Origin of the sequence: Paenibacillus sp. FSL R7-0333 (assembly GCF_038000365.1) — a bacterium.
GTDB lineage: Bacteria > Bacillota > Bacilli > Paenibacillales > Paenibacillaceae > Paenibacillus_AQ > Paenibacillus_AQ silagei.
Map to the genome: position 1 here is coordinate 4,150,903 of NZ_JBBOBZ010000001.1, position 57,671 is coordinate 4,208,573.

A 57,671-nucleotide genomic window follows, 5' to 3' on the forward strand; every position below is an offset into this window, starting at 1 on the left:
ACTACAACATCTTCCTTTCTGTTCTCCTTATCGAAATTAAGCTTGGAGAACACCAGGACATCAACCTTATCGGGACCTGTGAGGGTACTCAGGAATTGCTTGACATCTTTCTTGACATCGTCTTCGAATTTCTTCTTGAGTGCGAAGTTCTCTTCAACCTGGCTGGAGATTCCCGCCTGGCCGCCCTTGGCCGTCGGTTTCAGTTCCACCTCGTTGTTGGTGATTGTAATGTTATCGATGGGAAGATTCGGGACAGCGGTCTTCACGAGATTGAAGTAGCCGTCAATATTCTCCTGGGAAGGTCTGAATCCCGGATTGAAGCTCATCACCACGGAAGCCTGCGCTTTCTCCTGATCCTCCTGTGAGGCGAATACCGTCTCCTTCGGCAGGGTAATGAGAACCTTGGCGTCTTTAATCCCCTGCATCCTTCTCATCAGCTGTTCAACTTCACCATTAAGCGCATTGTTGTATTTAACATTGAATTCACTGTCTGTAGTACCGATCATGGACGAGGATTCATTGAATACCTTGTACCCGATCGAGCCTTGCTGAACGATTCCCTGAGAACCAACAGCTATCTTGATACGTGCAGCGTCCGTACTGGGAACGGAGATACTTTTACCATCCGGGCTTAAACGGTAAGACACCCCTGATGTATCCAAATAACTCATAACTCCCGCTGAATCGGTACTGTCCAGGTCCTGAAAAGCAACCTCGTATTCCACCTTCGATAACTGCATGGTCGTAACTACGATTATTATAATGATAATAAACAGAGTGGAGAAAAACATTATCTTCTGTTTACCGCTGAATCTGTTCCAATACTGGGTTATCTTCTCCCGGTACTGGGCCAATCTTTCATTCACAGTGTCACCCCATCCGAAACGTAGCTAGGATTATTTAGATTTGAGTTCTCATAATTTCCTGATAGGCTTCAATCACTTTGTTCCGGACTTGTGTAGTCAGCTGCAAACTCAGCAATGCCTGTTGGGACGAAATCATAGCCTCATCAATGTTGACCTCTCCCAGTACAAATTTGTTACTCATGTCCTTCGCCTGCTGTTCCTGATCTGCTACCTGGTTAAGCGCATTCTCCAGGTATGAACCGAAGCTCTGTCCCGGCTCTTGCACGGCTGAGGATTCTGCAGCTACGGACTTCATAGCCAGCGGCTGAACCGCCTGGTTCCCGATCAATAAATTCTGTATCAATTCTTCTCCTCCTAGACAGTCAATTCATTCTACCGGCCGATTTCAAGCGCCTTGGTCACCATGGATTTGGATGCGTTCAGCATCGTTACATTCGCTTCGTAAGAACGCGAGGCAGACAGCATGTCCACCATTTCCTTGGTCACATCCACATTCGGCATATATACGTAACCGTCAGCGTCCGCATCAGGATGGCTCGGATTATACACCGGCTTGAGCGGAGAAGAATCCTCGATAATCGATTTCACCTTGACGCCATCATTGCCGCCGCTCATTTTGGAGCCTAGTATATTTGCGAAGCTGTCAGCCTGGGTAGTTTCCAGAACTGTGAGCTTACGGCGGTAAGGTACGGCTTTGCCGTCCACCACGGAGGCTCTTGTGGTCTCGGCGTTGGCGATATTGGAGGAGATCACATCCATCCGCAGACGCTGGGCGGTTAAAGCTGATGCGCTAATACCAAAGCTGCTGCCAAAGTTCATTATTGATTACCCTCCCTGTACAACTGTACGCATCATTGTGATCTGACTGTTCAGCTGTTCAACATAAGAGTTGTATCTCAGCTGGTTCTCGGCGCTCAGCGCCTGTTCTCGATCCATATCCACATTATTGCCGTTGTTATTCATAGATGTAGTCTCATCGGTACTGACCACAGCGGCCGGCATGCCGGTCACTGTCCCGAAGCGGAAATGACGGGAGTCTGATACTTTCGCACCCAGTGTGGCTTTAAGTCCACTCTCTTGATCTCTCAGGAAGCTCTCAAAGCTAACATCTGAACGTTTAAAATTTGGTGTATCATTATTTGCTACATTATTAGCCAGAACACTTTGTCGTTTGGTGGCGGCATCTAGGCCTCCTTGTAATCTTTGAAAACTGACACTGTTCAGCAAACCCATAGTAATCCCCCTTCCAAACCTATCATAATGAAAAGAATTCCACAACTTTGTTCAAATCCCTGCTTATTTTCGACAAATAAAGTCATTTTTTTCACAACATATTCGTCTTAAAGTCGAACCATGTCGATGAATGATTCTTATGTCAATCTCACATACATTGATTCTCTTAGAATTTGTATATTATTACAATAAGAAATAAGCCCTATCTTTTCAGAAAAGAGAGGGCTTAAAGCATGTTTTTACAATTATTTTCCTTTTATATTACATTTTCTTCTTTATTATAGATTTTTTTAACTTTTTATGCATGAATTTAGAATCAAATTTGTATAACCATAATTCGAATTACCTATATTGATGATTTTATAGCTCTGCCTTCTCACAGAATATATTGGCTTAAGTCGCGGTCCTGCGCGATTCCTGCCAGTTTTTCGCGAACATACTCCGGAGTGATGACCATAGTGTCGAGCGTCAGCTCAGGTGCCTCGAACGATAGATCCTCCAGCAGCTTTTCCAGGATCGTATGAAGACGCCGTGCCCCGATGTTCTCCATATTCTGATTCACGGAGGCCGCAATCTTGGCAATTTCCTGAATAGCTTCCTTCTGGAACTGGATTTCAATGTTCTCCGTCTGCAGCAAATGCACATATTGTTTCGTAAGTGCGTTCTCAGGCTCCGTAAGAATAGATACAAAGTCCTCAAGTGTTAGACTGCTCAGCTCTACACGGATCGGGAAGCGCCCCTGAAGCTCAGGGATCAGATCTGAAGGCTTGGCAATATGAAAAGCGCCTGCGGCGATGAACAGCACGTAGTCTGTCTTCACAGGCCCGTATTTGGTCATAACTGTCGATCCCTCGACGATAGGCAGAATGTCACGCTGCACGCCTTCGCGGGATACATCGGGACCGGAGCCCTTGCCCTGGCTGGCCACCTTATCGATCTCATCGATGAAAATAATCCCGGATTGCTCTGCGCGGGCTACCGACTCCTGAATCATGTCGTCTGTGTCAATCAGCTTGGCTGCTTCATCCTGAATCAGCACCTTGCGGGCTTCACGGATCGGCAGCTTGCGCTTCTTCGTACGCTTCGGCAGCAGGTTCCCGAACATCTCCTGCATGTTCATGCCCATCTGGTCATTGCCCTGCCCAGCGAACATATCCATCATCGAAGGCGTCGTGTCCTCGACATCAATCTCAATGACGTCATCCTCTAACTGGCCGGCAAGCAGCTTGAACTTGATCCCTCTGCGGCGTTCGCTCAGGCTTCCGTCCTCCGGCTCTTCCTTGGATTCCTCCGCCCCGCCGGTGTTTCCGCCAAAAATCATCTCAAACGGATTGCGCTGCGATTTCCCCTTCGAGGAGGAAGGGACCAGAATTGCCACAATCCGGTCATTCGCCAGCTCTTCTGCGCGGTCCTTCACCTTTTCGGTGCGCTCCAGCTTCACCATACGGATAGAGGTCTCTACCAGATCCCGGACCATCGACTCCACATCACGCCCCACGTACCCGACTTCCGTAAATTTGGTCGCTTCGACTTTGATAAACGGGGCGTTAACAAGCTTAGCCAGACGCCGGGCGATCTCTGTTTTACCTACACCGGTAGGGCCGATCATCAGGATATTCTTCGGCACAACCTCATCCCGCAGCTCCTCGGACAACAGACTGCGCCGATACCGGTTGCGGAGGGCAACGGCCACTGATTTCTTGGCCTGCTTTTGACCTACGATATATTTGTCAAGCTCTGTTACGATCTGGCGTGGCGTAAGCGATTGATTCACCATTGTGACTTCCTCCCTTTATATATGGCACCTTGCCTATAACTCTTCGACAATAATATTGGAATTGGTATATACACAGATCTCGGAGGCAATTTGCAGCGCTTCTCTGGCAATGTCACCGGCACCCAGATGGGAGGCATGACGCTTGAGCGCCCGCCCGGAAGCCAGCGCAAAGTTACCGCCGGAGCCGATCGCCAGTACATCATCATCAGGCTCGATAATTTCACCATTGCCGGAGATCAGCAGCATGCCTTCCTTATCCATTACGATCATGAGCGCTTCCAGCTTGCGCAGAATGCGGTCCTGGCGCCAATCCTTGGCCAGCTCCACCGCTGCCCGCTGCAGATTGCCGTGGTGCTCCTCAAGCTTCCCCTCGAACTTCTCGAACAGCGTAATCGCATCAGCTACAGAGCCTGCAAACCCGGCAATGACCTGACCTCTGTACAGGCGGCGGACCTTCTTGGCCGTCGTCTTCATAATGACACTCTCTCCGAATGTAACCTGGCCGTCACCGGCAATCGCCGCATGGCCGTTATGTCTTACCGCACAAATCGTAGTTGCATGAAAGCTGGGTAACATGATGAGCACCCTCCTCAGATTAGGTAATACAGGTCTGAACCTATTGTGCCGGTTGTGCAGGACTATCCGCTTCTGCCGGATCAGCATCCACCGGCTCCGGCTCAGCATACTTCAATTCATGGGCTGCAGCATAAGCAGCAAGGCTGTCAAGCGCCCGGTAAGCCAGACGTTCGTTCTTTTCTTTTTTGCTGCGGAACCGTGTCTCAAGCTTCGGCAGCAGGCCAAAGTTGGCATTCATCGGCTGGAAGTGTTCAGGATCTGCCGAAGTAATATAGGCGGGCATGCTGCCCAGCACCGTGTCCTCGGGGAAGATCAGGCTCTCTTCGCCAAGCGCTGCTCTCGCTGCATTCATACCGGCGATCATACCGGAAGCCGCAGATTCTACATACCCTTCCACCCCGGTCATCTGGCCGGCAAAATACAGTCTCTCCCGGCCCTTCATCTGGTAAGTGGGCTGCAGCAGCTTAGGGGAATTTATAAAGGTATTGCGATGCATGACCCCATAACGCACATATTCCGCCTGCTCCAGGCCAGGAATGAGTGAGAATACCCGTTTTTGCTCGCCCCACTTCAGATGGGTCTGGAAGCCGACCAGATTATACAGCGTACCGGCAGCATTATCCTGGCGCAGTTGCACAACCGCGTAAGGGAGCTTGCCTGTATGAGGATTGAGCAGTCCTACAGGCTTCATAGGGCCGAACAATGCCGTCTGCTTGCCGCGTCTCATCATAATTTCAATCGGCATACAGCCTTCAAAGTAAATCTCTTTCTCAAAATCTTTGAGTGCAGCCGTCTCGGCCGAGATCAGCGCATCATAAAAAATATCGAATTCCTCTTCCGTCATCGGACAGTTCAGATAGGCGGCTTCGCCTTTATCATAGCGGGAGGCCAGATAGACCTTGCTCATATCGATGCTGTCTTTCTCTACAATCGGAGCCGCTGCATCATAGAAATAAAAATACTCTTCGCCAAGCAGTCCCTTGATCTCCGAGGACAGGGAGGGTGAAGTCAGCGGCCCGGTGGCAATAACAACAATCCCTTCCTCCGGTATATGCGTAAGTTCTTCGTTTATGACTTCCACCAAAGGGTGGTTATGCAGCATGGAGGTGATTTCACCGGAGAATCCGTCCCGGTCCACAGCAAGAGCGCCTCCCGCCGGAACGGCATGCCTGTCGGCTGCACCCAGTACCAGAGAACCCAGACGCCGCATTTCTTCCTTAAGTACACCCACTGCATTTCCGAGGCCATTCGCCCGCAGTGAGTTGCTGCAGACCAGCTCGGCGAACTGATCTGTATGATGCGCCGGTGTCTTTACGACCGGACGCATCTCATACAATCTGACCGGAACTCCGCGCGAAGCGATCTGCCAGGCGGCTTCACTTCCGGCCAGACCTGCTCCGATAACGGTTACTTGTGCTTTTTCTGTCAATTTCCGTTCCTCCTGTGACCCTATTATTCTGCTAACTCATCGCTCTCGATTACAGCCTCTGTATGATCGCATGAGGTGCACTGCAGCTTGGTTCCCTGCTTGTTGCGCTTCTCGATCATCCAGGAGCCGCAAGCCGGACACGGCTTCACTGACGGCTTATCCCAGGAGACAAAGTCACAGCCCGGATATTGGTCGCAGCCGTAGAAGACACGCCCCTTCTTGCTGCGCCGCTCCACTACCTTGCCTTCATGGCATTTCGGACAGCTTACACCGATATCCTTAATGATCGGCTTGGTGTTGCGGCATTCCGGAAATCCGGAGCAGGCCAGGAATTTGCCGAACCGGCCCAGCTTATAGACCATCGGCTTGCCGCATTTCTCACACAGCTCATCGGAGACCTCATCTTCAATCTCGATTTCCTTCATTTCTTCTTCCGCATATAGGAGTCTTTTCTCAAAGGATTCATAGAACTCGGCCAGTACCTTCACCCAATCCTCCGCGCCTTCCTCCACATGGTCAAGGTCCCCTTCCATATGGGCGGTGAATTCCACATTGAGAATTTCCGGGAAGAACTCTTCCATTTGCTCTATGATTAGCTCTCCAAGCTCTGTCGGCATGAACTTCTTCTCTTCAATCGCCACATACCCGCGCTTCTGGATCGTCTCCAGGGTCGGCGCATACGTACTTGGACGGCCTATGCCCAGTTCCTCAAGCGTCTTGACGAGACGGGCTTCTGTATATCTTGGCGGCGGCTGGGTGAAATGCTGCTTCGGCTCAATCTCTCGCTTCACCAACTCATCGCCTGCCTTCAGCGGCGGCAGGAACTTCTCTTCGTCTGTTGTGCCGTCATCATTGCCTTCCACATACACCTTCATGAAGCCCGGGAACGAGACCTTGGACCCTACCGCTCTGAATATCGCTGTACCGGCTGTAATATCTACCGATAACGTATCCAGCAGCGCGGAAGACATCTGACTGGACACAAAACGCTCCCATACGAGCTTATACAGCCGGAATTGATCACGGCTCATGAATTCCTTGACCGTATCCGGCTCACGCAGCGCAGAGGTCGGACGGATCGCTTCATGCGCATCCTGGGCGCCCGCAGCCTTCTTGGAATATTGACGCGGTGTCTCGGGAATGAACTTCTCACCGTATTTGGATTGGATCAGCTCCTTGGCTTCATCCTGTGCGGTAGTGGATATACGCGTGGAATCTGTACGCATATAAGTGATTAACCCGACAGTGCCTTCCTTGCCCAGCTCCACTCCCTCATAGAGCTGCTGTGCAACAGACATCGTCTTGGAGGCGCGGAAGCCCAGCTTACGGGCAGCCTCCTGCTGCAGGGAGCTTGTTGTGAACGGAGCGGATGGATGCCGCTGTCTCTCCTTCTCTTTCACTTCTTTGACCTGGAAGGCCGCGTTCTTAATCGCTTCCAGCACTTCCTGCACATCACTCTCTTGACCCAATTCCTTCTTCTCGCCGTTCAGCCGGTGGAACTTGGCTTCGAATTCAGAATCCCGAATCGCTAGCCGGGCAGTAATGCTCCAGTATTCTGTAGGAATGAATTCAGAAATTTCATTCTCCCGGTCCATAACAATCTTGACCGCTACCGATTGTACCCGTCCGGCGGAGAGGCCTTTTTTGACTTTCTTCCATAATAGTGGGCTAATCTTGTAACCGACAAGCCGGTCCAGAATCCGCCGCGCCTGCTGGGCGTTCACCAGATCCATATTAATTTTGCGCGGTGTCTTGAAGGCATCCTTTACCGCCTGCTTGGTAATTTCATTGAAGACCACGCGGCATTCCTGTGTGTTATCCAAATTCAGCGCATTTGCCAAATGCCAGGCAATAGCTTCCCCTTCGCGGTCCGGGTCAGCTGCGAGATAGACTTTTTTCACTTTTTTGCTGGCATCCTTAAGTTCCTTCAAGATAGAGCCCTTGCCGCGGATCGTTATATATTTGGGATTAAACTGATTCTCCACATCCACACCGATCTGGCTTTTTGGCAAATCTATGATATGCCCCATTGATGCCTTAACAATATATTTGCTGCCCAGATATTTACCAATCGTTTTCGCTTTTGATGGTGATTCTACAATAACCAACGCATCTGCCATAGGTTTTCCTCCCAAAAGTTCGTAAGCAGATCACCTCCTGAACCAGTCCTAGGACCCGGCTGCACCAGGAAGTCTATGCTTACCACAGTTACTTCTATATTAAATTACCTTATAAATTGCACCCGGTAATTGTGTTACCGCTTTTTTTATGATTAAAGATAACAGAACTGAATGCAAATGTCCAAAATCCCACCTCGTTGACGTGAGCAGCTCATCGAGTGTAAACGGGCCTTGATGCAGTATATGGTAAAGGTGCAGCTCCTCACTTGTCAATTTCTTTTCCATCAGATCGGCTGGACTCTCCCGCTCTACTGCGCCTGCTGAAGCTGATGCAGCCCCCTTGGAAGGCAGGCTGGAGACGTATTCTTCCACAATATCTGAGGCACAGGTGACCAGCTTCGCACCTTGCTTAATCAGCTCCAGTGCCCCTCTGCTCTTGGGAGAGGTCAGCGGCCCCGGCACGGCAAACACATCCCGGCCTGCTTCAAGCGCAGCATCGGCGGTGATCAGGGACCCGCTGCGGCTGTCTGCCTCCACCACCAGTGTTCCCAGCGACAAGCCAGCGATAATCCGGTTGCGCTGCGGGAATAATCCGGGATGACTCGGAGTTCCGATAGGATATTCGCTAAGAACCAGCCCTTCCCGCGAAATCTGCCGCTCCAGCTCACGGTTATCCGGAGGATAGACCTTGTCCAAGCCGGTTGCCACCACCGCAATGGTCCCTCCTGCTCCGCCTAACGCCGCTTCATGACAGACACTGTCAATCCCCCTCGCCAGGCCGCTTACAACCGTGAGACCGGCTGCACTTAGCTGTCCCGCCAGCATCTCCCCCACCCTGCGCCCATAAGCGGTAGGCACCCGGGTCCCCACCATAGCAACAGAGGGACGGGAAGCCAACTCCAGACGGCCACGATAGTACAATACCCAAGGCGGCTGAGGGGTTTCCCTCAGCTGTACTGGGTAGTGATCATCCAGAATAGTGACCATCGCTACACCGCTTTCTTCCATTAAAGAGCGGCGCTTCAGCACCCATGCTTCATTGAAGTCTGCCGCCAGCCGGGCGGATATTACACCGCTGATTCCAGCCCGTTCCCACTCCTCAGCAGAACAGGAGAAGACAGCATTCGTCAAAAGACCTGCCCGGCGGATCTTGTCGATACTTTTCCAGCCAATCCCTTCCATCTCATGCAGACCGAACAACAGCTCCCGAATTTCCATATGTATTCTCTCCCGTGCGGAAGGGCCAGCCTTCCTTATTGTCTTAAACCGAATTGACTTAAACCAAAAAAAAGCAACCTTTCATCCGCGTCATCCGGGACAAAAGGTTGCTTACCTTCAACATTCATTATACCTGCTTCGGCAGGAAAAGCTGTGACAAAACAACCCCACAAAGTGGAGATTTAGCTTCGATGATAACTCAGGTACTTTGCGGGGACCCCAAAACATTTCGAACTAGCGTAAGAAACGCTCTAGTGGGTCGTGAAGGCATTCAGGATGCCGCGTTCCTCAAGCACGCTGACAAGAGTAGAGCCCATTTCAGCAGGTGTTGGAGCTACCTTAATGCCGCAGGACTCCAGCACAGCGATCTTCTCGCTCGCCGTCCCTTTACCGCCTGAAATGATTGCTCCCGCATGGCCCATCCGTTTGCCTGGAGGTGCCGTAACCCCGCCGATGAAGCCCACTACCGGCTTGGTCATGTTCTCTTTGATCCACAGTGCAGCTTCTTCCTCCGCCGTCCCGCCGATCTCACCGATCATAATGACAGCCTTGGTGCCCGGATCTTCATTGAAAAGCTTCAGGATGTCGATAAACTCCGAGCCCTTCACCGGGTCGCCCCCGATGCCTACCGCTGAGGATTGGCCGATTCCGCGCTCCGTCAGCTGATGTACGGCCTCATAGGTCAAGGTTCCGCTTCGGGAGACTACACCGACATACCCCGGCTTATGAATATAACCCGGCATAATGCCGATTTTGCATTCTCCAGGTGTGATGACACCCGGACAGTTGGGACCGATCAGCACCGTGGAGCGGCCCTCCATGTATCTGGACACTTTGACCATATCCAGCACCGGAATGCCTTCTGTGATACAAATGACCAGGTCCATCTCCGCATCCACCGCTTCCATAATCGAATCTGCGGCAAAAGCAGGCGGTACGTAAATGACACTTGCAGTTGCACCAGTGGCTGCTTTGGCGGCAACAACCGTGTCGAAGACAGGCAGACTTTTCTCCGTGCCGTTGTCCAGGGTAATCTGAACCGTAGTCCCCCCCTTGCCCGGAGTTACACCGCCAACCATCTGAGTACCGTAGTCCAGCGCACCTTTTGTATGAAATAAACCCGTAGCGCCGGTAATTCCCTGGGTAATGACTTTCGTATTTTTATCTACAAGAATGCTCATGCGATAGGTCACATCCTCACTTTTATTGTCGAATATTACACAAGAGCAACGATTTTGCGGGCACCGTCCGCCATGGAATCAGCAGCAACGATATTCAGTCCGGAGCCGGCGAGAATCTCCTTGCCCAGTGCCACATTCGTGCCCTCAAGACGTACGACCAGCGGCTTGGTTAAGCCAAGCTGTCTTGCCGCTTCGACTACACCGGTAGCGATGACATCACAACGCATAATGCCGCCAAAAATATTAACAAAGATACCGTTCACCTTGTCATCGGACAGGATGATTTTGAAAGCTTCCGTTACCTTCTCAGTCGTCGCACCGCCCCCTACATCCAGGAAGTTGGCCGGTTCGCCGCCATAATATTTAATGATATCCATAGTCGCCATTGCCAGGCCCGCCCCGTTCACCATACAGCCGATGTTGCCGTCAAGTGCGATGTAGCTAAGGTCGAATTTGGACGCTTCGATTTCTTTGGCATCCTCTTCGTCCAGATCACGCAGCTCCAGGATATCCTTGTGGCGGAACAAACTGTTGGAATCGAAGTTAAGCTTGGCATCAAGCGCCATCACATTACCGTCTGCAGTAACGACCAGCGGGTTGATCTCTGCAATTGAGCAATCTTTATCCACAAAAGCCAGATATAGCGCTTGCATGAACTTGACCGCTTTGTTCACCAATTCGGGAGGAATGGCAATGCTGTAAGCCAGTTTACGCGCCTGGAAGGTCTGAAGCCCAACCGCCGGATCAACGATTTCCTTGAAAATCTTCTCGGGATGTGTAGCTGCCACCTCTTCAATCTCCGTACCGCCCTCCTCGGATGCCATCATGACGACCCGTCCGGAAGCGCGGTCCACAACCAGACCGATATAATATTCTTTGACAATCTGACAGCCCTCTTCAATCAGCAGCCGCTTTACTACCTTGCCTTCGGGTCCCGTCTGATGGGTCACCAGTGTCTTGCCGAGGATCTCGGACGCATACGCGCGAACCTCATCACTGTTCTTCGCCACCTTGACGCCGCCGGCTTTGCCGCGTCCGCCAGCATGAATCTGCGCTTTGACTACAACCACAGGTGTACCCAGCGCTGCGGCAGCTTCTACGGCTTCGTCCACTGTATAAGCAACTTTTCCGTTCGGTACGGCTACGCCATACTTCTTAAGTACTTCTTTTCCCTGATACTCGTGGATATTCATTCCGGAAGCCTCCTAAAGTGTTGCGGTGACCTGTGCAGGCAGCCTGCGGTCATTCCGCATTCCGTTTTGATTGTCCAAAGCCGGGGCCAGACCGGTTGTTAACCGGCAATATCCCGGTACAAGCAGAGCGCCGGCACCTGAAGCATACGCTGCAACCGGTACAGTTCTCTGCAAGTAGCATATAGAACCTATCACAATAGTGATATCTATAATTACCTATATGCCAGAATGTGAAACCCAGAATATTGTAACATGTTTTATAAGCGCTTTCCTTAAAAACTTTCACTATTTATACATACATTTTCGCTCGGTTTCATGCCGGAATGCGAACGATTGCATTGACATTCATGCGTAAAACGGCTTAACCGCCCTTATTCAGGACGGTGAAACCTATACTCTTATATGGGAGCGAGACTACGATTTCGAATTGCTAACGTTAGCTTCATGCACCCGGTTCAGGAGATTTTTGAACTGTCCCAGCAAATCTATGAACTCTACCGGAGAGAGCATCGTGCCTTCTGCCATTTTGCCGGGAATGCCCATAGCATCCTGCCGTAGCGCCAAGCCTTGGGGTGTTAATGAAATCAGCACCTTCCGCTCATCCTGCAAAGAACGTTCACGCAAAATTAGTCCTGCAGCCTGCAGCCGCTTGAGCAGCGGAGTCAGCGTGCCTGAATCGAGGAACAAAGCTTCTCCCAGCTCCTTGACTGTACATTGCTGTCTCTCCCACAGGACCAGCATAACCAGATACTGCGAATACGTTAATCCGATCTTATCCAGATGAGGCTGGTATAGCTTCGTAAATTCACGCGAACAGGCATAAATCGTAAAGCAGAGCTGGTTCTCCAGCATAAGCTCAGGGGTTGTAGTGGATTCTTTTTGCATTTCTTCTTCACCTGCCTTTGTGACATTAGTTTATCACAATTCATCCATAATATCATGTTAATAGCGGAAAATAGATTGACTTTTATTTTAATTGTGTTAAATTAAGTTGTGTACAATACAATTTAAAAACGAACGGGAGCGATTTAATATGATGACCATCCAACAGAAAATGTACGAAACAACAGTAAAAGCCGTAGGCGGCAGACAGGGTTCTATCGAATCCGACAGCCCTAAGTTGAATCTTGCGATCAGCACACCACGCGAAATGGGCGGCGCCGGCGGTGAAGGCACGAATCCTGAGCAGCTGTTCGCAGCCGGATATTCCGCTTGCTTCGACAGCGCTCTGAATATGGTTGCACGTATGGGCAAGGTAAAGATCGAAGGCTCTGAAGTAACGGCTACTGTCAGCTTCGGCAAAGTGGAAGACGGCGGCTTCGGCATTGCCGTGAAGATGGATGTTCTGGTCAAGGGTGTTGACCGTGAGACCGCTGAACGGCTGGTACAAGAAGCTCATGGCGCATGCCCTTACTCCCGTGCTACCCGTGGTAACATCGAAGTAGAATTGAACGTGCTGTAAGAATAGCTTCACAAGTGGAAACGGCATTGCCGTCCTTTTAAAGGACGATACCGTTTCAGCATGCCCTCCCCTGCCCGGCGGCCCCGGACGGGGGTTTTGGCGTATCAGGCTTCCTCCTCCACCATGACCTGCCTGTCCAGATTGCGGTATTGGACCGCTTCGGCCAGATGCGCAGCGCCAATCTCCTCCGCCGCTTCCAGATCGGCTATCGTGCGGGCCAGCTTAATAATCCGGTCATGCGCCCGCATGCTGAGCCCGAGACTCTCGAGAATACTGTCCAGCAGCATCTCCTCTTCCGGCCGCAGTGCAGCATAACGGCGAAGCGCCGCCCCGGACAGCTCGCTGTTCCAGGAGATCGGCAGGATGCTATACCGCTCCGCCTGAATCGCCTGAGCCCGCAGAACCTGAGAGCACATCTGTGCCGTCGAGACCGGAGGTACACTCCTGTCGCCTTCTCTTGGATGCGGCACATCAACCTGCATATCCATCCGGTCCAGCAGCGGGCCCGAGATTTTGCGCCGGTACTGGGCGATTTTGGCCGGACTGCAGCTGCACCGCTGATGCGTGTTGCCACTACCAAGAAATCCGCACATGCAGGGATTCATGGAGCAAGCGAGCAGGAACTGGGCAGGGAAGGTGAAGGATGCCCGCGCCCGGCTGATGGTGACAACCCCATCCTCCAGCGGCTGGCGGAGCACTTCAAGCACAGTCCGGGAGAACTCGGGCAGCTCGTCCAGGAAGAGAATACCTCGGTGTGCGAGACTAACCTCCCCCGGCTTCGGAATTCCGCCCCCGCCGATCAATCCGGCTGCCGAGATGGTATGATGCGGTGAACGAAACGGGCGGTCACGCAGCAACCCGCTCCCTCCGTCCCTAAGCTTCCCGGCAGCACTGAATATCTTCATCACCTCAAGCGATTCTTGATCGTTAAGATCGGGAAGAATTCCGGGTAACCGCTTAATCAGCATAGTCTTCCCCGTACCTGGAGGGCCGATCAGAATAATATTGTGCATTCCCGCTGCCGCAATCGTAAGGGCACGCTTCACATGATTCTGGCCGATAACATCGCTGTAATCTTCATTCATCGGCTGCTTCACCGCAAGCTGGGAGGGAATATTCTCCGCTGGCTCAGAATGGTATCTCAAATGGTCCAGGGACAACGCCAGAACGGGCGGACGCTTCCTTGAGGACGCTTCAGCACTCACAGATACCGATACCGGAAACGGCAAATCAGCCTGCGGCAAGGGCAAGTCTGATCCGGCTGCTTCAGACTGTTCAATCGGATTCGGCGGGGGAAGCTGACCGGGCTGAGGCAGCTCCCGCAAATGCCCGGCAGTGTACACCTTCATTCCCGCAATCAACGCAGCTTCAGCCGCATTGCCGGGCGGTACCAGAACAGCATGAATCCCGGCTTGCCGCGCAGCCTGGGCCATGGATAATACCCCATTTACCGGCCGCAGACTTCCGTCGAGCGCAAGCTCACCAATCAGCAGCATCTGCCCGGCTTCCGGCATAACAAGCTGGCCGCTGGTCGTCAGTATCCCCAGGGCAATCGCCAGATCAAACGCCGAGCCCTCCTTACGCAGGTCCGCCGGGGCCAGATTAATCGTCACCCGCTGTTGGGGATAGCTGTAACCGCAATTCTTGACGGCGGACCGTACCCGCTCCACCGCTTCCCTGACTGCCGAATCCGGCAGGCCGATAATATGGGTCTGCGGCAAGCCGTTAGCCAGATCCACCTCTACTCCGATCATTACACCTTCAATACCATACAGGCATGCGCTATGCATTTTTCCGTACACAAATAAGCACCTCTTCTCCAGAAATACACCCGCAACGGGCGTTCGTTTCCAGGAAAAAAGGTGCTTCCTCTTTTTCCGTAAGCTCAATTACACTCAGTATACCTAAAACCCTACACAACATGCAAGGTTATTGCGTATATAGTGCTGCACAAAAATCAGCTTTTAATCGTCTTGCATAAATATGCAACTATGACCAAAGAATCATTTTATTCAGCCTTCTTCACTGGCTACCACCGAATTCCTTATCTGTTCAAAGGACAGCGGGGTGTAATTCCAGTGCTCCACACAAATATTAAAGTGATGATTGCCCTCATATTTCTGTCCATGAATATGACCGTGCACATTCACGTAAGGCATATGCTTGTTCATATACATCGGCTCATGCGAGAGCAGAAAAAACTCCTTGTATATCAGCGGATACTCACTGACCTCATCAAATCCGGCTTCCAGCCACCAGCCCCGTCCGCGTCCACGGTCATGATTGCCAAGAATCAGTATTTTGTACCCGTTCAAGGCAGACACAATGCTACGGGTATCCTCTTGATTCCTGAAAGAAAAGTCCCCCAGATGAAAAATCGTGTCCTCCTCTCTTACGACTGCATTCCAGTTCGCAACCATCACCTTGTCCATCTCTTCCGCACTGGCAAAAGGCCGCGATTCAAAATCAATGATAAGCTTGTGGCCAAAATGATGATCTGAGGTAAAAAATTCGTTGGACAAGATCGCTCCCCGCTTTCGCTAAGTGCTGGATTGCTTATTCATTCCACTTCCGTTTGGCTCCGCGCCGGTTCACATCCATTTGTATTAATTCCGCCACCGGCGGAGCTTCCTCGTGTTCGATCAGCCATTTGCGCATTTCCTTAATGGCCTCCACTTGCCCGTTACCCTTGTCGCGCCAGGTCAGCAGCTCAATCACATTGATGACCAGTGACAAGAGGCTGCTGTTGCTGTCTTGGGTTTTCTCAGCACGCATCTTGTGGAATAACGCTTCATTCTCCCAGTCAATCAATATCTCTTCCGCTATTGCAGGCCGCATAACGGTAAATGTCTTATTACAATTACTGCAGCATACAACGGATAAGGGCTCTGCGCCAAGTTCCGCTACTATATTATGCTCACAATTTTGGCAAGTAAAGCTTACCTGTATATTCATTGATTGATTCCTCATTCCGGCAGCCCTCCTCATGGTGGCATTAAAAGTTACACTAATGTTTACCCACTTCTTTTGAGAAATGACCCATGAAGTCCGGCATCTGTCAAGGATAATTGTTAAATTTTACCCGGTTTTTGCAAAACAGAGACAGCTAAAAGACTTCCCGGAGATGCCGCAGGGAGGCGATGCTTAAATCCGGCTGAAGCTGTACAGCAATCACATCAAAAGCAATTGCAGCCGGCTGCAGTCCCTGCATGTGCAGGTAGACCCGGGCTGTCTCTCTCACCTGACGGATTTTGCGTGCATCGACCGACTCCTCCGCAGTGCCCTGCACGGCTGAGCCGCTCCGGCTGCGCACCTCAATGAAGACCAGAGCGCCTTCATACTCCGCGATAATATCCAGCTCTCCGCTACGGCAGCGCCAGTTATAATCCCGGATGAGGTAGCCCCGCGAAGTCAGATACATTCGGGCCGCCTGCTCGGCAGCAGCGCCTTTCTCCTGACGGGTGTAGGTTCTGCCGTCTCCGTTATGGCTCACTTCTGTCTCCGTTCACCAGCTGTCCGGTCACTCTGGTATACATAGCTGAGAATCTCAGCCACCAGCTGATAGAGCTGAGGCGGAATCTGCTGGTCCAGATCCAGCTTCGACAGCACCTCTACCAGCGCCGCATCCTCCTGCACCGCTACTCCGTTTTCCTTTGCCTTTTGCAGGATGATGTCCGCTACCGAGCCTTGCCCCTTAGCGACAACCACCGGCGCATCGCTCTGGCCCGGAATATATTTGAGCGCCACTGCCTTCTTGAGATTCTGCGGAACCTTCTGCTCAGACTCACTCATATGCGGTAATCTACTCCTTTGTACTCCTGCGGAGCATAATCGGATGGCTTCACCGCAGCAGCGGCCACGCTCCGTTCCGGCAATGCTTCCGTACGCAGGCTGGACAATTGATAGCCTATGCCTTCGACCGCCGCCTTCATCTCCTCGCGGCGGCCCTCCAGCAGCTCCAGTACCCAAGGTTCATCGTTATGCAGCTTCAGGCTGACGATGCGGTCGACCACCTGCACATCGACCATCGTCTGGCCGAGCTGCTTCATGTCCAGATCGAACCACAAGCGGCAATTCGCCGCGTCGAGCTCCCCTTTGCTGCCGCGCCGCGACTGGATCTGGACAGAGGCCGTCTCCCGGCCATCCGGACCGTGCAGCGGCAGGAACATCGTCACCTGCGCGAACGGCGCGGTGCGGTCTGTATTCAGCAGCAGCTGCTGGCCTGTAAGCTGCTGCACCAGCTGGCCCGCGGCTTCCTTCACCGCGGGCGGGGCCTCGCTGCTGCCCAGTACCTGCAGCAGCACGCCCTTGAGCGTACCGGCGGCATCTTCTGCGCCGCCGGACGCTGCCTGCGCGGCGGCGGTGTGCGCCCCGCCGCCGCGCAGGATCTGCTGCTCGTGCTCCGCACCGAGCAGCTTCAAGATCCGCCCCACCCAGGGGTCTGTCCCCTGGGTGGCGGCGGGTTCCCCTGCGGCTGCGCAGCCGCAGGGGTTGCACTGCCGCCCGCCGCGCCGGAGGCGGGCGGCGCTTCGGCGAGCTGCGGCAGAGTGCCGCGCAGCTCGGAGAGCACGCCCTGCAGCTTCGCGAGCAGGGCCGGCCCCGCAGCGCTCTGCGCCTGCGCGGCAACGCCCGCGCCCTCACGCACTCCAGCTGCGTTCCCCGCACCTTCACGCGTTCCTGCTGCGTTCCCCGCGCCCTCACGCACTCCAGCTGCGTTCCCCGCACCTTCACGCGTTCCTGCTGCGTTCCCCGCGCCCTCACGCACTCCAGCTGCGTTCCCCGCTCCTTCACGCGTTCCTGCTGCGTTCCCTGCGCCCTCACGCACCCCAGCTGCGATTCCCGCACCTTCACGCGTTCCTGCCGCGTTCCCTGCGCTTTCTCGCACTCCAGCTGCGATTCCCGCACCTTCGCGCGCCCCTGCCGCGTTCCCTGCGCTTTCTCGCACTCCAGCTGCGTTCCCTGCACCCTCACGCGCTGCTGCCGCGTTCCCTGCGCTTTCTCGCACTCCAGCTGCGTTCCCCGCTACTTCACGCACCGCTGCCGCGTTCCCTGCGCTTTCTCGCACTCCAGCTGCGTTCCCCACACCCTCACGCACTCCAGCCGCAATTCCCGCACCATCACGCGCTCCTGCCGCGTTCCCCGCTCCTTCGCCACGCGTTCCCGCTACAGCACCCGATCCAGCCGTATTCCCAGAACCTTCTCGCGCTCCAACCGCATTCCCGCTTCCTGCCGGCTCCGCATCTCCCGTTGGTACTAACGCAGCTTGTCCATTGGCACTGCCAGCAGCCTGCGAAGTGCCCGCATTACCGGTTACTCCTGCCTGAGTATTCACCCCGGCAGCTCCTCCCGGAAGAGCACCGGCTGCTGGAGTATTACCAGCCAGACCGGCATTTGCTCCACCTGCCAGCAGCCCACCCGCAGGTCTGCTATTCCCCGCAGCTTGACCTGATCCGTCGCCGTCTTCCCCTTGCTGCACCCAGACGTTCAGCGCAGTCTCCAGCTTCGCCAGCAGATCATGCAGCTTCGGTCCGAATACAGCCTGCTGCAGCCCCTTCACCGTCTCAGCCGTTACAGGCAAACCGCGCTTCACTGATATTACAGCCGCCTCCAGCCACTCTGAGGCAGGGACACCGGGAGGTTTGGCATTCATGACTGCGTCCAGCTTCGCTGCAGTCTCCTTGGTGAAGGCCAGCCCTCCGGCCTGCATCGCTTGAACAATCTCCCGTCCCGCCTTGGAATTGGCAAGTCCAAGCGACTCCAGTGCCTCGCCCATACTCTGCGGCGAGACCATAGCCGCCTCCCCCAGAGAGACCGGCTTAAGCACCGGCAAGCCGCCTTCTCCTGGTGCACCCACCTGCAGGTTCAGCGTCTGACCGGCTGCCAGCGGTGTTTCCAGTTCAGCCCGTACCGGCGTTCCCTGAATCTGTACCACAGCTTCTTTTCCGGAATCGGATACGCTTAGCACAACGCCGCGAACAACCTGACCTTCCTTAAGCTCTACAGATTTGGCCTCCCCCGCCTTGCTGTCGCCAAGCAAACCGCGAACCAGTGATCCGATGTTCATGTTGTCCGCCTCCCTTCTTTCTATTTATATCGGTATTTCGCCTTCATTTGTGATTATCGGGATGATACGCCAAGTGGAAACTGCTATGCCATCCTTTTAGAGGACGGCACCGTTTCAGCGAGAAATAGAAGGATAATGTAGACGTGAAACCATACATTCTTATATTTTTAGAATAAAGACAACTGTTCCTGCTCGGCAAGAATATTGCCGATGAAGCTGCGCCGGTGCATCGGAGTTACACCCAGTGCCTTGATCTGTTCACGGTGCAGCTTGGTAGCATATCCTTTATGTACTTTGATCCCGTAATCCGGGTATAATTCCTCCCACAAGCCCTCACAGAGCCGGTCACGTGTCACCTTGGCTACAATGGAGGCGGCAGCAATCGACTGGCTGTTGGCATCCCCTTTAATGATGGCACGCTGCGGCAAGGGCAGGTCCACCTTCTCCGCATCAATCAGCATATAGTCCGGCTGCTGGCTTAATCCTTCTACCGCCAGGCGCATCGCCAGACGCGAAGCCTGCTTAATATTAATTTCATCGATCACCGCCGCCTCCACATGCCCTAAGCTTACCGCCAGCGCCTGCTCCATAATGGTCTCATACAGAGCATCCCGCTTTTTGGCCGTCAGCTTCTTGGAATCATCCACACCCTCAATAATCAGCCCCGCCGGCAAAATTACCGCTGCGGCCACCACATCTCCGAACAAACAGCCCCGCCCCACTTCATCCACACCTGCGATGTGACGGAAGGATTGTTCCCAGCCTTCTTTTTCATACCCAAGCATATCGATCTCACTCACTGTCTCTCCACCTGCCCATTAAAATTAAAGTAAGCTACATCTATGATCTTCCTACGAATATATGACAGAATTCGAATTCCATAAGAACTTCGAACTTGCACTCATTTCCATCCAATCCCAGTCTCAGAATCTTAAAATTCTGCACTGAATACAACAATCCCTTCATTAATACTGCGCAAATCCAAAAAAGTTGTATGAATAACAGCATTTCTCTTCCCTCAAGCTGACTAAACGAGGACATTCCTGCATTTCATACAACACATCTGCTACGCCGCCCCATTCCCCGCCTACACGCAAAAAAAGAGCCACCCCACTTTCACGGATGGCTCTTCCATTCCATACAGTATTCTACTATTCAGGTGTCTCCAGCGTGAAACGTCCAAGCTTCCCTGCACGAAGCTCATGCAGCAGCGCGCGTGAAGCCTTCTCCAGATCCACTCGGCCGCCGCTCATCAGACAACCGCGCTTACGACCGACTGCTTCCATAACGGCCACGATTTCGTCCGGGTTCTCTAAGTCCTCCGGCAGCTTACTGATATCGAAGCGTTCCTGGAACCGGCTTCCGTAATCCTTCACCAGATACTTCACCGCATAATAAGCGATATCCTCAATATTCAGGATTTCTTCCTTAATGGCCCCGGTTACTGCCAGCTTATAGCCTACCGTCTGGTCCTCGAATTTCGGCCAGAGAATCCCTGGCGTATCCAGTAGTTCCAGACTGCCGCCGGTCTTAATCCATTGCTGGCCCTTGGTAACCCCCGGACGGTCACCGGTAATCGCAATATTTTTTCCAGCCATCCGGTTAATGAGAGTCGATTTGCCTACGTTGGGAATGCCCACAATCAGTGCCCGCATCGCACGCGGATTCATACCCTTGGCAATTTGCCGGTCGATCTTATCCTTCAGCAGCAGCTTCACCTGCTCCGGAATTTCTTTAATCCCGGTGCCAGTTGAAGCATCTACCGGATAGGCAACATGACCCTGCGCCTTGAAGTAAGCCAGCCACTTGCGTGTAGCTTCCGGATCGGCCAGATCCGCTTTGTTCAGAATAATCAGCCTTGGCTTGTCCCGCAAAATATCGTCAATCATCGGATTGCGGCTCGAGATCGGCAGACGGGAATCAAGCAGTTCTATTGCAACATCAATTAGCTTCAGCTTATCCTCGATTTGCCGTCTAGCCCTCGTCATATGACCAGGAAACCATTGAATGGCCAATGCCGTCACCTCCTTTGACTTCTGTCAGCTTAAAATAATTAATGATTTATCAATGAGATATTCTTCACCGGCCAGAAAATAAGGTCTGCACGGCCGACAATATCCCCCAGCGGCACATAACCGATCATCCGGCTGTCCGTACTGTCAGAGCGGTTATCCCCCATTACGAACACATGGCCTTCCGGCACCTTGTTGTCCGTAAACTGCTCATTCGGGAAGTTCTTATTGTTGTACAAGATGTTGTTATTATGCGCATCATCAATCGCGCTCTGGATATACGTCTCGTTCACAGGCTCTCCGTTAACTGTAACGACATCCCCTTCAACTGTGACTGTATCGCCTGCCACACCAATGACACGTTTAATGAAATCCCGGCCCTCAGAGGGCACATGGAACACAATGACTTCCCCGCGCTCCGGCTTGCGGATATCGTAGAGAATTTCATTAACAATCACACGTTCTCCGGTATGGAAGTTAGGCTTCATGGAAGGGCCGTCTACGATAAACGGTTTGAACAAAAGCCAGCGTATTAGAATAACCAGAACCAATGCAATCGCTATCGCTTTAATCCATTCCAGGACTTCATTCTTTGGCTTCCGGGGGCTCTGGCCGTTAGAATCAATCACTTCGCCTTGCCCTTGCTGCAAATCCTGCTGCATAGTTCACCGTCCTCTCCATCAGTTGTTATCTCCACTATACAATACAAAAAAGCTCCTGCCAAAAACTCCCCCGCGATTACTCCTTCAGGAGGCCTTTTCGGAGAAGCTGTTCCTAAGGCACATATGTCTAAAAACCCCACAAAGTGATGCTTTAACTTCGTGCTTACTCAGGTACTTTGCGGGGATCCACAATTCTTTAATCACAAGAAATAAACGAAAGGGGCTTGAATTCAAGCCCCTTTCCTTTGTCACTATTCTAGCGACGAATTTCTTTAATTCTTGCAGCTTTACCGCGCAGGTCACGAAGATAATACAGCTTCGCACGACGCACTTTACCACGGCGAGCCACTTCGATTTTCTCGAGTTTAGGGGAGTTGACTGGGAATGTTCTTTCCACACCAACACCATAAGAGATTTTACGAACCGTAAAAGTCTCACCGATACCGCCGCCGCGACGTTTAATTACAACGCCTTCGAACAGCTGGATACGCTCACGAGTTCCTTCGATAACTTTTACATGCACCTTCAAAGTGTCACCCGGGCGAAAACTCGGGATATCTTTACGAAGTTGCTCTTGTGTAATTGCTTGTAGGATATTCATTAAGGACTTCCTCCTTCCGTACAGGTGTTCTTGCCTCTTCCGGAGAGCCGTTGCTCTCCCTCATTATCCGCAGAGGACCACCGTATTCCACACAACAGAAGTAATTTTATCATAAAAGACAGGCTCATGCAACATATATTTATTCTTTAAAGCGGCAGCATATCCCGTTTCTTCGCCTTCACCTTACAATCCTTGCAGAGTCCGACCACACTTCCGTCATCCTGGGCATAAAAAATCAGCTTACCGTTCTTCTTCTTACAGGAGGAGCACTGCTGCTCCGCAGCATTCTGCTTGGCCTTACGGTGCCCTTCCATAGAAATCACATTACTGGCCTTCCCTTGCTTCGGCGTTTCAGACTGTTCTTGGCTTATCCGGCTGCGGTACACGGTATAGACAACTGCACCCACCAACACAACGATCAGGAATGCTGCATACTGCATTTGGCTCATCCGCCCCTCTGACTTGTTCAGTCCAAATAGTAAACAGACCGTCTCCTGGGTCTGCTTCCGTGCCGGCCCTCCAGCTGTCACATTTCATTCTTCCGGTCCTTCATCTAACGACAGTGTACCATAATGCCTCTCTAAAATGTAGTAGCTAAGCTTCCTGGACTATAGTCCAGTAGAACAACCCGCCGCCAGGCTGTTATCCAGTGTTTTCCCATAATATATAATACTGAGTATACATAAGCAAATAATCATGCCTTTAGGAGGGCCTATATAATGAAGAAACATCACAGTACAGCAATTATTGCAGCCATGGCCGTGTTTTCTATTGCACTTACCGGCTGCCGGGAGCTTCCCGGCAAGGAAGCGGCAGATAACCAACTGGAGCAGACGATCTCCGGCAGCTTCAAGCAGGAGGCGGCAGAAGCCGTGAAGCAGAGTCTCAGCGATGCCAGTGCTGCTGTCGGTGACGCCATCCAGAACACAGCAGGTATGATTAAAGAGCAAATGAACACCAATGGAATCAGCCGGGAGTTCTCCACCTCCCTGCCTATTGCTTCGGCTTCCGTTCTTAAGCTGGATAATGCAGTGGGGGAAGTCGCAGTAGTGCCCGCTTCAGGTGACGAGATTACTGTCCAGGCCACCGTCATTGTCCATGAGCAGACTGGCCACAAGCTGGTATCCGGTGTGCTGGATCATACTGAAATTTCTATTGAACATAAAGGAGACGCTCTAATCGTCTCTGCTCATGGTGAAGGCAATTCGAAGAGGGATCTCTGGGAATGGGCGCAGCATGAGTATGGGGATTCCAACTTCAGCATTAATTATGTAATCGGGATTCCAGAGACCGTTGACCGGTTTGAGATTGATAATAATGTAGGCACCGTCCTGCTCCGCGGGCTTGAGGGAACTTTTGAGATTAACAGCAATGTCGGCAGCATCATCCTTCAAGACACCATATTCACAGGCAAGTCCAGTGTGGAGTCAAATACGGGAAGTATTGAGCTTGGGGTATCCGGCATGACAAAGGGCAGCAGTCTCAAGGCCAAGAGCGATATTGGAAGAATCTCCGCCGATCTGTCAGCATCAACCGCATGTACGGTCAAAGCCCGCAGTGAGCTCGGCCACATCTCCGGCGCCGACAACGGTACACCCAAGGATTATAACGGCGGCGGTCCGCTGGTATCGTTAACCACGCAGATCGGAGCCATATCTGTTAATTAGATCATCCTATAGTGACGCAAAAAGTGGGCCTTCCTGACTTCCAGGAGCCCACTTTTTGTGTTGATCAGACTATCGTCAGATTAACGCAATTGCCAGAAGCGTGAACAGGCTTAAGGTCAGGATCTGGCTGCCGTAGCCATAGTATCCGCCATAATAGTTACCTGCACCGCCCGGATAGAAGGCCGAAGTTTGCATTCTGCCATTGCCCTTTGTTTTCAGATACACATTATTCCGGTCCACATCCACAATAATTCCTTCATGGCGTTTGCCGTCAGTAGTCATAATGCGTACACGCTTATCCTTGCAATGGAGACAATTATAATAAGCTTCCATCTGCTGTTTCCTCCTTAATCGTGGTTCTGTATCTTATGAGGGGAGGGATAAGCCGGTAACGGCTATCGTCACGCAGCAATTGTCTATATGTAAAATAGTTGTGAAATGAAGAACTTGTGAACATTGTGTATCAATTTTGTGTAAAAAGGGGTAATATTAAAGTAACAAAATCAATTAAACGCTTACGGTTGTGAACAATCTTCTACAATCCAAAAGGAGGCAGGAATCATGAGTACAGCAGGCAGACGTTTTATTAATGAAGGAGTACTGCGGATCGCCTGGTTTATCATTTTCGCTTCGCTCACCTACACGGTGCGCAATTATACTTGGGCCATTGTATTACTTCTGGTTGTTGCCTTGTATTCACTGGTCACGGGAGTTATCATGCTTACCCGCCGGGATGGAGACAGGGGCAGGTTTTAGCTTAACCGCACACATGGGCCTTATCACCTAAATAAAAACACTTCCTACAGAGCGTGATGCGCTGACGGAAGTGTTTTTTTGCGTTACACGAAAACGGGAAAATCGGAGTAACAGGATTTGAACCTGCGACCTCACCCACCCCAAGGGTGCGCGCTACCAGGCTGCGCTATACCCCGACATTGCAAATCAATCCATTACTTCATACTTACGTTTGCCGCATCCCTACGATTAACATACGTTCATCTAATGCATAATATGCCGGTAAGCGGTTACTTACTGATATACTATAAATATACCTCACTAGTTCAGCAGTTTCAAATAGAGTTCACTATTTTTATTGAGTTCACTATTTTTTTCATATCCCATTAAAATTTAATGGATTTTCCGTAAAGGCTGTGCTATACTCTTGGCACAAGGAAAGGAGGTGCGTTCACATCAAGCATGACATGCTGAACGTATCCCTTACCCGGACCAACGGCTGAATGATTAAGTCTTGGTGGCGCGGGATACGGATCAAAGTTACAAACTAGCGCCTCGGGTAGAGAGACCGTCTTCGGACGGTCTTTTTTTGTTTGCCCGTACTCATCGCACCCGGCAAACAAATAACCGCCGAAGCCAGCGAACCTGGGGTTCGTCTGTCTTCAGCGGTTATTTGTGGAATTTGCTGTATTACTGAGCCTATTGAACCTGCTTCCAGGTCTAATTCATTTCTTCGATTATAAGATTACGATTTACGATTCTTATAAAAATCAATAATATCACTTACCGTGCGGAGCGGCTCCGCCTCCTTGTGGACAGTGTCCACGGCTGGCTTGAATGATTCATGCGTATTCGTAGTCACTTCAGTCATTCCTTTCGATAATTAAGCTAGCTGCGTCTATAGCTGCATGTCTACTTGCGGCACCTCTATTCATTACCCTAGAAAAAGGGTATTGACGCACATCTGCTCGTATTTATTTCGCTGGCAAAACTTCTTCTATGCCTATCCGTTCTCGTTCGTAATTCCCGTTCCCGGTTCTCAGAACACAGCAAAAAACGCCTCCCTTACGTAATATACGTTAGAAAGACGCCAGCTATGACTCTATTCAGGCCCAAATTTACAGTTCATTCTTCTTAAGGCTTGCCTGCTCCTGCAGCCGCTTCAGCGTCTGCTTGTCCTTCACTGTCAGCTCCGCTGTCTCCAGCAGATCCGGTCTGCGTTCGAGGGTACGCTGCAGCGCCTGCTCACGCCGCCACACCTCGATATTGGCATGATGTCCGCTGAGCAGCATGTCCGGCACTTTCCAGCCCCGGAACTCTGCCGGGCGGGTATAATGCGGGTACTCCAGCAGCCCGGTGCTGAAGGAGTCGGAGATGGCAGAGGTCTCATTGCCCAGTGCCCCCGGCTGCAGACGCACTACCGAATCTATTACTGTCAGAGCGGGCAGCTCACCGCCGGTCAGTACATAGTCGCCAATCGACAGCTCGTCCGTCACCAGATGCTCACGGATTCGCTCGTCATAGCCCTCATAATGACCGCAGATGAAGATCAGATGCTGCTCCTGTGCGAGCTCTTCGGCGATCTGCTGGTTATACGTCCGGCCCTGGGGGCACATCAGAATAATACGCGGCTTCACCGCCTCTGTGTTCTCAGTGTCTGTGTCCCCTTGCTCACCGCCAGCGTTACTCTGAGCCAGTACATGCTCCACCGCTGCGAAGATCGGGTCAGGCTTCAGCACCATGCCTCCCCCTCCCCCGTAAGGCGTATCATCCACGCTGTTATGCTTGTTGCCCGAGAAGTCGCGGAAGTTCACTGTATTCAGTGAAGCAATGCCCTTCTCACGGGCCTTACCGAGAATGCTGGTGCCGAACACGCCCTCACACATATCCGGGAACAGCGTCAGCACATCGATGCGGATCATGGAAGCAGCCCTTCCATGAGGTGCACGGTGATTTTTTTGGCTGCAATATTGACGTCCAGCACTACATCGTTAATAACCGGAATCAGAATATCCTGGCCCTTCTTCGGCTTCACTACCCAGACATCATTGGCCCCGGGCTGCAGAATCTCCGTAATCGTTCCCAGCGGCTGGCTGGCATCTTCATCCGTATAGACCTCGCAGCCTACGATCTGGTGGAAGTAATACTCGTTCTCCGGCAGCTCAACCAGATTATCACTAGGCACCTTGAGCATGCTGCCTTTGTATTTCTCAACCTCATTAATGTTCGTATACCCCTTAAGCTTGGCGATATACATCCCTTTATGCTCTCTCGCCGATTCGATCGTCACCTCGAATTTCGGGCTTCCGTCTGCGGGAATCAGCAGCAGCTTGTTACCGGCCGCGAACCGCACTTCCGGGAAATCGGTATGCGACAGGATTTTGATCTCCCCGCGAATGCCGTGCGTGTTCACCAGCCTGCCTACGGTTAACTCTTCTGTCATGTGTTCATCTCCTTCACGTTGATTGCGTACAGCCTATAAATTCTTATATTTTCAACAAAAAGGAGCCGGGATATACTATCCCTAGCCCCTCCTTGTGCGCATCCTTAAGATAAAATATCCACGGTAACGCGTTTATCACTTTTGACTGCTGCAGATGTGACTACGGTACGAAGCGCTTTGGCGATCCGCCCCTGCTTGCCGATGACCTTACCGACATCATCAGGATGCACGGAGAGCTCATAGACAATCAGGTGATCCTTCTCCACGGTCCGTACGGCCACATCCTCCGGATGATCCACTAAAGCCTTAGCAATAACACCAACTAATTCTTCCATAGAGGACCCTCGCAATCAGTCATTATTTCTGAAGCTTTGACTCATGGAACTTCTTCATCACGCCAGCTTTGGAAAGCAGGTTGCGGACGGTATCAGATGCTTGTGCACCTGTCTGAAGCCATTTAAGAGCCTTCTCTTCGTCAATCTTAACGACTGCCGGTACTTCGATCGGATTATAATAACCGATTTCCTCGATAAAACGGCCGTCACGAGGAGACCGGGAATCGGAAACCACTACACGGTAGAAAGGCGCTTTATGTGCTCCCATTCTTTTCAAACGAATACGTACTGCCACGAAATTCACCTCCTTAAAAGAATATCGTTTTCGATCCCTCCCAAACCCTCCCTTCCCGAAGGGAGGGCCCCAAGGGCTCTGCCCTCTGGACACCCGCTAAGTGCAACTAGCGTAGGCGTTCAGACTGGCGGGACTTGGAATGAGTTCGAGCGGAGACCGCTTTTCCTCCCTGCGGGATACGCTTGACTGGCGGCGTTCCCTGGTAACGAGGGGAAGAGATTTAAACATTAAGATCAAGATCAAAAGATTAAGGTCAAAAGATTACTCGATCTTCTGATGTTGTACTATATCAGATCTATGGGAAAGACTAAAATCCAGGTCAAAAGATTAAGGTCAACGGAACGGGAACTTCATTCCGCCTTTACCGGCAAGGCCCTTGAGCTGCTTCATGGCGTTCTTCTTGCCGCCCTTACCGCCTCCGCCGCCCATCATACCGGAGAACTGCTTCATCATCTTGCGCATTTCATCGAATTGCTTGATGAGCCGGTTCACCTCAGCGACGTTGGTACCGCTGCCTGCTGCAATACGCTTGCGGCGGTTATGGTTGATAATCTCAGGCTGGGCTTTCTCGGCCTTGGTCATGGAATGAACAATGGCTTCAACGCGGCCCATCTGCTTATCGTCAACCTTCAGGTCCTTCATGCCTTTGGCCTTATTCATGCCAGGCAGCATATCCAGAATCTGGTCGATCGGTCCAAGCTTCTTCACTTGATCCATCTGCTCCAGGAAATCATCGAACGTGAACTCTGCGTTACGCATCTTACGTTCCATTTCCTTGGCCTTCTCGGTATCGATGTTGGCCTGAGCCTTCTCGATCAGCGACAGCATGTCGCCCATGCCGAGGATCCGCGAAGCCATCCGCTCCGGATGGAACGGCTCCAGCGCATCGATCTTCTCGCCGAGAGCGGCGAATTTGATCGGACAGCCGGTAACCGCCTTGACGGATAATGCAGCACCACCACGGGTGTCGCCGTCAAGCTTCGTAAGCACTACGCCGGTAAGCTCCAGCTGCTTGTTGAAGCTGTCCGCCACATTCACAGCATCCTGACCGGTCATCGCATCGACTACCAGGAGCACTTCATCCGGAGTTACAACGTTATGGATCTGCTTCAGCTCTTCCATCAGCTCTTCATCAATATGCAGGCGGCCTGCCGTATCAATAATCACATAATCCAGGTTATTGTCCTTCGCATGCTGAACACCTTGTCTGGCAATCTCTACCGGACTCGTCTGATCACCCAGCGAGAAGACAGGAACCTTAATCTGTTCTCCGAGCACCTGCAATTGCTTGATCGCAGCCGGACGGTAGATGTCGGCGGCTACGAGCAGCGGGCGGTGGTTGCCCTTCTGCAGCAGCTTCGCCAGCTTACCGGAAGTGGTCGTCTTCCCTGCGCCCTGCAGACCCGTCATCATGATGACCGTCGGCGGCTTGTTCGACTTAGCCAGCTTCGCCTGGCTTCCGCCCATCAGCTCCGTCAGTTCCTTGTTAACAATATCGATGATGACCATGCCTGGCGTGAAGCTGTCCATCACTTCCGTACCAACAGACTTCTCTTTCACCTTGGACACGAAGTCCTTGACGACCTTGAAGTTAACATCGGCTTCCAGAAGGGCCAGCCGCACTTCACGCATCGCTTCGTTTACGTCATCTTCGGATACTTTCCCTTTGCCGCGCAGTTTGCTGAACACATTCTGCAATCTTCCGGTTAATCCTTCAAATGCCATAGGCGGCTCGCTCCCTTCTTCCTACTCTAACCTCTGCAGCCGGTCCATGATTTCCATGAATTGCTGCTTATATTGCTCCGGCAGCATTCCACTGTCAGGGAATCTGCGCAGTTCTTCTAAGTACTTATTGCGGTCTTCATGCTTGGACAGGAGTCCAAGCTTCTCTTCATAATTCTCAAGCACTTGCTCCGCCCGCTTGATATGCTCGTACACAGCCTGGCGGCTAATTTCAAATTCCGCTGCGATCTCCCCCAGGGAGAAATCATCATGGAAATAATATTTGAGAAACGTCTGTTGCTTGTCAGTAAGCAGCCGTTCATAGAAAGCAAATAACAGGTTGATCCGGTTGGTTTTCTCGAGCCTATTCTCCTGACTCATCAAGGGCACTCCCTTCGTCAAGGAAAAACACTTTACAGCTTCACAACGTCCCTTATGATACCGAAAACAAAGAAAGATGTCAAGTCTTTTTACTTGTCATCTTTTTCTTTGCCCAAAACCGGCATTCCCACCCTGAAATCCTGCACCAGTACGGCACTATGCCTCCCGCATTAATGAATAGGGAGAATGTATAACAATACAACGAAGAAGTGCAAAACGGTTCCGGCAAGCACGAATAAATGCCAGATCGCATGATGGTACGGGAAGCCGCGCCATACATAAAACACGGTGCCCAGAGTGTACAGCAGTCCGCCAATCATCAGCAGAGTCATCCCGCCGCTGGCGACGGCCTGGGACAGAGGGCTCCAGGCGATTACGATCATCCAGCCCATCGCAATGTAGAAGACGGTGGACATGAACAGGAATTTTTTGACGAAAAAAGCCTTAAAGAAAACACCGAATACCGCCACTCCCCAAGCGATACCGAATAACGTCCAGCCCAGCGGTCCGCGGATCGCCACCAGCATAAACGGGGTGTAAGTTCCGGCAATGAATAAGTAGATCGAAGCGTGGTCAAGGAATTCAAAGAAGTCCTTCGCCTTGCCGTCTCTGAGACTATGCACCATCGTTGAATTAAAATACAGGATCAGCATAGTAGCGCCGTAAATGGAGAAACTGACTACATGCCAGGCTGTGCCGTTCTGAACAGCATATACGATCAGCAGAACCAGCGCAGCAATACTTAATAGAGCGCCGATCCCGTGTGTAACCGCATTTGCTACTTCTTCCTTGCGGCTGTAAGTGTGAGTATTTGCCATACCACGATTCCTTCCGTTTGCGGTTTCCTTCTATTATAGCCATTTCTCCGAAGTCCTTCCAGCTTACGGACGCCTCAGGGCAGGCTGCAGCAACATTCAATCGCTTAAGAAGTCATCATTTGCTTTTGCAGCAATTCAAGTCTTATAGCTTGTAGAGCTCGGTATACTTCGCTTCCAGATAATCCGCCAGATAATCGGGATTCAGCGGTTCGCCTGTGACTTGCTCGATAATCTGCGAAGGGGTCAGGCTCTGGCCGTAGCGGTATACCTTGTCAGTAAGCCATTCTTTGATCGGCAGCAGGTTGCCAGTGGCAATCAGCTCTTCGAATTCTGGCAGTTCCTTACGCAGGGTGTTCAGCATTTGGGCCGCATACATGTTACCCAGAGAATAGGAAGCGAAATAGCCGAAGTCTCCTCCGGACCAATGAACGTCCTGCAGTACGCCAAGTGCATCCGTAGGCGGTGTAATCCCTAAGTATTCCTGATACTTCGCATTCCAGGTCTCAGGCAGATCCTTGACTTCAAGCCCTTCATTGAAAATCAGCTTCTCAATCTCATAGCGCACAATAATATGCAGGTTATACGTCAGCTCATCGGCTTCAATCCGGATGAAGGAATTGCCTACACTATTGATCGCCCGGTAAAAGTCTTCCATCTCCACGTTCGCAAGCTGCTCCGGGAAATGCTGCTGCAGATCGCCGTAGTAACGCTGCCAGAAGGCCCGGCTGCGGCCGATCATATTCTCCCACAGTCTGGACTGGGATTCATGAATTCCCATGGATGCGCCCTGTGCCAGGGGTGTACCGATCAGCTCTTCACCGAAATTCTGCTCGTACAGGGCATGTCCGCCCTCATGCAGCGAGCTGAAGATGGAGCTGGTCACATTGTCCAGCAGATAGTTCGTGGTTATGCGGACATCGCCGGGGTTCAGCCCTGTAGCGAACGGATGTACACTCTCATCCAGACGTCCTGCCTCGAAATCATAGCCCATCTGTTCGAGTAAGAAGAGGCCGAATTTCTCCTGCTGCTCCTTAGGGAAGATCTGGCTCAGGAATTCGGTGTCCGGCTTGTTCGGCGAAGCATTGATCGCTTCGGCCAGCGGCACAAGACGGCTGCGCAGACGGGTGAAGATCGCATCCACCTTCTCAACGGTCAAATCCGGCTCGTACATATCCAGCAAAGTGTCATAACGCGAGCCTTGCACACCCCAATAATCAATGAACTCTTGTTTGAAGGCCACAATCTTGGTCAGATAAGGCTCGAAGGAGGCGAAATCATTATCATCCTTAGCCTCTTCCCAGATCGTCTGCGCATGGGCGGTGAGCACCGAATATTCCTCGAAGGTCTTGGAGGGAATGCTTTTGCTGCGCTGGTACTCCTTGCGGGTATCCTTCACAATCTTATTCTGATTGCTGTCCAGCTGCTCCGCTACTTCCGGGCGGCTGAAATATGCTGTGAACGCTCCGACCTCCTCCGATACCTGGAGTCTGAATGCTTCTGCACTCAGCATACCCAGCGTGGCGGAACGGATCTCTACACCTTTGCGGGGCGCGCCTGTACGCAGATCCCAGCCCAGAAGTCCAATTGCTTCATAATAGCCTTTGATTTTAGATAATAGCTCACTGAATTTATCCCATTCTTCCTGGATCTGCTTTTCCATGTTTTGAGCACCTGCCTTGTTTTTTTATCTACTCCTATTGATGATACTTTTTTAAATAGTTATAATCAAATTCGGGCTGTATCTCTTCAAATTTGAAGTAGTTAACAGCTCACAGGCGCGGAGACAGACTCCGCTTAGATTTTGCAATATTTGATTGCAGGAAGCCCTTTATGTTCGCGGCAAGACGCAGTACAATGGATTACAGTTTAATCTTAAGGAGGCACATGGCTTATGAGTCAGGTTACAGACATTTTAGAGTTCAACAAGCATTTTGTAGAGGAAAAAGCATATGAGAGCTATCTGACCAGCCGCTTCCCGGATAAAAAAATGCTGATCATCACCTGTATGGACACACGGCTTGTTGAGCTTCTGCCCAAAGCAATGAATTTCAAGAACGGTGATGTCAAAATCATCAAAAATGCCGGAGCCATCATCTCCCAGCCGTTCGGGAGCGTCATGCGCAGCGTAATGGTTGCGCTATACGAACTGGACGCGGACGAAGTGATTGTCGTCGGCCATTATGAATGCGGCATGGCTTCCCTGAATGCTGACCATATGATTAACTCCATCAAGGAACGCGGCGTGTCCGAGGAAGTACTCAGTACCCTGGAGAATTCAGGGATTAAGCTGACCAAATGGCTGCGCGGGTTTGACAACGTAGAGGAAGGGGTAATTCAGACTGTGGAGCTGATTAAGCGCCATCCCTTACTCCCCCCAAACGTACCTATTCACGGCATGATCATCGATCCGGCTACCGGAGCGCTTGAGCTTGTCTCGAACGGATACGCGGACTAAGGCAACTCTCTGATACTGCTGTTTGCGCGGGTCCCGGACCCGCGCTTTTTTTGTGTAAATTCTTATTTATTAAAATTTGAAACCTTAGCCTCCGCTCTGCGTATTACCGGGCAACAGCCAGGTAAACTGGGTGTTACCAATACTTCTAGGAGGTTCTCGTACTCAATGAAACCAATGAAACGTGTAATGATGATCGTCATGGCCTTCACACTGTTCTTCGCTGTCACTGTTCCTGACTTCGCAGATGCCCGCCGCGGCGGGGGCTTTAAATCAGGAAGCCGGGGATTCACAACGACCCCGAAGAAATCGACCACCGATAATGTGAAAAAAAGCGATAGCACTAAAAGCAACACCAACGGAACTGCAGCGAATGCGAACCGCGGCTTCTTCAGCGGCGGCAGCCTGATGAAAGGCCTGATGATCGGCGGGATCGCCGGCTTCCTCTTCGGCGGAATGTTCGCCGGAATGGGCGCTTTTGGAAATATCATCGGATTCCTGATTAACATGCTGGCCATCTACTTCGTGATTACGCTGATTATGTCCTTCTTCAAGCGCAGACAGGAACGACGCCGGCTGGAAGAAAGGGACGGACGCTACTAATGGGTGTTACCGTTCTCAGCATGGACGAGATTATCAATGCGATCTGCCTGCATATGGCGGAACGCAAAGCCGTACGGGTGGAGGAAGTCCAGGTGGAACTCAGCTGGGACGAGGACACCGGCTACACCGCAGAGGTCTGGATACAGGGAAGAAGCCAGTACCTGGTGGAGTCCAACATGATTGAGTCCATTCTTCGCTACGTACACAGCGAATACGGCATTCGTGCTTATCGTGAGGATGTACGGCTGGAGCTAGACGAAGAAATTACAGCGGTTGTGAACTCGTAAGCGTTGCAAGACATGATTCGAATAAAGGGATGGCCCCGGGTAGCGGGGTCATCCCTTTTATTGTCCATCCATGATGATCACAAGATATAACAATTGAACTAAGACTTTTTTATGTTTTGGGATTAGCCGTGACTCCAGAGAAGTTTTGGACTTCCGGCCGCAGTTGTATGCAGATTTCTTGATTTATCCCATTTTTAACGGTTGAAATCCGCATACAAAGGCGGTCGCTTCCGCTCCTCCAGTTCCAAAATTCCCCTCCGCCACTTTTCCCTTAATTTAAGTTTTCAAGTTCAATCTATATAACTTCTCCTCCTGACGTCAGGAACCCGCCCAGTACATCCTCCCTGCTGACCCGCGCTGCGCCGCTTCCATGCAGCTCAGCCCAAGACACGCGCTGCTGCCGCAGAATCGCCGCTGTTCCTTCAGAAGTGTACTCCTCATACCTGACCGTCTGCTCCCCCCCAGGCTCGCCCCAATGAGCCCACCCCTGGGGGTGGATATGGTGGCCCATCCGGCAATCTAGAAAGGCAGTCTTGGCATGCTCCCGCCATGGGCGGCCCAGGAATACCGGCGCTGTTCCCGGCTCTGCACTCAGATAACATTGATTGAACACGTAGCCGTAAGCCTGCCCCTCAGGAGTGGAGGCAGCCGTGATGTAGCCTGCATGGCCTCCGCTACTCCGCAGACTGTGCAGCGTGCAATGCTCGAAATAAGCCGTTGCTCCGCCAAATATATAATCCACCGTTCCCTCAATGTAACAGTGCTGGTACAACTGGCGGTACTGCGCATGATGCTCCCGCAGCGGAACGCCGCCGAACAGCAGGCGCTCTCTGGGGGCTGGCGGCAGCGGACCGGTGAACAGCGTGTCCTGATGGCCTTTGAACGTACAATTTCGGAATACCGTCTCATCACAATGGGCATACACCGCCACAGCCTGCCCTACCTCGCTGCCTTGCCCCGCTGTATTGGAGACGGTCAGATTCTCCAAGACCAGCTTCCTGCCGCCAAGGAACAGGGTGGGGGTCGCAAAGGTCCCGATCTCTTCCCCCTGCTCATCCAGCTCCCGGGCATAGCGGTTCATCGTGATCTCTACTTGTCCGGTGCCAATGATATGCAGACAGGAGCGGTAGACCCGCACCTCCTCCTTATACACTCCCGGCATAATGTAGAGTGTTGCCTCTGTGTCCGGGTCCAGCCGTTCCAGGGCATCGACTGCCGCCTGAATGGTAGAGTAATCGCAAAAGCCCTCCTTGCCCACCAGCATCCCTTTTCCCATCCCCTCTCAGACTCTAGCCTTCGCTTAAAGCCTGTTTACTTACTTCTGTGTCAATTTGTATGCAGCTTCATATTCTTCCGTGATCTTGGTTCCGCCGGAATCCTTCCAGGTCTGTACAGCTTTCTTGAAGGCCGCCTCATCCGATTGGCCCATGATATATTTGAAGGTAGCATCTGTGATGATCTTTTGCAATTCCGTTCCCTGCTCATTATTGGTTGCCGAATCCAGCGGAACGGTGGGGTCAAGCACAGCGAACTTATCATTCTCGCGGATCAGCTCATTGGCCAGCTGCTTCTCAGGGTTCGCGTCCTTAAGCGTATAGGCAATCTCACTAGGTCTGCTGGAGCTGAAGGGCTGCACATCCGCCTGCCACAGCTCGGTGTTCAGAATCTTGAAGGCGCCGTTCTCATCATATTCATAGTGGGTGCCTTCGATTCCGCCGGTCATCAGCATGAACGCCTTCTCATCGATCAGGTCGTTGACGAACTTCAGCAGCCGCTTGAGCTCGGCTACGGTCTTCACCTCTGATTTAGGAAAAGCCATCAATCCGCCGATCCCGCTGCCCTCGGACCAGATATGATACTGTCCATCCCCATTCGAGATCTTGTTCACCGGCACCAGCTCCATGCCCGGCTGCAGATCCTGCGCCAGTGTTCTCAGACTGGAGATGTCCACCATCCCGGTATAGATCCCGGTCTTCCCCTGCGCGAATTGCTGCTGCTGGTCCGTTTTGGCCGTAACTGCGAAATCCTGCGCCAGGTATCCGTTCTCGTAGAGCTTTTTGGAGTAATTCATCGTGTCCATATATTCCGGTGTATCGAATTCAGGGATGAATTTGCCGCTATCGTCCACCTTCCAGCCATTGGCCGTGCCGAAATAGGAGCTTAGCGTTTTGAAGCTGCTGTATTTCAGCTCCGATCTGTCTCCAAAGCCTGTCGTGTCCTTCACACCGTTGCCGTCCGGGTCATCCTCTGTGAAGGCTCTGGCCACTTCATACACCTCATCCAGCGTCTTCGGAACCGGCAGACCCAGCTTATCCAGCCAGTCCTTGCGGAAAATCAGGCCGGAACGCGCCAGATTCTTCTGGAAAGGAACGCCGTACAGTACGCCTTCAATCGAAGCCGCTTCCTTCAGCTCAGGAGCAATCTTCGCCAGATTACTGAACTCTGAGAGATAAGGGCCCACATCCCAGAATAGCCCTGATTTCAGTGAGCTTCTAACCGATGAATTGGTCATCATGGTCAGGGTAACAATGTCTGCAAGCTCCCCGGAGGCCAGCGCCGTAGTGATCCGCTCTTCCTTGGAAGCATCGGGTACCCAGTTGAAGGTGATTTTGCTGTTGGTATATTCCTCAAGCAGCGATTTTATCGTATCGGTCGGCGGCGAAGCGGTGTGCAAAATATTCAGCCAGGTTAATTCAAGTGTCGAGTTCGGATCCTCTGCAGCGGCAGTCTTCTTCTCTTCCTTGTCTCCGCCGCAAGCCGAGAGTATAGTGGAAGCCATTGTAGCGATTGCAATTAGCGTGACCCATCTTTTGTTCATAACACTTCTCCTTTGGTAGATGAAATAGTTAGCCTTAGCCTTAATACACGCCGTCTTCGCCCATCTTCTTGGCCAGCTTGTTGGAGAGCATCACGAGAATTAACCCGACAACGCCCTTGAACAAGCCTATCGTGGTGCTGAAGCTTAATTGCCCGTTCTTGAGGCCCGCTGTATAGATATAGGTATCGAAAATCTCGGCGACACTGCGGTTCAGCGAATTCAGCAGCAGATACATATGTTCGAAGCCGAGATCCAGCGTGCTGCCGATTTTGAGAATCAGTAGCGTAATAATCACGGGACGGATCGCCGGCAGTGTAACATGCCAGGTCTTGCGCAGACGGCTGGCCCCGTCCATTTCAGAGGCTTCATAGAGCTGCGGGTCCACTACAGTAATAGCTGCCAGATAGATAATGGTCGACCACCCCAGCTCCTTCCAGATAATCTGCAGGATATAGATCGTCCGCAGCCACTCGGAGGAGGTCAGGAAGCTGATTTTGTTGCCGCCGAGACTGGCGATCAGCTCATTGATGACCCCGCCATCCACCGTCAGGAACACATACGTAATAGAGACAATAATGACCCAGGACATGAAGTGCGGGATGTAGATAATCGTCTGAATCCAGTTCTTGAGATAGCGTCCCTTCAGCTCGTTCAGCATCAAGGCTACAATAATCGGCAGCGGAAAGAAGATCACAATGTTCATGGCAAACAGAATCAGGGTGTTACGCAGCAGCTGCATGAACGTAGGCTCCGTAAATAATCGGATGAAATGCTTCAGGCCGACCCACTCACTCCCGGTAATCCCCTGGAACGGCTGATAATTCTGGAATGCAATGATCAGCCCGCCCATGGGTAGATATTTGAAGATGATGAAATACAGCAGCCCGGGCAGGATCATCAGATACAGCAGCTTGTATTTGTTCAGAGCCGTAAGAGCGCGTGAGCCTTTCCCCTTTTCAATAGTCAGATTTGGTGTTGCGGTGATGCTTGTTGCTTTCACATGTCAGCCTCCTTTGCTCGTTCCTGTTACGGTCTCAGCGTAAGAAATTTCTTACATTACGTATATAATCATTATGTGATAGCGTTTACAGAACCCGCGTGGCTGCGGGGTTAAGGACGATCAGATCTCCTCTGAGGATTACCTGCCTAGGCTAATGATTATCTCCGGAGACGGGGCTGCACAAGGCAAGTCTGCGAACACCTCATGCCCGGATTATATACGTAATTTCTGCTCCTTGTTACAGTGAAGAGGTACTGAAAACCGAGGAGGATCACAGAATGAACCCTAGCTCACGTAGAAAAGAATCGGTCGGCGGAAGGATCTTCACCTTCGTTAATACAGCCATACTCGTTCTGATTGCGCTTGTCTGCTTATTGCCCTTCATCAATATCATCGCCAGCTCCTTCGCTACCACCCAGGAGGTCATGGCCAAGCGGTTCATCTTATTCCCTACTACCTTCTCCCTGGATGCGTACCGCTACATTCTCTCAACGCCTACCATCTTCCGGGGACTCGGGGTATCCGTGGGTGTCACCGTTGCAGGAACCGTAGTCAGTATGCTGCTTACCGCGCTGATGGCCTACGGCTTGTCCAGGCGATACCTGCCTGCCCGCAATACCATTAATTTCATCGTCGTCTTCTCCATGCTGTTCAGCGGCGGAATGATCCCCACCTTCCTGGTCGTCAAAAGCGTCGGCCTGATCAACTCGTACGGGTCCCTGATCTTCCCGGTTGCCGTCAATGCCTTCAACATGATTATCATGCGCAACTTCTTCCAGGCGCTGCCTGACAGTCTGGAGGAGTCCGCCAAGATCGACGGAAGCAATGACTTCGGAATCTTCATGCGGATCATGCTGCCGCTGGCCCTGCCTTCCATCGCCACCATCTCCCTGTTCTATGCGGTTGCTTACTGGAATACGTACATGAACGCGATCCTCTATATGAATGATTCGGCCAAATGGCCGATCCAGGTGCTGCTGCGCCAGATCGTTATTGTGTCCAGCGGGATGCAGGCCGAGGGAACCTCGGTAGATATTGTGCCGCCAGCCCAGACGATCAAAATGGCGGTCATTGTCATCGCCACTGTGCCGATGCTGGCCGCTTATCCTTTTGTACAGAAGCATTTCACCAAGGGCGCCCTGCTCGGAGCAGTCAAAGGCTGACGGCCCGCCGTTCAGCGTCCATCCAAATGGTTAGAGCATATACAGAAACGGTACCGCCTTGAAGCAAGGACGGTACCGTTTCTGCATGACCCCCTGATCCAGGCTCTCTCCTGAACCAAGCCCCTATTCCTGCTAAAATATCTGCTGCTCCCCCTGCTTCAGCTTCCGGTAAGCGCCAGGCGTAACCTGCTCCTTCTTGCGGAAGGAGCGGATGAAATTCTGCGGATTATGGTACTGCAGCCGCTCGGCAATCTCCTTGATCGTCATATCCGTCTCCGTCAGCCACCGTTTGGCCATCTCCAGGCGGTAGTTCATGAGGTATTCGCTGAAGGCGGTGCCGTACTCTTTTTTGAAGATGCTGCTTAGGTAATTCGGATTGTAATGAAGCCGCTCGCCGATCCCCTCCAGCGTAAGCTCACGGTCATATTCCGCATGCACAATGTCGGTGATCTTATCCGAGAGACAGCGGAACTGCTTGCTGGTCTTGTCCTTCATGCTGTACATCATGGGGTAAATAACCTCCTGCACCAGCATCCGCTCCATCTCTTCGGGATTACGGATGTCCAGCAGGCGGTGATACAGCTTATTGTTATCCTGGGTCAACAGGACGCTAACCCCCAGATGCTGCTCCAGCTGGATCAGATTATTCACGAGCCGCACCAGCATGACCTCGAATTTCAGGGTGCTCTTGTTCTTGCCCATCAGCTCCGCCAGGAACGGATAGAGCGCAGCTGTAACCTGCTCCTTGTCCCCCAACCGGATGGCATTGAACAATTGCGTCTCCAGCTCTGCCGGATAATGCAGCGACACCGGACCGGAGACGACCATGGAGATGTCCTCATAGAAGATAATCGATTCCTTACCCAGGTTCAGCCGCTGATGCAGTGCCTGCTTGCTCATCTCCCCGGCTTCCTTACTCTCTAACAGATTGCTGTAAAAGTTGCTGATGCCGATGCTAATTGACACCTTCAGATAATCGCGTACCGCCTTCAGCAGAGCTGCCGCATATTCCGTCACTTCCTTATTCATACCGGCATCGCTGTACCCGGCGAAGGTCAGGATCGTAGCCTGGGTATCATCGTTCAGGATAATAGGCTGTAACCGCTGCTGTGCCGGGATAAGTTCCTCCACCATCTTATTGACGGCAAGCAGCAGGACATCCTTGTCCGAGGCCTCCCGGCCGCCCAGACTGTCCAGCTGAATCAGCATCGCCGCATAACGGTGCTTCTCTGACAGGTTATACCCGAACCGGAGCAGACTCTGCTCCAGCTCCTCGGCCGAGACGCGGCTGCGGAACAGATTAAGGATCAGCTGCGTCTCCAGCCGGGGCATTTCCGATTCGATCAGACTCTCAAGCGAAGCCTTCTCCGAGATAATCGTATCAATGGAATGCCGGATATATTCCAGCTCATTCCTGGAGTTCACCTGCGGAATAACGGGCAGACTGCGCTTAAGCTGCTCAATCGGCTTGGTGAAATATTGGGAGATCATATAAGCCACCACCCAGATCAGGAGAATCAACAGCAGCCCCATCGCGGAGATCCCGAACTTGGTCATCTCCAGCGAGCGGGTAATCTCCGCCTGATCCAGCACGGTCAGATAGATCCAGTTATTATACGAGGACTTGGCATAGATTAGCTTCTGACCGTCACGGCCGGAGAACTTCTGCTGGACCGTCCCCTTGTCCTCCATGGAATTGATTGTCCCGGCAAGCTGGCCGAACTGCTCCGGGGCTAACAGCACATTACCAGGATCAGATTCATACATCAGTTCACCATGCTTGTTCAAAATGTAGACGGCTGCGTCTTCCCCGCTGCTTATCGTGGCATTCAGGGTATGTAATGAAATGTCGGATAAAGCAATCGCCTGCTTCTTAGTGGAGAACACCGGCAGTGTATTCACGAACCGGATGCCTTTGTCCGTCTTCATCCAGAAGAGGCTTTGCTCCTGATTCTCAATATACTGCTCCCGGAGCTGCTGGACCTCCCCGGCACTTAGATTGCTGAGCTTCTCATTCAGGATCTGCCAGTTCTGCACCAGACTGATCAGCGAATATTCCGTCCCTTCAGCCGCCATGGAGGCGATATAATTCAGCTGCGAGTTCACATTCCGGTAGGCGATGAAGTCCTGCTCGGTAATTGGATGGGTCACAACCTCCTGAAAAGAGCTGGTGGTGCTATAGGTATTGAATGCGTATTCTATCGTTTGGATTTTGTGCTCCAGATTGTTCTTGATCTGCTCGATATAGCTCTGCTTGCTGCTGGAGAACCGCTCGACCACTGAATCGATGGTACTGATGTAGATATAGCTTCCGAAGCCGACCACCAGTCCCACGCCAAGAATTAATATAGGTATAAAGATGCCGTAGAACATTCTTCCTTTGCTCATTGTGTTTCCCCTTTGATTTGATAGACTCTACTAAATTATAGCGCTTTCATGAATGCGGTTCCATGATTATTTTCACGTGTGCAATTTGCAGACTGCCCGGTTAATACCAGGCGCGCAGCGAAAAACCGGACCAGCGATAGGCTGATCCGGTCTGTTCACATCCTGGGGCTATGAGCCTTGCTTAGAGCAAAGAAATCGTCAGCAGCTCGAACAAGACCAGCGGCATAATTACATTACTGTTCACCGTACCGGGATATGGGTAGCCCGGGCCCGGATATCCCGGACCTGGATAGGGCTTGTAATAAGGATTGTAATATCCGCGGCTCATATCTGTGGCTATGGTTACAACCAGGTACATATTCTTACTGTCCATACCGGCAAGCTTGCCCTCATGCATCTGACCGTCAAGGGTCTGCACCTGCACTTGGTGATTCAGATACGGCTTACAGGACTGGTGAAGGGAATCGCGGACCCCGTTCAGATGCTGGACCACCGCCGGGTCTGCCTGATAGATCACCGGCGTCTGCGTGCCGGAAGAAGTTGTCGACATAGGTGTATGACCTCCGTGTAATTGGATTTGCTTCATACTATGCACCTGCCCAGCCCAGTGTGCCTAGCCTGCTCCCCGGCGCTCATCCGATCCGCATACGCAGACCAAACAGCCGTATACCGGAAAGTCCGGTATACGGCTTAGTGATCAATACTCTACAATTGCTGTGCGTTCAGAACACTTAAAAAGCCACTCCGATTCCGCCCTGGCCGGCATAGGTTCCCATCACGGGTCCCATCGTGGACAGCAGAACCTCCTTGAAGGGGTGCTTCTCCAGAATACGCCGCTTGATCTCCAGCGCCAGCGTCTCACAATTGCTATGCACAATCGCGATTACCGCCTGCTCATAATCATGCTGCTTCTGGTCCAGCTTGGCCAGCAGATGGGTCAGCGCCTTAGGTAGTCCGCGCGTCTTCTCGACGACTTCAACGATACCCTCGTCACTGATTTTCAGCAGCAGCTTGATATTCAGCACGGAAGCCACCGCGCCGGAGATCCGGCTCAGCCGTCCGCCCTTGATCACATTCTCCAGGGTGTCCAGCGTGAAGTATGCCGTCGTCTCTTCGACCTTCTTCAGCACTCTGTCCTTCAGTTCAGCCAGACTTGCTGCGGTGAGTGACCATTTGGCCGCCATGGCGACAATCAGGGTCAAGCCGCCGGAGAACAGCTTGGAATCTATAATTTCAATCGCATTCGGATGTCCTTCTTCCTCGTACATCTCCTTGGCAATCATTGCGGTCTGATAAGTACTGCTAATATTAGAGGACATGCAGATGACCAGAATGTCAGTGCCTGCTTCCACTTGCTTGAAGCTGTCCAGGAAGGTCTGCGGACTCGGGCTTGCAGTCGTCGGCAACTCCTTCGATTCATGCATTTTGTCATAGAAATCCTTCGCATTCATATCATCCGGCATCAGCTCATGGCCGAAATGGACCGGCAAATGAACAATGGAGATGTCATACTGCTTCGTGTATTCAGGGGGTAGATCCGAACCGCTATCCGTAATTATCTTGATGGGCATCAGAATGCTCTCCTTTCAATTCTATACTATTATAGACACCCTTTAAGGAAATCAATAGTACATTTTATAACTTGTCAAAAACAATGTTTTGTGCTAATTGTTACTTGTGATATGGTTTAAGCATAAGGGAACAGAAATGGAGTGTACCAGGATGAGCAAGAATAGAGTATGGAACCGCGGCAAGCATAACGGTGCTGGCCTGTCCAAGAAAGCACCGGCTGCCGCAGAATCCGAGGTTGCTGCAGAGACCGCAGCGCTAGAGGACCACAGCGCCGAGGTAATTAACGAGCGGATTGATACCGTCAAGCCGATGAACCGCAGCAACTGGGTCACCCGGCCCGCCCGCGTGAAGCCGCAGAACCCGGAACGAAATAAGAAGTAGCTTAACCGCTGCATGCTTCGCATTCCATGGGAGCACATTTCTCCCAGCTAGCGGGCTTCCCGCAACCTTTGTTATCATGGAGACACAAACGGCTACGCCGTCCTTAAGAGGATGGCGTAGCCGTTTCTGCTTGCACTAGTCGGTCGGAGAACGGTGAGCTTGTTAGGACTGGTAATATCCAAGCGGGGTATCCCGCTACAAGGATTCAGACAGACTATCCGGCATATACCGGTTCTCCCGTATTAGCGCCCGGATCGCCTTCAGCGTGTTCCGCTGAATCGGGACACCCGTAGTCCGGTGCAGTTGAAGCCAGCGTAGGGCAGCCAATGCCTCGAACAGCTCCAGCTCTGCCGGGCTATACCTGCTGTTGGCGGCAAAGGCTGACCGGTATAGACTGGCATTCCGCTCCGCCAAATACACTCTAAAGAGCAGAATAGACCACGCGATATCATACCTCGGATCGCCAAGCTGAACATTCGTCCAATCGATGATAGTGAACGTCCCGGAGTCCTCAAGAATATTGCCTAGATGATAATCCCCATGAATCAGCTGGTGGGCAGTCAGCTTGCCCCGCTCCGCCAGCTCCTGCGCCAGCGTTCGGATCTCCGGCTGCTCCGCCCAGGCAGGGAAGAAGTAATCTGCGAAATCATAAGCCGGTACCTTCAAGCCGCTGGATGAATTGATCTCTAGCTTATGTACATCAAGCAGATTAGCCGCTATAGCTGTAAGGCTGGCGGCATTTACCTTCTTGACAGGCATACCATCGAAGCTGGTTAACAGCACCTGATGACCCTCAGCGTCTAGACCCCAGGCATACGGCCGTGAGACCGCGCAGCCCTGCCGGACCAGCTGCTCCAGCACTTGATACTGGATCGAGATGTCCGGCCGGGATTCGCGGTTCCAGATTTTCAGCACAAGCTTCGTACCCGGCAGTGTAATTCTGCACACCTCCGCTTCCAGTCCCCCCTTCATCGGGGTAACGACCGCCTCTTCCAGCCTTGCCAGCAGCGCTTCACTATCTGCACTCTGCTCCTGCCAGCGGATACCGCTCAGAATCTTATTCATAGTTATGATTCTCCTCTCCAAAGAACGATCTGCTGCTCATTAGGCTGCCGCGAATCCCTCAGACCATATTCTAGGCATTTTCCCTATTCCAATGAATAACATATTTCAACTATACCAATCAACAGTGAATTGAGGGATGCGAAATGGAACATTGGATTAGAGTAGAACCGAATGTGAAGGTGTATGTGAATGATCTTAACCCGCTTGGCACCAAAACAATACTCTTCATTCACGGCTGGCCAGCAAATCACCAGATGTTCGAATACCAGTACAATCAGCTGGTGCCCATGGGTTACCGCTGCATTGGAATGGATATGAGAGGCTTCGGCCGGTCTGACAAACCGCTTGACGGGTACGATTACAACCGTCTCGCAGATGATATCCGCTGTGTAATCGGCGCCTTGGGACTGCACAATATTACACTCGGCGGGCACTCTACCGGCGGAGCTGTAGCGATCCGGTATATGGCCCGGCACAAGGGATATGGTGTCTCCAAGCTGGCCTTATTCGCTTCGGCAGCCCCCAGTCTGATTCAGCGGCCGGGCTTCCCTTATGGCACGACCAGAGAAGCTATAGAGCAGATTATCCAGTCCACCTACAAGGACCGCCCCAAGATGCTGCATGATTTCGGCGATATTTTCTTCTATCAGCCGGTATCACAGCCGTTCTCGGACTGGTTCTTCCTGTTAGGGCTGGAGGCGGCAAGCTGGTCCACTATCGCAGTCTCCAACGCCTGGCTGGCCGAAGAGCTGTTCGATGATCTCCCCCAAATCCAGGTGCCTACGCTGATTCTGCACGGGGTTCATGATCAGGTGTGCTTCTTCCCGCTCGCAGAGGCGCAGCATCAAGGGATTAGGAATTCGGTCCTTATTCCCTTTGAGAACAGCGGCCACGGTTTATTCTCTGACGAGCGGGAACGGTTCAACCGGGAGCTGGCGGGGTTCGCCGGGTAGATTTTCCGCACAGCCAGAACAGGACTGCCCGAGAAGAAATAGCTTCATGGGGCAGTCCTGTGTTGATTCGCAGGCGTAGGTGCGTGTGCGAATGAGAAGCTCTACAGCTCCAGCGTCTCACCATATGCAAGTGCCGAGCCTCTGATCCCCGCCTCCTTCAGCGCCTGAACGAAGGCCCCGGCATCCTGCTTGATCGGCGGGAAGGTATTATAGTGAACCGGAAGCACCTGTCTTGCACCCAGCCACTTCGCCGCGATAAGCGCATGCTCCGGCCCCATGGTGAAATGTCCTCCGATTGGCAGGATCGCGAGGTCGATGTCATACAGCTCACCGAACATTTTCAAGTCACCGAACAGCCCTGTATCCCCTGCATGCAGTACCGTGTGTCCGTCCGCCTCAATAATAAAGCCCGCCGGTGTGCCGCCATAGATACTCTGTCCGTCTTTTAGTGTAATGCTTGAGGTGTGGAATGCATGAATCATCGTCGCCTTGGCAAAGCCCAGGTCCACCGTCCCCCCGATGTTCATCCCGATGGTCTTTTTCGCTCCCTGGCCCTCCAGATGACCCGCCAGTTCCACGTTGGCAACAACCACCGCCTGATTCTGCTCGGCAATCGGCAGAGCGTCCAGGATATGATCCATATGAGCATGCGTCAGCAGCACCGCATCGGTCTTAATCTCCTCTACAGTCGTCACCGCCGCCGGATTACCGCTAATGAACGGGTCGATGATCAGCGATTTGCCGTTCACCTCAATTTGAACACAGGAATGGCCGTGGTAGGTAATTTTCATAGATATCCTCTCCTCTTCTTGATTAATTTCAATAGGTACTAAGGAATGAATCGTGCAAAAACCCAAGGTTTACGATACAATGACAGCAAGTTGCTCTAAATCCAAATCCAGCAGTGCGATTGACGAATATAACATAAATTATTACGTTCGTTGTTTTTTATGATATATCTATTCCTGCCAGCTGTCAAGAGAGGTGTGAAGAAGTTGCTGTCCGTTGAGAAAACAATGCTGTTTCTGTTATCTAAGGTGAAGCAGATGGGCGCCCAGCAGTTTGTCGAGATCTATGAGCAAAGGGGGTACACCTCCACCTATATCCGCAATGCCCTATCCCGCTTGAAAAAAGAGGGCTATATCGCTTCCCCGGCACGCTCCTGGTATAACGTCACTGCCGAGGGCCTCGCCTACATTAAGGCGATTAACAGCAAGCCTGCCCGTTATCAGGAGCAGTGGGATCATACCTGGGATGTGGTGATGCTGGAGGTTCCCGAATCCGAACGCAAGAAGCGCGATCTGTTCCGCACAGCACTCGGGCAGCTGGGTTATGGGCTTTTATATAACAGTGTGTACATCTCACCATGGAACTATCAGGACGAAGTCGCAGCCCAGATCCAGAAGCTGGAGCTGGAAGGCAAGGTGTCGATCCTCCAAGGCCAATTTCAGGAAGGCACCATTACACCGCTCAAAGCGCAGGCCATCTGGCACCTGGACGACATCGAAGCCTTATACCAGAAGAAATCAGTCTGGCTGAAGGAAGAATTCGCTCCGCGATTGGCGGATACCCTTCAGGCGGGGCAGCCGTTACAGCTCTTCCTGCTATATTTGCAAATGGGAGAGGAGTTAAGCGGATTGTTCATGGCTGACCCCTATCTCCCGGATGAGCTGCTGCCGGACCATTGGCCGGGCAAACGGGTCCTCTCAGACATGAGTGAATACATGGTTAGAGCCGCTCAGGCGATACCTGCGGATTCTTCCTATGCGCCCTTCGTCCAATAAGGTATGGCAAAGAGCAGCCCGGACTCCGGGCTGCTCTTCGTATGTGAACTACTCCTCACGGCTGCCGGAAGCCAGCAGCTCCCGGACCGCTTCCTTATTCGTAAGCGGGGCCCGGCAAGCGAAGTTGCGGCAGACATAGGCCGTTGCTTCGCCGCGGATGGCCGGTTTGTCAGCCAGATGCGGCAGCAGGCGGAGCATCTCTCCGCCGTCCCCTTCCCAGTTCACGATGAGCGCTGCGTCCGGCAGATAGGTCTGCTGAACCTGAGCGAGCATGGCGTGCAGTGCGAGATCTTCTTTTTTGCCGGAGAGGACCCATTCTCTGCCGCCGGAGACCATCCCCAGATGGGCCTGCAAATACATCGCATACCCCGGCGGATACTCCGAAGCAGCGGAAGCAAGCACCGCAGCGGTGCGCTCCGCGATCTCTTTTAACTCCATATCCTGGGTAATAACCGACAGCTTCCACAATAGCTTCGCCGCCACCGAATTCCCGGACGGAATCGCCCCATCATACAATTCCTTCGAGCGGACCGGCAGCTTCTCCCCGTCATGCCCGGTGAAGAAGAACCCGCCTCCTTCGGTATCTAGGAACAGCTCCAGCATCCCATCCTTAAGCGTCAGCGCCCGCTCCAGATAGACCGCTTGACCTGTAGCTTCATATAATTCGCTGAGACCCCAGATCAGGAAGGCATAATCATCCACATACGCCGGAATCGCTGACTCCCCGTCACGGTAACGGGCCAGCAGCCGTCCATCCTCACGCCGCAGCTTGTCCCAGATGAAGTCAGCTGCACGTTCGGCGGCCTTGGCATATTCCGGCTTCTGGAGGGCCTTCGCTCCCATGGCCAGCGCAGCAATCATCAGGCCATTCCATGAGGTCAGCACCTTATCATCCTTAAGCGGGTGAATGCGCTGCTCCCGGTATTCGAACAGCTTCTCGCGCCATTCCTCCATCCGGGTCCGCAGGCCCAACGGATTCATGCCCATGCGCTCCGCAATCTCCTCCGGCAGACCTTGGAGCAGATTCGGAATATTTTCACCTTCAAAATTCCCCTCCGGCGTAATCCCGTATACATGGCAATACGAATGCATATCCTCCAGCCCAAGCGCATCCTCAATCTCCTCACGGGAGAAGACATAGAACTTGCCTTCCACCCCTTCGGAATCGGCATCCTCCGCAGAGTAGAAAGCGCCTTCCGGCGAAGTCATATCGCGCAGCACATACGTGAAGATCTGCTCGGCAATCTCTGCATACAGCGGCTTCCCGGTAAGCTGGAAGGCTTCCAGATAGACATTCGCGAGGAGAGCGTTATCGTAGAGCATTTTCTCAAAATGCGGCACCAGCCATTCCCGGTCCGTGGAATACCGCGAGAACCCGAAGCCCACATGGTCGTACATCCCGCCCTTATACATTGATTCCAGCGTATGCTCCACCATCCGCAGCGCTTCCGGCTGATCATGCAGCTGGCTGTACGCCAGCAGGAAGGACAAATTATGCGGCGAAGGGAACTTCGGCGCATTGCCGAACCCGCCGTACTCCTCATCGAACTGCCGCCGATACAGCTCATACGCCTCATGCAGCAGCTCCGCCCCGGGAATACCGCCTGCGGCTTCCGGGTTGTACGCATTCTTGCGGTCAAGTGTATGCAGCTCAGCCAGCAGGTCGTCGCCCAGCTTATCCAGCGCCGCTCCATCCTGCTCCCACTTCGTATGGATCTGCTCCAGCACATCCATCAACCCGATCCGCCCGAACATCTGCCGCTTCGGAAAATACGTCCCGGCATAGAATGGCTTCTTCTCCGGCGTCAGCAGCACCGTCAGCGGCCATCCCCCGCTCCCCGTCAGCGCCTGACACACCGACATATACAGCGCATCAATATCCGGCCGCTCCTCGCGGTCTACCTTGATCGCTACGTAGTGATTGTTGAGAAGCTCCGCGACTTCGGCGTCCTCGAAGGATTCACGCTCCATTACGTGGCACCAATGGCAAGTACTATAGCCGACAGATAAGAAGATCGGCTTGTTCTCCGCCTGCGCCTTGGCAAAGGCCTCTTCTCCCCATGGATACCAGTCCACGGGGTTGTGGGCGTGTTGGAGCAGGTAGGGCGATTTTTCGTTTGCTAATCTATTGGGTGTATTATGAGTCGTCACCAGGCGTCCCTCATTTCGGATGATTTGGGTAAAGTGTTGTCTAGGGATAGTTTACCCAAATAGTTGGTGGGGGAAAAGCGCAAGGGAAGAACATCATAACATTCCACAGTTGTCCAAGTGTTCAAATAAGATGCTTACCACAATATCCTTTAAAATAGTCTGGTTCTGGCTTAATGAGTTTAATTGGTATCTCTTCAACATCATCTATGTCAGGGAGTACCCTCCAAACCTTCTTTTTTAAGCCTCGATGATTCCACAAGTCATCATAATTACTTAGGTTAGCATCAAATACAAAATAAACTCTTTCTTTCCTATCCGTTCCTCTCTTATTAAAAATCCCAAAGCAAACTAATAAAACATATGGAACATACTCAAAAGTTAATCCTTTATACAGCCATATTTCTCTTTCATTCGCTGTTTCTAACATAGAACTAAACTCAGCATGCTTTAACTTTCCATTCATTATATCCCTACATATCAAATACACTAAATACAAATTATCAAATACTTGCTTTTTAACGAGAGTGGCATTAGTTTGGTCTCGATCATTCGGAAATAAGCCTTCGTATTTTTTACGGTTAGATTCTACGGTAGGGCAATCAGTACTTGGGTAATGAACGAAATGCTTTGCCCCTTGAGGCGCACTACTATTTCTTATAAACATACCATTTTCACAAATTGGACAAACCGCCTCTAATTGCGACGTCTTATATTTCAACTCCCATTCCTGTACAGAAACTTTTTGTTTTGTTACTGGGTGAATACCATAAAACACGCTCTCACCTCACAGTCTCACAAGGAATACGTCTTACCGCCCCAATGCCAATCCCCTTGGCAATGAATGACTTTGGGGCGGTAAGTGTATCTAAAAGCTATCCGAACTCGGGTCTATCTAAGCTGCAGTCTGAATAAATTAACGCTAATTGAGCTATCAAGTTAAAGAATGAGAGTCGAGTAAGCAACGTAGTGTGCCTTGTTGCTCCGGCCTGTATAGAGGATAATCATGATGGCTAAAAAATGTGAATACCTATTGAAAAAAATGGTGTAATTCGTAAAATTCAAATGGAACTAATAGATGAAATAATTTCGAACAGGTAATTCCGAAAAATATGATCTTAATTACAAGCCCAATCGGCTTCTCTAGACGTGTTTACCTTGTTACAAATTCACTAAAGCGTATCAGATCTTTTATTTTGAGTTTTCATTATTAGTTTTTTCCAAATACAAAATTCCGTTACTGAACCCGTTTTGATCAAAATTTGTAGCCATTTTATTTATATTAGAAACTTCAATTTGATTTAATGTATTTTCTACACTCAGTGGTACACTGGCCAGTTCATTAAACTGCTCAGCATACTCTATAGAAACTGCAACTTCTTTTAACCTCTCTATATTCATTTCTAAAATAAGTGATTTGTTTTCATCTTGCTCTTCAGAATTGGGTTCTTCTCGTTCTGCGTAACCTTCATCCACTAAGTCAATATCATCCAGACCAATTTCATTTTGTACTTGAAGCCTATCAATTTTGTTAACATACATTTGATAAAACAACTGTGCGAGTACATAAGTAGCCAAAAAAACAATGACATAAGGACTGTTGTGACTTATACTTTTTAAATCAAATTGTCTATCTTCTTTGACATTTTGTTTTATAAAATTTTTACATAGTATCTCAACACTATTACTTTCACTGTTATAAACTCCAACAATAGGTCGTTTATTGCTCATAAAACTACGTCCAAATAATCCCGGCACTTTACTTACCAATTCATCATAACGCTTTGACAGTAAGTCAGTCTTATTAGACTTGATTTCTTCTTCTACTTCAATCAGTTTTTTCTGTATTTCATATCTATTCTTATATTCGACTTGCAATTTCTTTAGTTCTTTAAAAACAACCTCCTTCATTTTCTTCTGAGATTTAGGCACTACATTAGTGGAAACATATGTGTTTAAATATTTTTGGTATTTATTAATTTCAATTTCTTCAATAGATGTCATAGCTTCTTTAACAAAAAAATAAAGGTTATTCTTATCCAGCTTTTCTTGTCCTTGTTCAGTATCTTTATTAAATTTTGTATACATTCGAGAAAATGAATCAAATATGTACCTGACCGCATCAATTTTTGAATTAGAGTAAAGGGGAATTGGAATTCCTAAATGATATAAATTTTTCACTCCATTTTTACTACTTAACTTATGTGTTCCCAAATACTTATAACTTCTGTGTATACTAAATGATTTATCGAATACAAAAAAATTTCGTGGGTCCTCTCCTTCTTTTATTCTTTTTCGCACTTCATTCAGCAATTCATGTTTATAATGAAGTCCACTGATCTTATTTGCAAAATCAGTAACCCTCCACGATTTCAAGAATTCATCTTCATTTTGTTCTAATCTAAATTCAATTTTGCTCATCGTGCTAACTCCTTAGTTCGATTGTTTTCTTTAAATTATTTATTTCCTCTTGACACTTAATTCTTAACTCCCTTTCTTCAAGGTATTTCTCTCTCAATTTAAAATTCTCTTCACTTTTTTTATCTACCATTATGGCTTGTCTTTCATCAGACAATTTAAAGGACCATAAAGTTATTGCAATACCCATCAATAGAAGAGCGTTAGTGTTTATATCATTAATTATTTCAGAAAGTGTGCTGTAATACTTAAACCCGCTAGCAAAAGCTGCCAATATAATCATGAATATACCTGTACTAATATTCACTTTTCTTAATAATTTCAGAATATAATTCTTTCTACGATTAGACGAAGAACCCAGATTTAATCCTGTAAGAGTTAAAAAAAATGCGCCTATATTAAATACATTGAGCTGAAACTCATTAAAATCATAGAGATTCAATCCTAATAAGATTCCGAGAATGAATAACAGCCAAGGAGCTACTTTGTCCCTAAACATTCGTTGTACTCCTTTCTTTATGTATTAATGTATCCAAATAACTATTTTTGATTATGTATTTCAGGAAAATTCGCTCTTTTTTATTGAAAACTTCAGAGAAAGTTTAGCACGGTAGGTGAGAACTACTACGAATTAAGACTCCCACCAACCAAAATAAGTGATATACAGCTCAACCGCATCTGACATTTATAACAATTTTCATCCAACCATCCCCAATCTTAACATGGTAAATGAAATTTGGAAATATCAAACAATAGGGTAGTGCAAAAACCGAAAAAGTTCAAATAATGTAGTGTTATACAATGAAAATCAATGTTATTGAAACACCCACATTATTTAGTTCTTATTTTAGTAGGTATTATTGAAGTAGACTTCACTTGCATATGTCTAAGATTCAACCAAATTATCCTTGAGAAAAATATTCTATCAATGTCTTAATCATTTTCCCTACACTTCCATTGTTCATGTACGAATCTACTACCGTAACTGTAGCAGAAGATGTTGCTAGTACACTATTAAATACATGAGCAACTTTCAATTTGAGACTATTAGGTACACTGCTATCTTGTTTTGTATTCAAATGATCTATTAACTCATTCATAACCTCAACTATTTTTTCAGTCTCTGGTTCCAATATGTTAGGCATAATATCCCTTATGTCTTTTTTTGTTACTGTTTCAAACCTTCCTGCATTTAAAGCTATTGTTAAATCAAATGCATCATGATAATTAGTCCTTCTATGTACACTGAAATCGCCATCGTATTTTTCAAAATCAACAGCCATGCTAAAGAGGGATCTTTCAGTTGTATGAACTAATATTGAAGCCTCCCTCGTAGCTGCATTGACGTAGAAATCAAGTATTCCAGGGTTTCTATGGGGAACTCCTTCCATGTAAACGTTAGGCTTTGGTCCAAACTTTATTAACTTAGGTAGGTAACCCTCTGGTCCTGTAACGCATATAAGAAAACCATCTGGCACTCCGTAATCATCAATAAATCTGATTTTATTCTCTGAGATTCTATAACAACTTGTTTCACGTCCTTTCGGCTTTTCTTGAATTGTTACACTCTGATCAGTAATGATTATAGGAAACATTGGATTGTTCAGCTTCTTCGAGGGGCTCCTCATTGTTTCGTATGTCCAATTAATATATTGTCCCGTTGCAAAATGGACTTTAAAATCTGCATGCTCATTTATTTTCTGTACCAATAAAAAACTATGATACATACTACACCTCCCACAGGTTTTTTATTTATAGACCTACAATAATTTCAGGATAAAACATACTGAGAATGCTGGATCAATATTTTATACATGTAAATCAATCTTCTTTATACTGCTTTTAATTGATTCTATCGTATAACGTTCCGTGTTCACGACGCCTCACCACATTAAGGACCGTAGGACCAGCCGCATTGCGGTTAGGTGATGCAGGTGTGTTCCGGAATATGCTTCTTTGACATTTCTACCGGGAACGAGGACGTAGCCCGATGTGAGAACATATTATTATATGAAGAATTGGTTCATCTTTGAGTTAGCTATAGGTTCTTCGAAGTTTCTCAATAAAATTGTTTTTAATGTCCTCCCATTTATTTTCCGAAAGATTTATTTCAAATGATTCTAATAGTTTGTTTTTGAATTGAATGAGATCAATTGGTTCCATAAGAGAATAGCCTTTTTTATTACGATCAATAACCCCTCTAATTTCTCCTGAAAAATTAGGTAATATAAATGTCGAGAAATCGTTTCGGGCTATCCAAGCTGCCCCCATCTCATTTAGGCAGTACACACTCTCGTAATAATTATCAGATAACATAAAAAAGACGGTTGTTTGCCCCGATAAATTCTGTCGCAGGTAGTCAAATATATCAAGATCACCTGGAATACCATATCTAGCCGAAGATGTGTATAAGATCATTTCTTCTGGCACTCCTATTGCTTCCATCAATTCTACAAATGCATCACAAATACTTTTATCTTTGGAAGAATGGCTCACAAATATTTTCATCTCTTCTTTACCTCGATCCTCAGTGCTTTTATCGTCTATCTGTGAGTCTACTAAATTCTTCAATTCACTTATGTAATCTTTGACTTTCTGTTCAAGTGCTAGGTGGACATTATGATTTGTAACGTATTCATTAGATTGAATTCTTGATTGATTCTGAACATACCAATCATTTATTAATTCTAAGAAATAAATTACTTCATCAAGTTTCCTTTCACCCACCGCTCTTACAAGTTGATCCGTAATATTTGAGATATACGGTTCTCCCGTATATTTTCGTATTACTCCTTGAATACCAGGAACATCATACGTTAGCTTTTTGAATGCATCCATGAATAACTACCTCCAATTTTTTTAACCATCTTTCATATAACGTAATATTCACGAAGTTCATAAATATAAGAAATACAATTGATTAAACGAACTCATCGTGTCTAAATAGCCTTTTTTAAACATGTTTTTATTATGCTATTGAATGGAAGAATATGACGATCACTAATCCTATACTTTCAAACAAAAAGCCTCCGCCAATTTCTTCAGCAGAAGCTTCTAAAAATTGATTCACGCGAACATCCCCTCAATGACATGTACTGTATCCCACTGAAAGGAAAACCGGCTTGTTTTAAGACTGCGCCTTGGCAAAAGGCTCCTCTTCCCATGGATACCAGTCCACCGGGTTGTAGGCATGTTGAAGCAGGTAGGGTGATTTTTCGTTCGCTAATCTATTGGATGCTTTATTAGTCGTCACCAGGCGTCCCCTTATTTCGGATGGGTAAAGTATTTCTAGGGATTGTATACCCAAATTTATTGGGGAAAGTGCAGAAAATGAGAAAAGGTAACTTCGATAAGTTACATTTAGGGGCATAATTTTATTTATTGAAATCAAAAAAACTCAATTGCTCAGGGTCTTCGTCATTGTTTTGATTAATTATCTTTTTTATATCTTTGACTGAGAATATTTCTAGATAATTCTCTGTCGAAGACAGAGCCCTCTCAAGAAGATTTAAATTATGTAATGAAACGTAAAGAGCTGCAGATTTCGCTTGACAATTAATTGATTTCTCAGGATTAAATTCAATATCTGAAAATGAGTCATATTCCAATATTTGATTACTTAGTTCATTATTCAACGCTAGTGCATTAATATACAGCCAATCATAAAATAAAGTCTTTGGTTCAAGTGGCCAATTCCGATTGAAGTACTGAAAACAAATAAGGCGTCCACTTGTTTTTAATCTTTGATCTTTTTTCGCTTCTTTAGATGTGGCAGTAAGAAGATCTAGATAAGGCCCCCCATTTTCAAAAACTTTACTTGATTGAAAAGCCGTCTCGACACTAAATATTTTTTTGTTTTTAGTATGGATCATAAGATTAAAAGCACTTAAGGAAACGCCTAGCTCTTCTTGTGATTTGCTCGAAATCTCTAATATTTTTTTATTCTCATATTTATTCTTAAAATTTTCATGAAGTGAGTTAACTGATTTTTGTTTTTGTTTAATAGAAAAACCCGGATACCAGTCAAAAGTGAGGTCAATACTCTCAACAAAACTATAATCATTACTTGCCATAAAAATAGGTCTGTTCGCCATTTTTTCTCCTTTTACCAATGATTGTAATCTTTTCTTGCATCAAAGAAACCATCAACAACAGCAGTTTGCATATTTGAAGGTATAGTTTTAATAAACCTATCAAGAGTACTCTTGTTTTGAAAAACAACTCCTCCGATGTATTTTGTTTCTATTGTCCCATTTACCAATACTTCGGCTTGGGGATTCGTAGGACATGCATCTGGAATACCAAGCACACTCCTTGGAGGCTTTTTTGGATGTTCAGCAAACATTTGAAGCATCGCCTCTCTTCCCATTCTCTCTTGAATAGTCCGAAGTGAGACATCGGAGTTTGCAGCATTATCAGGGCAAAAGATGCATTGTTTTTCCCATAGAATGCTAGGTTCTAAAGCTAACACAACCCAGTTAATAGAAGTATCTTTCATTCTAAACTTGTAAAACAACTTATAGTTGGGAAAGTCAATCGAAATACTAGTAGCATTTTCACAAAAATCAAGTCTGTAAATATCGTTCTTCATAGCCGTTATTCCCTTGTGGTTATGTTCTGATATTGGAATAATACCATGGCGTAAGATACTTTCCAAATTATCAGCTTGAGTAAAATGAATTAGCATATCAATTTTTCTTTCTTCAACAATTTTCCGCATTACTTTTCACCTCATTTTCTAAATTAACATACTAATTTCATCATACTCAGGTGTCCCCTGAACTAATCGATTAACAAGCTTTTTTTTATCAATTGATATCAACTTTCCATCTTTGATATTCAATAAATCTCTATGTTCTTTAGTCAACAAGGCAGAAACGTGCCTAGAGAATCCCATGTTTTGCAAGTACACTGCAACAGTATCCCTTGTCCCATACTCTAAAAAAACGTTCCAGTTTGGACCAGCTTTTTTCTCACCTAAAATAGAAACTAATATAGCATGGTAGTTATTAAAATATTTTTCTAATTTATATCTGACTACATTTTCAATATCTGATATCAAATTATTTATTACTTTATTAATATGACGTTTGCTTTTATTGAAATCTTCAAATACTTGAATATTATTCTCATAAAACATTAATTTTTTATTATTTCTCTCGTAGAAACGAAGAGCTTCATTAATCATTTCACTTAGGCTTTGACCATTAATCCACTGATTTACTAAAAGTGTGTAATACCTTAAAGAATTCTTATTAGCAATATCGTTTTTACTTTCGTTCACATCCCAATTATACTTTTCATATAGAAGTTCTAATGCAAAAATACAGTTATTGTAATTAATTTCATGTGGAAGTTTAATCTTCTCTTCAAAGGCTTGATTTTCAACAATAAACTCATAAACGTTATCTTGTTGTCTAACCATAATAGATTGATTATTATTTAGAACATCTAATGGAATCTTTAAATCTTTTATGTTGTCTTGAGCCTTTAATAGCAAGTCTAGTTTCCCGTCATTAATTAATTTCTTAATAATAGGGCTCTTGTAATCATTATCTCTGTCAATCGTATCAATACTAATAATATTCGCTATATATTTCAGGACTTCTTTTTCTGCTTCTGAAGATGTAATTTGTTTCGATTGTAGTAGCTGTTCAATATTTTTTTCATTTTTATCTATCTGATGTGTAGCATTGATTTGTAGTTGTGTGGTTGATTTACCAGTAAGTACAGTTGTGTTTTTCCAATCCTTAATTTCTTCACGGATACAAAATACATTTCCAAACAACTCAAAATTCAATCTACCTGCACGACCTGCTAAATTCCAAAAGTCAATCTTTGACATATTT

60 protein-coding genes, 1 tRNA gene and 1 pseudogene (2 of these 62 only partly in view) are annotated in these 57,671 nt (G+C 49.5%); 10 read left to right on the forward strand and 52 right to left on the reverse strand.

Features of this window, described 5'->3' with window-relative positions; all coding sequences use genetic code 11:
* The 12 genes from fliF to MKY86_RS17485 all read right to left on the reverse strand — a co-directional run.
* Window positions 1–866, reverse strand: partial view of a flagellar basal-body MS-ring/collar protein FliF gene (gene fliF, locus MKY86_RS17430; protein WP_036724657.1) — the 5' portion only. The gene continues 724 nt to the left of window position 1, outside the view; only the first 866 of its 1,590 coding nucleotides appear in the window; the start codon lies at window positions 864–866; its stop codon lies beyond the left edge, outside the window.
* 34 nt (window positions 867–900) lie between these two features.
* A complete protein-coding gene (gene fliE, locus MKY86_RS17435) occupies window positions 901–1,209 on the reverse strand; it encodes a flagellar hook-basal body complex protein FliE (protein WP_036724654.1) in 309 nt (102 codons plus the stop codon).
* A gap of 29 nt (window positions 1,210–1,238) precedes the next feature.
* Window positions 1,239–1,685, reverse strand: coding sequence for a flagellar basal body rod protein FlgC (flgC, locus tag MKY86_RS17440; RefSeq protein ID WP_036692480.1), 447 nt, complete (start codon window positions 1,683–1,685; stop codon window positions 1,239–1,241).
* Window positions 1,686–1,691: 6 nt separating this feature from the next.
* Complete coding sequence (gene flgB, locus MKY86_RS17445; RefSeq protein WP_036724652.1) at window positions 1,692–2,099, reverse strand: flagellar basal body rod protein FlgB; 408 nt, start codon at window positions 2,097–2,099, stop codon at window positions 1,692–1,694.
* 376 nt (window positions 2,100–2,475) lie between these two features.
* The gene (gene hslU, locus MKY86_RS17450; RefSeq protein WP_076078606.1) at window positions 2,476–3,876 is read right to left on the reverse strand and encodes an ATP-dependent protease ATPase subunit HslU; all 1,401 of its coding nucleotides are present in this window, start codon (window positions 3,874–3,876) and stop codon (window positions 2,476–2,478) included.
* Window positions 3,877–3,909: 33 nt separating this feature from the next.
* Window positions 3,910–4,452 carry an ATP-dependent protease subunit HslV gene (gene hslV, locus MKY86_RS17455; RefSeq protein WP_036724650.1) on the reverse strand — a complete coding sequence of 181 codons (543 nt, stop codon included), beginning with the start codon at window positions 4,450–4,452 and terminating at the stop codon, window positions 3,910–3,912.
* Between the two features lie 40 nt (window positions 4,453–4,492).
* A complete protein-coding gene (gene trmFO / locus MKY86_RS17460; RefSeq protein WP_036724649.1) occupies window positions 4,493–5,881 on the reverse strand; it encodes an FADH(2)-oxidizing methylenetetrahydrofolate--tRNA-(uracil(54)-C(5))-methyltransferase TrmFO in 1,389 nt (462 codons plus the stop codon).
* Between the two features lie 23 nt (window positions 5,882–5,904).
* Window positions 5,905–8,001, reverse strand: coding sequence for a type I DNA topoisomerase (gene topA, locus MKY86_RS17465; RefSeq protein ID WP_036724648.1), 2,097 nt, complete (start codon window positions 7,999–8,001; stop codon window positions 5,905–5,907).
* 99 nt (window positions 8,002–8,100) lie between these two features.
* A complete protein-coding gene (gene dprA, locus MKY86_RS17470; RefSeq protein WP_076078605.1) occupies window positions 8,101–9,219 on the reverse strand; it encodes a DNA-processing protein DprA in 1,119 nt (372 codons plus the stop codon).
* Window positions 9,220–9,470: 251 nt separating this feature from the next.
* The gene (gene sucD / locus MKY86_RS17475) at window positions 9,471–10,400 is read right to left on the reverse strand and encodes a succinate--CoA ligase subunit alpha (RefSeq protein WP_036692470.1); all 930 of its coding nucleotides are present in this window, start codon (window positions 10,398–10,400) and stop codon (window positions 9,471–9,473) included.
* Window positions 10,401–10,435: 35 nt separating this feature from the next.
* Window positions 10,436–11,593 (reverse strand): ADP-forming succinate--CoA ligase subunit beta, encoded by a 1,158-nt coding sequence (gene sucC / locus MKY86_RS17480; RefSeq protein ID WP_036724647.1) that lies wholly within the window; start codon window positions 11,591–11,593, stop codon window positions 10,436–10,438.
* 414 nt (window positions 11,594–12,007) lie between these two features.
* Window positions 12,008–12,478, reverse strand: coding sequence for a MarR family winged helix-turn-helix transcriptional regulator (locus tag MKY86_RS17485; protein WP_036724645.1), 471 nt, complete (start codon window positions 12,476–12,478; stop codon window positions 12,008–12,010).
* A gap of 148 nt (window positions 12,479–12,626) precedes the next feature.
* Between MKY86_RS17485 and MKY86_RS17490 the strand changes: the two genes are divergently transcribed.
* A complete protein-coding gene (locus MKY86_RS17490; RefSeq protein WP_076078603.1) occupies window positions 12,627–13,055 on the forward strand; it encodes an organic hydroperoxide resistance protein in 429 nt (142 codons plus the stop codon).
* Window positions 13,056–13,159: 104 nt separating this feature from the next.
* Here the strand turns inward: MKY86_RS17490 and MKY86_RS17495 are convergent, their stop codons facing one another.
* From MKY86_RS17495 to MKY86_RS17550, 12 genes are all read right to left on the reverse strand, one after another.
* Complete coding sequence (locus tag MKY86_RS17495) at window positions 13,160–14,857, reverse strand: YifB family Mg chelatase-like AAA ATPase (protein ID WP_076078602.1); 1,698 nt, start codon at window positions 14,855–14,857, stop codon at window positions 13,160–13,162.
* A 210-nt stretch (window positions 14,858–15,067) separates the two neighbouring features.
* Entirely contained in the window at window positions 15,068–15,577 is a 510-nt protein-coding gene (locus tag MKY86_RS17500; protein ID WP_076078600.1) for a metallophosphoesterase, read from the reverse strand.
* Window positions 15,578–15,611: 34 nt separating this feature from the next.
* A complete protein-coding gene (locus MKY86_RS17505) occupies window positions 15,612–15,893 on the reverse strand; it encodes a hypothetical protein (RefSeq protein ID WP_083677976.1) in 282 nt (93 codons plus the stop codon).
* A 268-nt stretch (window positions 15,894–16,161) separates the two neighbouring features.
* Complete coding sequence (locus MKY86_RS17510) at window positions 16,162–16,548, reverse strand: YraN family protein (RefSeq protein ID WP_036724640.1); 387 nt, start codon at window positions 16,546–16,548, stop codon at window positions 16,162–16,164.
* Window positions 16,545–16,847 carry an EscU/YscU/HrcU family type III secretion system export apparatus switch protein gene (locus MKY86_RS17515; protein WP_036724639.1) on the reverse strand — a complete coding sequence of 101 codons (303 nt, stop codon included), beginning with the start codon at window positions 16,845–16,847 and terminating at the stop codon, window positions 16,545–16,547. The genes MKY86_RS17510 and MKY86_RS17515 overlap by 4 nt, the downstream gene beginning before the upstream one ends.
* On the reverse strand, window positions 16,844–17,476 hold the full coding sequence (locus MKY86_RS17520; protein WP_340827277.1) for a hypothetical protein: 633 nt from the start codon (window positions 17,474–17,476) through the stop codon (window positions 16,844–16,846). The genes MKY86_RS17515 and MKY86_RS17520 overlap by 4 nt, the downstream gene beginning before the upstream one ends.
* Window positions 17,473–19,119, reverse strand: coding sequence for a hypothetical protein (locus tag MKY86_RS17525; protein ID WP_340827279.1), 1,647 nt, complete (start codon window positions 19,117–19,119; stop codon window positions 17,473–17,475). Before MKY86_RS17525 ends, MKY86_RS17520 begins: the two co-directional genes overlap by 4 nt.
* A 167-nt stretch (window positions 19,120–19,286) precedes the next feature.
* A complete protein-coding gene (locus MKY86_RS17530) occupies window positions 19,287–19,904 on the reverse strand; it encodes a ribonuclease HII (protein ID WP_081751445.1) in 618 nt (205 codons plus the stop codon).
* 366 nt (window positions 19,905–20,270) lie between these two features.
* Entirely contained in the window at window positions 20,271–21,134 is an 864-nt protein-coding gene (gene ylqF / locus MKY86_RS17535) for a ribosome biogenesis GTPase YlqF (RefSeq protein ID WP_036733575.1), read from the reverse strand.
* A gap of 38 nt (window positions 21,135–21,172) precedes the next feature.
* On the reverse strand, window positions 21,173–21,793 hold the full coding sequence (gene lepB, locus MKY86_RS17540) for a signal peptidase I (RefSeq protein WP_036733573.1): 621 nt from the start codon (window positions 21,791–21,793) through the stop codon (window positions 21,173–21,175).
* 256 nt (window positions 21,794–22,049) lie between these two features.
* Window positions 22,050–22,394, reverse strand: coding sequence for a 50S ribosomal protein L19 (gene rplS, locus MKY86_RS17545; protein WP_036701215.1), 345 nt, complete (start codon window positions 22,392–22,394; stop codon window positions 22,050–22,052).
* A 146-nt stretch (window positions 22,395–22,540) separates the two neighbouring features.
* Entirely contained in the window at window positions 22,541–22,924 is a 384-nt protein-coding gene (locus MKY86_RS17550; RefSeq protein ID WP_143803687.1) for a hypothetical protein, read from the reverse strand.
* A gap of 189 nt (window positions 22,925–23,113) precedes the next feature.
* Here MKY86_RS17550 and MKY86_RS17555 point away from each other — a divergent pair, with 189 nt between their 5' ends.
* On the forward strand, window positions 23,114–24,061 hold the full coding sequence (locus MKY86_RS17555) for a hypothetical protein (RefSeq protein WP_076078594.1): 948 nt from the start codon (window positions 23,114–23,116) through the stop codon (window positions 24,059–24,061).
* Between the two features lie 75 nt (window positions 24,062–24,136).
* Here the strand turns inward: MKY86_RS17555 and MKY86_RS17560 are convergent, their stop codons facing one another.
* A complete protein-coding gene (locus MKY86_RS17560; RefSeq protein WP_076078592.1) occupies window positions 24,137–24,394 on the reverse strand; it encodes a hypothetical protein in 258 nt (85 codons plus the stop codon).
* A gap of 228 nt (window positions 24,395–24,622) precedes the next feature.
* Between MKY86_RS17560 and MKY86_RS17565 the strand changes: the two genes are divergently transcribed.
* Window positions 24,623–24,817, forward strand: a complete 195-nt coding sequence (locus MKY86_RS17565; protein ID WP_076078591.1) for a hypothetical protein — start codon at window positions 24,623–24,625, stop codon at window positions 24,815–24,817.
* A 102-nt stretch (window positions 24,818–24,919) separates the two neighbouring features.
* Here MKY86_RS17565 and MKY86_RS17570 read toward each other — a convergent pair.
* The 9 genes from MKY86_RS17570 to MKY86_RS17610 all read right to left on the reverse strand — a co-directional run bounded on the left by MKY86_RS17570 (window position 24,920) and on the right by MKY86_RS17610 (window position 32,450).
* Window positions 24,920–24,993, reverse strand: a tRNA-Pro gene (locus MKY86_RS17570).
* Window positions 24,994–25,914: 921 nt separating this feature from the next.
* Window positions 25,915–26,715 carry a tRNA (guanosine(37)-N1)-methyltransferase TrmD gene (trmD, locus tag MKY86_RS17575; protein ID WP_076078795.1) on the reverse strand — a complete coding sequence of 267 codons (801 nt, stop codon included), beginning with the start codon at window positions 26,713–26,715 and terminating at the stop codon, window positions 25,915–25,917.
* The gene (gene rimM, locus MKY86_RS17580) at window positions 26,715–27,239 is read right to left on the reverse strand and encodes a ribosome maturation factor RimM (protein ID WP_076078589.1); all 525 of its coding nucleotides are present in this window, start codon (window positions 27,237–27,239) and stop codon (window positions 26,715–26,717) included. Before rimM ends, trmD begins: the two co-directional genes overlap by 1 nt.
* Window positions 27,240–27,343: 104 nt before the next feature.
* Window positions 27,344–27,574: a KH domain-containing protein gene (locus MKY86_RS17585; protein ID WP_020432321.1), complete on the reverse strand. Its 231-nt coding sequence runs from the start codon at window positions 27,572–27,574 to the stop codon at window positions 27,344–27,346.
* A gap of 22 nt (window positions 27,575–27,596) precedes the next feature.
* Complete coding sequence (rpsP, locus tag MKY86_RS17590; RefSeq protein ID WP_036701203.1) at window positions 27,597–27,869, reverse strand: 30S ribosomal protein S16; 273 nt, start codon at window positions 27,867–27,869, stop codon at window positions 27,597–27,599.
* 333 nt (window positions 27,870–28,202) lie between these two features.
* Entirely contained in the window at window positions 28,203–29,594 is a 1,392-nt protein-coding gene (gene ffh / locus MKY86_RS17595; RefSeq protein WP_036701200.1) for a signal recognition particle protein, read from the reverse strand.
* Between the two features lie 21 nt (window positions 29,595–29,615).
* Window positions 29,616–29,972: a putative DNA-binding protein gene (locus MKY86_RS17600; RefSeq protein ID WP_036733556.1), complete on the reverse strand. Its 357-nt coding sequence runs from the start codon at window positions 29,970–29,972 to the stop codon at window positions 29,616–29,618.
* Window positions 29,973–30,142: 170 nt separating this feature from the next.
* A complete protein-coding gene (gene trhA, locus MKY86_RS17605; RefSeq protein ID WP_036733553.1) occupies window positions 30,143–30,790 on the reverse strand; it encodes a PAQR family membrane homeostasis protein TrhA in 648 nt (215 codons plus the stop codon).
* A gap of 142 nt (window positions 30,791–30,932) precedes the next feature.
* Window positions 30,933–32,450 (reverse strand): carboxypeptidase M32, encoded by a 1,518-nt coding sequence (locus MKY86_RS17610; protein WP_076078588.1) that lies wholly within the window; start codon window positions 32,448–32,450, stop codon window positions 30,933–30,935.
* Between the two features lie 231 nt (window positions 32,451–32,681).
* Here MKY86_RS17610 and MKY86_RS17615 point away from each other — a divergent pair, with 231 nt between their 5' ends.
* From MKY86_RS17615 to MKY86_RS17625, 3 genes are all read left to right on the forward strand, one after another.
* Complete coding sequence (locus MKY86_RS17615; protein ID WP_076078586.1) at window positions 32,682–33,245, forward strand: beta-class carbonic anhydrase; 564 nt, start codon at window positions 32,682–32,684, stop codon at window positions 33,243–33,245.
* A 165-nt stretch (window positions 33,246–33,410) separates the two neighbouring features.
* Window positions 33,411–33,845 carry a hypothetical protein gene (locus MKY86_RS17620; protein WP_200869617.1) on the forward strand — a complete coding sequence of 145 codons (435 nt, stop codon included), beginning with the start codon at window positions 33,411–33,413 and terminating at the stop codon, window positions 33,843–33,845.
* Window positions 33,845–34,132 carry a YxcD family protein gene (locus tag MKY86_RS17625; protein ID WP_076078585.1) on the forward strand — a complete coding sequence of 96 codons (288 nt, stop codon included), beginning with the start codon at window positions 33,845–33,847 and terminating at the stop codon, window positions 34,130–34,132. Before MKY86_RS17620 ends, MKY86_RS17625 begins: the two co-directional genes overlap by 1 nt.
* A 295-nt stretch (window positions 34,133–34,427) precedes the next feature.
* Here the strand turns inward: MKY86_RS17625 and MKY86_RS17630 are convergent, their stop codons facing one another.
* Genes MKY86_RS17630 through MKY86_RS17640 form a run of 3 tightly spaced genes read right to left on the reverse strand, consistent with a single transcriptional unit; the run spans window position 34,428 to window position 37,848 of the window.
* Window positions 34,428–35,396 (reverse strand): pectinesterase family protein, encoded by a 969-nt coding sequence (locus tag MKY86_RS17630; protein WP_076078583.1) that lies wholly within the window; start codon window positions 35,394–35,396, stop codon window positions 34,428–34,430.
* A gap of 51 nt (window positions 35,397–35,447) precedes the next feature.
* The gene (locus MKY86_RS17635; RefSeq protein ID WP_076078581.1) at window positions 35,448–36,950 is read right to left on the reverse strand and encodes an extracellular solute-binding protein; all 1,503 of its coding nucleotides are present in this window, start codon (window positions 36,948–36,950) and stop codon (window positions 35,448–35,450) included.
* 40 nt (window positions 36,951–36,990) lie between these two features.
* A complete protein-coding gene (locus MKY86_RS17640; RefSeq protein ID WP_081751444.1) occupies window positions 36,991–37,848 on the reverse strand; it encodes an ABC transporter permease in 858 nt (285 codons plus the stop codon).
* Window positions 37,849–38,228: 380 nt separating this feature from the next.
* On the opposite strand from MKY86_RS17640, the gene MKY86_RS17645 reads away from it, so the two are divergent.
* Complete coding sequence (locus MKY86_RS17645) at window positions 38,229–39,113, forward strand: carbohydrate ABC transporter permease (RefSeq protein ID WP_076078579.1); 885 nt, start codon at window positions 38,229–38,231, stop codon at window positions 39,111–39,113.
* Between the two features lie 132 nt (window positions 39,114–39,245).
* On the opposite strand, the gene MKY86_RS17650 is transcribed toward MKY86_RS17645, so the two are convergent.
* The 3 genes from MKY86_RS17650 to MKY86_RS17660 form a co-directional block, all read right to left on the reverse strand.
* Entirely contained in the window at window positions 39,246–41,501 is a 2,256-nt protein-coding gene (locus MKY86_RS17650; RefSeq protein WP_076078577.1) for an AraC family transcriptional regulator, read from the reverse strand.
* Window positions 41,502–41,682: 181 nt separating this feature from the next.
* Entirely contained in the window at window positions 41,683–42,051 is a 369-nt protein-coding gene (locus MKY86_RS17655; protein WP_076078576.1) for a hypothetical protein, read from the reverse strand.
* Window positions 42,052–42,232: 181 nt separating this feature from the next.
* Entirely contained in the window at window positions 42,233–43,072 is an 840-nt protein-coding gene (locus MKY86_RS17660; RefSeq protein WP_036733524.1) for a DegV family protein, read from the reverse strand.
* 151 nt (window positions 43,073–43,223) lie between these two features.
* On the opposite strand from MKY86_RS17660, the gene MKY86_RS17665 reads away from it, so the two are divergent.
* Window positions 43,224–43,454, forward strand: a complete 231-nt coding sequence (locus MKY86_RS17665) for a hypothetical protein (RefSeq protein WP_076078574.1) — start codon at window positions 43,224–43,226, stop codon at window positions 43,452–43,454.
* A gap of 195 nt (window positions 43,455–43,649) precedes the next feature.
* Here MKY86_RS17665 and MKY86_RS17670 read toward each other — a convergent pair whose 3' ends face one another.
* The gene (locus MKY86_RS17670; RefSeq protein WP_076078573.1) at window positions 43,650–44,519 is read right to left on the reverse strand and encodes a phosphotransferase family protein; all 870 of its coding nucleotides are present in this window, start codon (window positions 44,517–44,519) and stop codon (window positions 43,650–43,652) included.
* Window positions 44,520–44,662: 143 nt separating this feature from the next.
* On the opposite strand from MKY86_RS17670, the gene MKY86_RS17675 reads away from it, so the two are divergent.
* Window positions 44,663–45,472 carry an alpha/beta fold hydrolase gene (locus tag MKY86_RS17675; RefSeq protein WP_076078571.1) on the forward strand — a complete coding sequence of 270 codons (810 nt, stop codon included), beginning with the start codon at window positions 44,663–44,665 and terminating at the stop codon, window positions 45,470–45,472.
* 101 nt (window positions 45,473–45,573) lie between these two features.
* Here the strand turns inward: MKY86_RS17675 and MKY86_RS17680 are convergent, their stop codons facing one another.
* The gene (locus MKY86_RS17680) at window positions 45,574–46,263 is read right to left on the reverse strand and encodes a metal-dependent hydrolase (protein ID WP_076078569.1); all 690 of its coding nucleotides are present in this window, start codon (window positions 46,261–46,263) and stop codon (window positions 45,574–45,576) included.
* 195 nt (window positions 46,264–46,458) lie between these two features.
* On the opposite strand from MKY86_RS17680, the gene MKY86_RS17685 reads away from it, so the two are divergent.
* Window positions 46,459–47,256 carry a PaaX family transcriptional regulator C-terminal domain-containing protein gene (locus MKY86_RS17685; protein WP_340827286.1) on the forward strand — a complete coding sequence of 266 codons (798 nt, stop codon included), beginning with the start codon at window positions 46,459–46,461 and terminating at the stop codon, window positions 47,254–47,256.
* A 48-nt stretch (window positions 47,257–47,304) separates the two neighbouring features.
* Here the strand turns inward: MKY86_RS17685 and MKY86_RS17690 are convergent, their stop codons facing one another.
* The 10 genes and pseudogenes from MKY86_RS17690 to MKY86_RS17735 all read right to left on the reverse strand — a co-directional run.
* Window positions 47,305–49,407, reverse strand: a complete 2,103-nt coding sequence (locus tag MKY86_RS17690) for a thioredoxin domain-containing protein (protein ID WP_076078566.1) — start codon at window positions 49,405–49,407, stop codon at window positions 47,305–47,307.
* 121 nt (window positions 49,408–49,528) lie between these two features.
* Entirely contained in the window at window positions 49,529–50,182 is a 654-nt protein-coding gene (locus MKY86_RS17695; protein ID WP_076078565.1) for a hypothetical protein, read from the reverse strand.
* Window positions 50,183–50,595: 413 nt separating this feature from the next.
* Complete coding sequence (locus MKY86_RS17700; RefSeq protein ID WP_076078563.1) at window positions 50,596–51,825, reverse strand: hypothetical protein; 1,230 nt, start codon at window positions 51,823–51,825, stop codon at window positions 50,596–50,598.
* Window positions 51,826–51,829: 4 nt separating this feature from the next.
* The gene (locus MKY86_RS17705; protein ID WP_076078562.1) at window positions 51,830–52,321 is read right to left on the reverse strand and encodes a hypothetical protein; all 492 of its coding nucleotides are present in this window, start codon (window positions 52,319–52,321) and stop codon (window positions 51,830–51,832) included.
* A 403-nt stretch (window positions 52,322–52,724) separates the two neighbouring features.
* A complete protein-coding gene (locus MKY86_RS17710; RefSeq protein WP_076078560.1) occupies window positions 52,725–53,549 on the reverse strand; it encodes a hypothetical protein in 825 nt (274 codons plus the stop codon).
* A gap of 307 nt (window positions 53,550–53,856) precedes the next feature.
* The gene (locus MKY86_RS17715; RefSeq protein ID WP_076078559.1) at window positions 53,857–54,660 is read right to left on the reverse strand and encodes a toll/interleukin-1 receptor domain-containing protein; all 804 of its coding nucleotides are present in this window, start codon (window positions 54,658–54,660) and stop codon (window positions 53,857–53,859) included.
* Window positions 54,661–54,952: 292 nt separating this feature from the next.
* Window positions 54,953–55,075: pseudogene (locus tag MKY86_RS17720) on the reverse strand (DUF255 domain-containing protein); the annotation flags it as partial.
* Between the two features lie 121 nt (window positions 55,076–55,196).
* Complete coding sequence (locus tag MKY86_RS17725) at window positions 55,197–55,916, reverse strand: DarT1-associated NADAR antitoxin family protein (RefSeq protein ID WP_083684906.1); 720 nt, start codon at window positions 55,914–55,916, stop codon at window positions 55,197–55,199.
* 11 nt (window positions 55,917–55,927) lie between these two features.
* Complete coding sequence (locus tag MKY86_RS17730) at window positions 55,928–56,542, reverse strand: DarT ssDNA thymidine ADP-ribosyltransferase family protein (RefSeq protein ID WP_076078557.1); 615 nt, start codon at window positions 56,540–56,542, stop codon at window positions 55,928–55,930.
* Between the two features lie 18 nt (window positions 56,543–56,560).
* Window positions 56,561–57,671: the 3' end of a DEAD/DEAH box helicase gene (locus MKY86_RS17735; protein ID WP_076078555.1), read on the reverse strand. 1,457 nt of this gene lie beyond the right edge of the window; 1,111 of the gene's 2,568 nt are visible here — the last part of the coding sequence; its start codon lies off the right edge, out of view; the stop codon is at window positions 56,561–56,563.

Coding starts and splice junctions, on each gene's coding strand:
- flgC (WP_036692480.1), bottom strand. CDS start 1,685: ATGAACTTTGGCAGCAGCTTTGGTATTAGCGCATCAGCTTTAACCGCC.
- flgB (WP_036724652.1), bottom strand. CDS start 2,099: ATGGGTTTGCTGAACAGTGTCAGTTTTCAAAGATTACAAGGAGGCCTA.
- hslU (WP_076078606.1), bottom strand. CDS start 3,876: ATGGTGAATCAATCGCTTACGCCACGCCAGATCGTAACAGAGCTTGAC.
- hslV (WP_036724650.1), bottom strand. CDS start 4,452: ATGTTACCCAGCTTTCATGCAACTACGATTTGTGCGGTAAGACATAAC.
- topA (WP_036724648.1), bottom strand. CDS start 8,001: ATGGCAGATGCGTTGGTTATTGTAGAATCACCATCAAAAGCGAAAACG.
- dprA (WP_076078605.1), bottom strand. CDS start 9,219: ATGGAAATTCGGGAGCTGTTGTTCGGTCTGCATGAGATGGAAGGGATT.
- sucD (WP_036692470.1), bottom strand. CDS start 10,400: ATGAGCATTCTTGTAGATAAAAATACGAAAGTCATTACCCAGGGAATT.
- sucC (WP_036724647.1), bottom strand. CDS start 11,593: ATGAATATCCACGAGTATCAGGGAAAAGAAGTACTTAAGAAGTATGGC.
- MKY86_RS17485 (WP_036724645.1), bottom strand. CDS start 12,478: ATGCAAAAAGAATCCACTACAACCCCTGAGCTTATGCTGGAGAACCAG.
- MKY86_RS17490 (WP_076078603.1), top strand. CDS start 12,627: ATGATGACCATCCAACAGAAAATGTACGAAACAACAGTAAAAGCCGTA.
- MKY86_RS17505 (WP_083677976.1), bottom strand. CDS start 15,893: ATGCGGCCTGCAATAGCGGAAGAGATATTGATTGACTGGGAGAATGAA.
- MKY86_RS17515 (WP_036724639.1), bottom strand. CDS start 16,847: ATGAGTGAGTCTGAGCAGAAGGTTCCGCAGAATCTCAAGAAGGCAGTG.
- MKY86_RS17525 (WP_340827279.1), bottom strand. CDS start 19,119: ATGAACATCGGATCACTGGTTCGCGGTTTGCTTGGCGACAGCAAGGCG.
- MKY86_RS17530 (WP_081751445.1), bottom strand. CDS start 19,904: ATGCTTGGGTATGAAAAAGAAGGCTGGGAACAATCCTTCCGTCACATC.
- lepB (WP_036733573.1), bottom strand. CDS start 21,793: ATGCAGCAGGATTTGCAGCAAGGGCAAGGCGAAGTGATTGATTCTAAC.
- rplS (WP_036701215.1), bottom strand. CDS start 22,394: ATGAATATCCTACAAGCAATTACACAAGAGCAACTTCGTAAAGATATC.
- MKY86_RS17555 (WP_076078594.1), top strand. CDS start 23,114: ATGAAGAAACATCACAGTACAGCAATTATTGCAGCCATGGCCGTGTTT.
- MKY86_RS17560 (WP_076078592.1), bottom strand. CDS start 24,394: ATGGAAGCTTATTATAATTGTCTCCATTGCAAGGATAAGCGTGTACGC.
- MKY86_RS17565 (WP_076078591.1), top strand. CDS start 24,623: ATGAGTACAGCAGGCAGACGTTTTATTAATGAAGGAGTACTGCGGATC.
- rimM (WP_076078589.1), bottom strand. CDS start 27,239: ATGACAGAAGAGTTAACCGTAGGCAGGCTGGTGAACACGCACGGCATT.
- MKY86_RS17585 (WP_020432321.1), bottom strand. CDS start 27,574: ATGGAAGAATTAGTTGGTGTTATTGCTAAGGCTTTAGTGGATCATCCG.
- ffh (WP_036701200.1), bottom strand. CDS start 29,594: ATGGCATTTGAAGGATTAACCGGAAGATTGCAGAATGTGTTCAGCAAA.
- MKY86_RS17600 (WP_036733556.1), bottom strand. CDS start 29,972: ATGAGTCAGGAGAATAGGCTCGAGAAAACCAACCGGATCAACCTGTTA.
- trhA (WP_036733553.1), bottom strand. CDS start 30,790: ATGGCAAATACTCACACTTACAGCCGCAAGGAAGAAGTAGCAAATGCG.
- MKY86_RS17610 (WP_076078588.1), bottom strand. CDS start 32,450: ATGGAAAAGCAGATCCAGGAAGAATGGGATAAATTCAGTGAGCTATTA.
- MKY86_RS17615 (WP_076078586.1), top strand. CDS start 32,682: ATGAGTCAGGTTACAGACATTTTAGAGTTCAACAAGCATTTTGTAGAG.
- MKY86_RS17620 (WP_200869617.1), top strand. CDS start 33,411: ATGAAACCAATGAAACGTGTAATGATGATCGTCATGGCCTTCACACTG.
- MKY86_RS17625 (WP_076078585.1), top strand. CDS start 33,845: ATGGGTGTTACCGTTCTCAGCATGGACGAGATTATCAATGCGATCTGC.
- MKY86_RS17630 (WP_076078583.1), bottom strand. CDS start 35,396: ATGCTGGTGGGCAAGGAGGGCTTTTGCGATTACTCTACCATTCAGGCG.
- MKY86_RS17635 (WP_076078581.1), bottom strand. CDS start 36,950: ATGAACAAAAGATGGGTCACGCTAATTGCAATCGCTACAATGGCTTCC.
- MKY86_RS17640 (WP_081751444.1), bottom strand. CDS start 37,848: ATGATCCTGCCCGGGCTGCTGTATTTCATCATCTTCAAATATCTACCC.
- MKY86_RS17645 (WP_076078579.1), top strand. CDS start 38,229: ATGAACCCTAGCTCACGTAGAAAAGAATCGGTCGGCGGAAGGATCTTC.
- MKY86_RS17650 (WP_076078577.1), bottom strand. CDS start 41,501: ATGAGCAAAGGAAGAATGTTCTACGGCATCTTTATACCTATATTAATT.
- MKY86_RS17655 (WP_076078576.1), bottom strand. CDS start 42,051: ATGTCGACAACTTCTTCCGGCACGCAGACGCCGGTGATCTATCAGGCA.
- MKY86_RS17660 (WP_036733524.1), bottom strand. CDS start 43,072: ATGCCCATCAAGATAATTACGGATAGCGGTTCGGATCTACCCCCTGAA.
- MKY86_RS17665 (WP_076078574.1), top strand. CDS start 43,224: ATGAGCAAGAATAGAGTATGGAACCGCGGCAAGCATAACGGTGCTGGC.
- MKY86_RS17670 (WP_076078573.1), bottom strand. CDS start 44,519: ATGAATAAGATTCTGAGCGGTATCCGCTGGCAGGAGCAGAGTGCAGAT.
- MKY86_RS17675 (WP_076078571.1), top strand. CDS start 44,663: ATGGAACATTGGATTAGAGTAGAACCGAATGTGAAGGTGTATGTGAAT.
- MKY86_RS17680 (WP_076078569.1), bottom strand. CDS start 46,263: ATGAAAATTACCTACCACGGCCATTCCTGTGTTCAAATTGAGGTGAAC.
- MKY86_RS17700 (WP_076078563.1), bottom strand. CDS start 51,825: ATGAGCAAAATTGAATTTAGATTAGAACAAAATGAAGATGAATTCTTG.
- MKY86_RS17705 (WP_076078562.1), bottom strand. CDS start 52,321: ATGTTTAGGGACAAAGTAGCTCCTTGGCTGTTATTCATTCTCGGAATC.
- MKY86_RS17710 (WP_076078560.1), bottom strand. CDS start 53,549: ATGTATCATAGTTTTTTATTGGTACAGAAAATAAATGAGCATGCAGAT.
- MKY86_RS17715 (WP_076078559.1), bottom strand. CDS start 54,660: ATGGATGCATTCAAAAAGCTAACGTATGATGTTCCTGGTATTCAAGGA.
- MKY86_RS17725 (WP_083684906.1), bottom strand. CDS start 55,916: ATGGCGAACAGACCTATTTTTATGGCAAGTAATGATTATAGTTTTGTT.
- MKY86_RS17730 (WP_076078557.1), bottom strand. CDS start 56,542: ATGCGGAAAATTGTTGAAGAAAGAAAAATTGATATGCTAATTCATTTT.